The organism is Streptomyces iranensis (genome assembly GCF_017874715.1).
Classification (GTDB): Bacteria; Actinomycetota; Actinomycetes; order Streptomycetales; family Streptomycetaceae; genus Streptomyces; species Streptomyces iranensis.
The window spans coordinates 398420-456090 of sequence record NZ_JAGGLR010000003.1 but is presented as its reverse complement, the minus strand read 5'-3'; the positions used below and the strand labels follow the sequence as shown (position 1 = coordinate 456090).

General features: G+C 72.3%; 48 protein-coding genes (2 of these 48 running past the window's edge). 22 read left to right on the top strand and 26 right to left on the bottom strand.

The features are described from left to right. The 3 genes from J2Z30_RS07940 to J2Z30_RS07930 form a co-directional block, all read right to left on the bottom strand. Positions 1-578, bottom strand: the 5' portion of a protein-coding gene (locus J2Z30_RS07940) for an HlyD family efflux transporter periplasmic adaptor subunit (RefSeq protein ID WP_044579991.1). Its footprint begins 229 nt before the window's first position; 578 of the gene's 807 nt are visible here — the first part of the coding sequence; the start codon lies at positions 576-578; its stop codon lies beyond the left edge, outside the window. A gap of 129 nt (positions 579-707) precedes the next feature. Next, the gene (locus tag J2Z30_RS07935) at positions 708-926 is read right to left on the bottom strand and encodes a hypothetical protein (protein WP_044579990.1); all 219 of its coding nucleotides are present in this window, start codon (positions 924-926) and stop codon (positions 708-710) included. Positions 927-1387: 461 nt separating this feature from the next. After that, a complete protein-coding gene (locus tag J2Z30_RS07930) occupies positions 1388-2407 on the bottom strand; it encodes a glutathione S-transferase family protein (RefSeq protein WP_044582426.1) in 1020 nt (339 codons plus the stop codon). Between the two features lie 222 nt (positions 2408-2629). Here J2Z30_RS07930 and J2Z30_RS07925 point away from each other — a divergent pair, with 222 nt between their 5' ends. Further along, positions 2630-3595: a DMT family transporter gene (locus J2Z30_RS07925; RefSeq protein WP_044579988.1), complete on the top strand. Its 966-nt coding sequence runs from the start codon at positions 2630-2632 to the stop codon at positions 3593-3595. Positions 3596-3774: 179 nt separating this feature from the next. Here J2Z30_RS07925 and J2Z30_RS07920 read toward each other — a convergent pair whose 3' ends face one another. Beyond that, positions 3775-5388: a helix-turn-helix domain-containing protein gene (locus J2Z30_RS07920; protein WP_044579986.1), complete on the bottom strand. Its 1614-nt coding sequence runs from the start codon at positions 5386-5388 to the stop codon at positions 3775-3777. Positions 5389-5465: 77 nt separating this feature from the next. Between J2Z30_RS07920 and J2Z30_RS07915 the strand changes: the two genes are divergently transcribed. Continuing rightward, positions 5466-5660, top strand: coding sequence for a hypothetical protein (locus tag J2Z30_RS07915; RefSeq protein ID WP_209468602.1), 195 nt, complete (start codon positions 5466-5468; stop codon positions 5658-5660). Between the two features lie 93 nt (positions 5661-5753). On the opposite strand, the gene J2Z30_RS07910 is transcribed toward J2Z30_RS07915, so the two are convergent. Beyond that, positions 5754-6362: a TetR/AcrR family transcriptional regulator gene (locus tag J2Z30_RS07910; protein ID WP_052701819.1), complete on the bottom strand. Its 609-nt coding sequence runs from the start codon at positions 6360-6362 to the stop codon at positions 5754-5756. A gap of 173 nt (positions 6363-6535) precedes the next feature. On the opposite strand from J2Z30_RS07910, the gene J2Z30_RS07905 reads away from it, so the two are divergent. The 17 genes from J2Z30_RS07905 (at position 6536) to J2Z30_RS07825 (ending at position 21078) form a co-directional block, all read left to right on the top strand. Continuing rightward, the gene (locus tag J2Z30_RS07905; protein ID WP_078957134.1) at positions 6536-7759 is read left to right on the top strand and encodes a cytochrome P450; all 1224 of its coding nucleotides are present in this window, start codon (positions 6536-6538) and stop codon (positions 7757-7759) included. 131 nt (positions 7760-7890) lie between these two features. After that, positions 7891-9033: an amidase domain-containing protein gene (locus tag J2Z30_RS07900; protein WP_044579984.1), complete on the top strand. Its 1143-nt coding sequence runs from the start codon at positions 7891-7893 to the stop codon at positions 9031-9033. Positions 9034-9121: 88 nt separating this feature from the next. Next, complete coding sequence (locus J2Z30_RS51310; RefSeq protein ID WP_308279828.1) at positions 9122-9406, top strand: hypothetical protein; 285 nt, start codon at positions 9122-9124, stop codon at positions 9404-9406. A 163-nt stretch (positions 9407-9569) separates the two neighbouring features. After that, positions 9570-12077 carry a beta-glucosidase family protein gene (locus J2Z30_RS07890; protein ID WP_044579981.1) on the top strand — a complete coding sequence of 836 codons (2508 nt, stop codon included), beginning with the start codon at positions 9570-9572 and terminating at the stop codon, positions 12075-12077. A gap of 94 nt (positions 12078-12171) precedes the next feature. Then, entirely contained in the window at positions 12172-12966 is a 795-nt protein-coding gene (locus J2Z30_RS07885; protein ID WP_044579980.1) for an SDR family NAD(P)-dependent oxidoreductase, read from the top strand. Between the two features lie 138 nt (positions 12967-13104). Then, positions 13105-13773 (top strand): hypothetical protein, encoded by a 669-nt coding sequence (locus J2Z30_RS07880; RefSeq protein ID WP_209468601.1) that lies wholly within the window; start codon positions 13105-13107, stop codon positions 13771-13773. Beyond that, positions 13770-13967: a helix-turn-helix domain-containing protein gene (locus tag J2Z30_RS07875; protein ID WP_044579978.1), complete on the top strand. Its 198-nt coding sequence runs from the start codon at positions 13770-13772 to the stop codon at positions 13965-13967. Before J2Z30_RS07880 ends, J2Z30_RS07875 begins: the two co-directional genes overlap by 4 nt. A 165-nt stretch (positions 13968-14132) precedes the next feature. Next, positions 14133-14540 (top strand): hypothetical protein, encoded by a 408-nt coding sequence (locus tag J2Z30_RS07870; RefSeq protein WP_044579976.1) that lies wholly within the window; start codon positions 14133-14135, stop codon positions 14538-14540. A gap of 54 nt (positions 14541-14594) precedes the next feature. Further along, positions 14595-15170, top strand: a complete 576-nt coding sequence (locus J2Z30_RS07865; protein ID WP_044579974.1) for a phage tail tube protein — start codon at positions 14595-14597, stop codon at positions 15168-15170. Positions 15171-15247: 77 nt separating this feature from the next. Then, positions 15248-15538, top strand: coding sequence for a hypothetical protein (locus J2Z30_RS07860; RefSeq protein ID WP_044579972.1), 291 nt, complete (start codon positions 15248-15250; stop codon positions 15536-15538). Between the two features lie 14 nt (positions 15539-15552). Next, a complete protein-coding gene (locus tag J2Z30_RS07855) occupies positions 15553-15939 on the top strand; it encodes a hypothetical protein (RefSeq protein WP_078957132.1) in 387 nt (128 codons plus the stop codon). 15 nt (positions 15940-15954) lie between these two features. Beyond that, positions 15955-16578 (top strand): hypothetical protein, encoded by a 624-nt coding sequence (locus J2Z30_RS07850; RefSeq protein ID WP_044579971.1) that lies wholly within the window; start codon positions 15955-15957, stop codon positions 16576-16578. Positions 16579-16592: 14 nt separating this feature from the next. Then, positions 16593-17750 carry a phage tail family protein gene (locus tag J2Z30_RS07845; RefSeq protein ID WP_044579970.1) on the top strand — a complete coding sequence of 386 codons (1158 nt, stop codon included), beginning with the start codon at positions 16593-16595 and terminating at the stop codon, positions 17748-17750. A gap of 1 nt (position 17751) precedes the next feature. Then, complete coding sequence (locus J2Z30_RS07840; protein ID WP_044579969.1) at positions 17752-18660, top strand: phage distal tail protein; 909 nt, start codon at positions 17752-17754, stop codon at positions 18658-18660. Between the two features lie 85 nt (positions 18661-18745). After that, positions 18746-19786, top strand: coding sequence for a hypothetical protein (locus tag J2Z30_RS07835; RefSeq protein ID WP_044579967.1), 1041 nt, complete (start codon positions 18746-18748; stop codon positions 19784-19786). Positions 19787-19792: 6 nt separating this feature from the next. Then, positions 19793-20881: a hypothetical protein gene (locus tag J2Z30_RS07830; protein WP_044579966.1), complete on the top strand. Its 1089-nt coding sequence runs from the start codon at positions 19793-19795 to the stop codon at positions 20879-20881. Continuing rightward, entirely contained in the window at positions 20881-21078 is a 198-nt protein-coding gene (locus J2Z30_RS07825) for a hypothetical protein (protein ID WP_044579965.1), read from the top strand. The genes J2Z30_RS07830 and J2Z30_RS07825 overlap by 1 nt, the downstream gene beginning before the upstream one ends. Before the next feature lie 153 nt (positions 21079-21231). Here J2Z30_RS07825 and J2Z30_RS07820 read toward each other — a convergent pair whose 3' ends face one another. The 7 genes from J2Z30_RS07820 to J2Z30_RS07790 all read right to left on the bottom strand — a co-directional run bounded on the left by J2Z30_RS07820 (position 21232) and on the right by J2Z30_RS07790 (position 38956). Continuing rightward, complete coding sequence (locus J2Z30_RS07820; protein WP_044579964.1) at positions 21232-22353, bottom strand: class I SAM-dependent methyltransferase; 1122 nt, start codon at positions 22351-22353, stop codon at positions 21232-21234. Further along, positions 22350-23678 carry a glycosyltransferase gene (locus J2Z30_RS07815; protein ID WP_078957131.1) on the bottom strand — a complete coding sequence of 443 codons (1329 nt, stop codon included), beginning with the start codon at positions 23676-23678 and terminating at the stop codon, positions 22350-22352. The genes J2Z30_RS07820 and J2Z30_RS07815 overlap by 4 nt, the downstream gene beginning before the upstream one ends. Continuing rightward, positions 23678-24574, bottom strand: a complete 897-nt coding sequence (locus J2Z30_RS07810) for an alpha/beta fold hydrolase (protein ID WP_063791020.1) — start codon at positions 24572-24574, stop codon at positions 23678-23680. Before J2Z30_RS07810 ends, J2Z30_RS07815 begins: the two co-directional genes overlap by 1 nt. A 3-nt stretch (positions 24575-24577) precedes the next feature. After that, positions 24578-24940, bottom strand: coding sequence for an acyl carrier protein (locus tag J2Z30_RS07805; RefSeq protein ID WP_372453245.1), 363 nt, complete (start codon positions 24938-24940; stop codon positions 24578-24580). After that, positions 24937-29508, bottom strand: coding sequence for a type I polyketide synthase (locus J2Z30_RS07800; RefSeq protein ID WP_078957130.1), 4572 nt, complete (start codon positions 29506-29508; stop codon positions 24937-24939). The genes J2Z30_RS07805 and J2Z30_RS07800 overlap by 4 nt, the downstream gene beginning before the upstream one ends. Continuing rightward, a complete protein-coding gene (locus J2Z30_RS07795; protein WP_044579962.1) occupies positions 29505-36848 on the bottom strand; it encodes a type I polyketide synthase in 7344 nt (2447 codons plus the stop codon). Before J2Z30_RS07795 ends, J2Z30_RS07800 begins: the two co-directional genes overlap by 4 nt. Before the next feature lie 425 nt (positions 36849-37273). After that, positions 37274-38956 (bottom strand): ABC-F family ATP-binding cassette domain-containing protein, encoded by a 1683-nt coding sequence (locus J2Z30_RS07790; protein ID WP_044579961.1) that lies wholly within the window; start codon positions 38954-38956, stop codon positions 37274-37276. A 458-nt stretch (positions 38957-39414) separates the two neighbouring features. Here J2Z30_RS07790 and J2Z30_RS07785 point away from each other — a divergent pair, with 458 nt between their 5' ends. Then, on the top strand, positions 39415-40104 hold the full coding sequence (locus J2Z30_RS07785) for a hypothetical protein (RefSeq protein WP_044579960.1): 690 nt from the start codon (positions 39415-39417) through the stop codon (positions 40102-40104). A gap of 70 nt (positions 40105-40174) precedes the next feature. On the opposite strand, the gene J2Z30_RS07780 is transcribed toward J2Z30_RS07785, so the two are convergent. Further along, a complete protein-coding gene (locus J2Z30_RS07780; RefSeq protein ID WP_044579959.1) occupies positions 40175-40876 on the bottom strand; it encodes an alpha/beta fold hydrolase in 702 nt (233 codons plus the stop codon). Positions 40877-40910: 34 nt separating this feature from the next. Then, entirely contained in the window at positions 40911-41753 is an 843-nt protein-coding gene (locus tag J2Z30_RS07775; protein ID WP_044579958.1) for an aldo/keto reductase, read from the bottom strand. A gap of 350 nt (positions 41754-42103) precedes the next feature. Between J2Z30_RS07775 and J2Z30_RS51305 the strand changes: the two genes are divergently transcribed. Continuing rightward, positions 42104-43906: an RICIN domain-containing protein gene (locus J2Z30_RS51305; protein ID WP_052701816.1), complete on the top strand. Its 1803-nt coding sequence runs from the start codon at positions 42104-42106 to the stop codon at positions 43904-43906. A 14-nt stretch (positions 43907-43920) separates the two neighbouring features. Here J2Z30_RS51305 and J2Z30_RS07765 read toward each other — a convergent pair whose 3' ends face one another. From J2Z30_RS07765 to speB, 9 genes are all read right to left on the bottom strand, one after another. Further along, positions 43921-44673 carry a class I SAM-dependent methyltransferase gene (locus J2Z30_RS07765; protein WP_044579956.1) on the bottom strand — a complete coding sequence of 251 codons (753 nt, stop codon included), beginning with the start codon at positions 44671-44673 and terminating at the stop codon, positions 43921-43923. Between the two features lie 270 nt (positions 44674-44943). Further along, positions 44944-45927, bottom strand: coding sequence for an extracellular catalytic domain type 1 short-chain-length polyhydroxyalkanoate depolymerase (locus tag J2Z30_RS07760; RefSeq protein WP_044579954.1), 984 nt, complete (start codon positions 45925-45927; stop codon positions 44944-44946). Between the two features lie 39 nt (positions 45928-45966). After that, a complete protein-coding gene (locus J2Z30_RS07755) occupies positions 45967-46731 on the bottom strand; it encodes an SGNH/GDSL hydrolase family protein (RefSeq protein ID WP_107073430.1) in 765 nt (254 codons plus the stop codon). Between the two features lie 155 nt (positions 46732-46886). Beyond that, the gene (locus J2Z30_RS07750; RefSeq protein ID WP_044579952.1) at positions 46887-47399 is read right to left on the bottom strand and encodes a GNAT family N-acetyltransferase; all 513 of its coding nucleotides are present in this window, start codon (positions 47397-47399) and stop codon (positions 46887-46889) included. 93 nt (positions 47400-47492) lie between these two features. Continuing rightward, complete coding sequence (locus J2Z30_RS07745) at positions 47493-48941, bottom strand: gamma-aminobutyraldehyde dehydrogenase (protein WP_044579950.1); 1449 nt, start codon at positions 48939-48941, stop codon at positions 47493-47495. Then, positions 48938-49381, bottom strand: coding sequence for a YybH family protein (locus J2Z30_RS07740; RefSeq protein ID WP_044579948.1), 444 nt, complete (start codon positions 49379-49381; stop codon positions 48938-48940). Before J2Z30_RS07740 ends, J2Z30_RS07745 begins: the two co-directional genes overlap by 4 nt. A gap of 26 nt (positions 49382-49407) precedes the next feature. Continuing rightward, a complete protein-coding gene (locus J2Z30_RS07735) occupies positions 49408-50052 on the bottom strand; it encodes a cyclase family protein (protein WP_078957433.1) in 645 nt (214 codons plus the stop codon). A 7-nt stretch (positions 50053-50059) separates the two neighbouring features. Next, positions 50060-51601 (bottom strand): purine-cytosine permease family protein, encoded by a 1542-nt coding sequence (locus J2Z30_RS07730; protein WP_044579946.1) that lies wholly within the window; start codon positions 51599-51601, stop codon positions 50060-50062. Further along, complete coding sequence (speB, locus tag J2Z30_RS07725; protein WP_044579944.1) at positions 51594-52556, bottom strand: agmatinase; 963 nt, start codon at positions 52554-52556, stop codon at positions 51594-51596. Before speB ends, J2Z30_RS07730 begins: the two co-directional genes overlap by 8 nt. A 110-nt stretch (positions 52557-52666) precedes the next feature. Between speB and J2Z30_RS07720 the strand changes: the two genes are divergently transcribed. Further along, positions 52667-54127 (top strand): PucR family transcriptional regulator, encoded by a 1461-nt coding sequence (locus tag J2Z30_RS07720; RefSeq protein WP_078957129.1) that lies wholly within the window; start codon positions 52667-52669, stop codon positions 54125-54127. Between the two features lie 38 nt (positions 54128-54165). Here J2Z30_RS07720 and J2Z30_RS07715 read toward each other — a convergent pair whose 3' ends face one another. The 3 genes from J2Z30_RS07715 to J2Z30_RS07705 all read right to left on the bottom strand — a co-directional run. Continuing rightward, entirely contained in the window at positions 54166-54972 is an 807-nt protein-coding gene (locus J2Z30_RS07715) for a class I SAM-dependent methyltransferase (protein ID WP_044579942.1), read from the bottom strand. Beyond that, positions 54969-56573, bottom strand: coding sequence for a PucR family transcriptional regulator (locus J2Z30_RS07710; RefSeq protein WP_044579940.1), 1605 nt, complete (start codon positions 56571-56573; stop codon positions 54969-54971). Before J2Z30_RS07710 ends, J2Z30_RS07715 begins: the two co-directional genes overlap by 4 nt. Before the next feature lie 260 nt (positions 56574-56833). After that, positions 56834-57671 carry the 3' portion of an NAD(P)/FAD-dependent oxidoreductase gene (locus J2Z30_RS07705; RefSeq protein ID WP_044579936.1) on the bottom strand. Its footprint extends 557 nt past the window's final position, so the window shows 838 of its 1395 coding nt (coding positions 558-1395); its start codon lies off the right edge, out of view — the gene reads right to left on this strand; the stop codon is at positions 56834-56836.

The following is a 57671-nucleotide window of genomic DNA, read 5'->3' as shown; positions in this document are numbered from 1 at the left end:
GACTGGGCGGTCCGGCCGACGGCCCGCACCTGGCCGCGGAGCACACCGTAGGTCTGCGTCGGCGCGGACTGCACACCGAGGTCGACCGACGCGCCCACCCGCACCGAGGCCGCCCGGTCCGCGGGGACGTACAGGGTCGCGACCAGAGGGTCGTCGGAGTGGCGGACCCGCTCCACCGAGGCCACGTTCGCGCCGGTGTTCAGTACGGAGCCGATCGAGGCGGAGAGGGTGGTGAGGCGGCCGGCGGCGATGGTGCGCACGACGGTGGTGCCACGGGTGGTGCGGACCTTCAGCAGCGGCGCGCCCGCCGGGAGGGTGCTGCCCTCCTGTGCGAGGACGGAGGTCACCTGGCCCGCGATCGGGCTCTGCAGCACATAGCTGCCCTGGCCGTGGGTGAGGATCCCGGTGGCGTCGAGGGTGTTGGACACGGTGCCCGTGACGGCCCATACGGCGGCCCCGGCCATGACCACCACCGTGACCGCCAGCGCCAGCCATCCCTGGGGACGGGCGTAGCGCACCGGCAGGTCGATGTCCTCTGCCGACTGCGCCTTGGAGAGGGCCTGCTGGCGGAACTGCACGAGAGTCTTTCCTCAACCGCGAAGGGAGTGATCGAAAACCGCGAAGGGAGTGATCGAAAAGGGCGCCGTGGACCGCCGAGTGCCCCGGACCAGGCAGGCCCGGGGCACAGGAAAGGCGGTCTGTCAGCCTCAGAGGCTGCCGACGACCCCACCGACGATGCCGGTGGTGTTCAGGCCGGTGACACCGTCAACCGTGCCGGTAACGGTGCCGAGAGCGCCGGTCACCGGGCCGGTGACGGCGTCCACGGTGCCGAGGACGTCGCCCACCGGGTTGCCGATCCCGCCGGCCACGTTGTCCAGTTCGGCGTCGGAGATCTCCTGGGTGGCGACCTTGGGCGCGTTGTTCATTGTTGCGTCTCCCTTGGGTGACTGTCTCATTGAGCTTGCAACAGCGCATGGGTGCCGAGGGGAATCGGCTCCCGCGGCATGGTCACGGGGATCCGGAAGGAACCGGGGATCCGTGGATGCCGAGCGCGGAATGGGATGTAACCACGGGGCTCGCCACGCTGCGAATCAGCCAAGTCCGGAACCGGGCATTCCGCCACTTTCCGATCACACAGCGGGCACAAATGCGCACCCCATCGGCGCCGTTCCCTCACAGAATGGTCACCGAGCGCATCCGGCAGCGCGTCCCTTGTGCGAGGTGACGCGCGTCATGTCGGGCCTGGCCGCCACGGCCGGGGCCGAGGTGGCGCACGGGCCGGGGCGCACACATGGGATGTGTGTAACAGGTGTGCCGATCACTTGAAGACCGGGCGAACGAAGCGACATGCGGCGCCGGGCGGCACGGGAATGCGACATGTGCGACTTCAAGCCACCCGACCGTCTTCCGGCACCGCCTCGCCGTCCGGCACCGGCCCGGGAGCGGTGCCGTCGCCGAACGGGCGCCCGCCCAGCTCCTCGCGATGATGCGGCGTCAGCCATCCGGAGAGGTCGGGGCCGAGCGGGACGATGCGGCGGGGGTTGATGTTGGTGTGCACCTGGTAGTAGTGGCGCTTGATGTGGTCGAAGTCGACGGTGTCCCCGAAACCCGGCGTCTGGAAGAGATCACGGACATACCCCCACAGCACCGGGTCCTCGCTGAGCTTGTTGCGGTTGCACTTGAAGTGGCCGTGGTACACGGCGTCGAACCGGACCAGTGTGGTGAACAGCCGGATGTCGGCCTCGGTGATGGTGTCGCCGACCAGATAGCGCCGCGTGGCCAGCCGCTCGGACAGCTCGTCGAGACGGGCGAAGAGCCGCCGGTACGCGTCGTCGTAGCTGTGCTGATGCTCGGCGAAGCCCGCGCGGTACACACCGTTGTTCACATCGCGGTAGATGCCCTCCGCCACGTCGTCGATCTCGTCGCGGTGCTCCTCGGGGTACAGATCCGGGGCCCCCTCGCGATGGAGGGCGGTCCACTCGGTGGCGAGGTCCAGGGTGATCCGGTGGTAGTCGTTGGTGACCAGTTGGCCACTGGGGACGTCCACCACCGCGGGCACGCTCACCCCGCCCGGATATCCCGTCTCGCGGGCGTCGTACGCCTCGCTGAGGAAACGGGTGCCCAGCACCGGGTCCCGGTCCCCCGGGTCCAGGGTGAAGCGCCAGCTGCGCTCGTCCTGGATGGGGTCGGTGACGGCCAGCGAGAGGGCCGGCTCCAGACCGAGCAGCCGCCGTGAGACCAGCGCGCGGCTCGCCCAGGGGCAGGCCCGGCTGACCACCAGCCGATAGCGCCCGGCCGCCACCGGCCAGCCGTCCCGGCCGTCGGCGGTGATCCGGTCGGCGAAGTGCGGTGCGGAGCGGCGGAACTCCTTGCGCTCGCGGGGTGTCTCCTGGTCAGCGGTGTTCAACGGGACCACCTACCACCTTCCGAAGCGGGAACCGTCGTGGACGGTCCGGGTCACGGGTCGGCTGCCGCGGCTCTGGTGCCACGGGTGACACCTACCCGGTTCCACATCCCGGGGAGGGGTATTCCTCACGGAACGGACAGCGTGGCGATACGGAACGGGTGGCGCCGGGGCGGCGCACCAGCGTTCAAGACCGGAGGCGAGGCCACGGGCCAGGGTCGGGGCATGCCTGAAGACAAGGGATGGAAGAGCCCGTACCTGCTGCTCACGGTCACCATGCTGCTGTGGGGCAGCTCCTTCGCCAGTTCCAAGTCGGTGGTGGCTCAGCTGCCGCACAGCGTGGCGGCGCTGCTGCGCTTCGGTGGCGGGGCGGTCGCCCTGCTGGCGGCGGTGGCGGTCTTCGGCAAACCGGCGGCCACCCCGGCTGCCGCGCGTGGCGCCAGGCGGCGCGCGGCGCTCGCGGGCGTCCTGGGGGTCTTCGCCTACAACGGCTTCTTCTTCTGGGGGCTGTCGCTGGCGCCCTCGCTCGACGCGGGCATCGTCATCCCCGTCCTCAGCCCGGTACTCACCAGCGCCCTCCTCCTGGTCACCGGCCGTGAGCGGGCCTCCGGGAGGCGGCTGGCGGGGCTCGCCCTCGGGCTCGCAGGGGCGGCGGTGTTCTTCTTCGGCGCGGGCGGCAGCACACACGGCGGCACCACCCGGCTCTCGGGCGATCTGCTGTATCTGCTCAGCGCGGTGTGCTGGGCCGCGTACACGCTCATCGGGCCCCGGGTGCTGGCCGGGATCGATCCGCTGCGCGCCATGACGTACGCGACGTGTGCGGGGGCGGTGCTGCTGGGGGCGCTCGCCGCGCCCGACCTCGGCGAGGTGCACTGGAACGGGCTGCCGGCCGGCCTCTGGCTGAACGTGGTGTTCCTCGCCATCGGCCCGGCCGCCGTGGCCAATCTCCTGTACTACCGCGGAGTGGGGACAGTGGGTCCCGCGTCCGCGTCCTTGATGATGTTCATGGTCCCGGTGGTCACCACCGTGTGCGCCATGGTCTTCCTGGGCGAGTCCTTGGGCGGTCTCCAGGCGCTGGGCGCCCTGGTGCTGCTGTCGGGGGCGGTGCTCGCCGTCACTCGGGGACGTGTGCCGGCACGTCCCCGAGCGCGCACCGCGCCCACCGCGGGAAAGAAGCCCTCGGAGCTGTGAGCACCGTACGGCGCCGGTCTGCATCACTCCCCTCGTGGTGATACAGACCGCCCGCCACGCTGGGAGGCGGGGCTTCGTTTCCCGCGCGGTGCGGCAAGAGTGACGCTAAAGCCGATCACGCGGGCGGGCAACGGTGCACGGTGCGCACCGCCCGCCCGCGACATGTGCACGGTGCGCAGTCAGTCCGCCGGGTGGAGCCCGGCGATGTGCAGAGCGTGCACCAGGTCGTGGATCCCGGAGCCGGTGGTGAGCAGGTCGCGGCTGAGCAGGTGTTCGGCGGCCCGCAGATGCGCCCTGACGGTGTTCCGGCTGAGACCGAGATGGCGGGCGGTCCGCTGGGCGTCGGTGTTCGCGTCGATCCAGGCGCGCAGGGTCGTGCGCAGATCGCGGCCACGGGTGTCCTGGAGCGGGCGGAGGAACTCCCGGGCCCAGGCATGGGCGGGCTCGGTGCGGAACAGTTCCTCCAGGGTGGGCACCGGCCGCCCGCCCCGGGCTCCGAAGCCACCTGCGGAGCCGAAGCCGCCCTCGGAGCCGAAGCCGCCGTCCGGCTGCCCTCCGGTCAGGCAGAAGGCCAGGTCGAGCGCGGCCCGGGTGCGTACCTCGCCCAGGTCCAGGCCGAGGGTGACCTCCACCCGGCTGAGGTGGTGGGACACGGTGTTGCGGCTGATGTCCAGCAGCCGGGCCACCGCGGACCGGGGGAAGGTGACGGCGAGCCGGGTGATGTCCAGGGTGGCTCTCGGGGTGGCTCCCAGTGGCCGTAGCAGGGCGCGGGCCCAGGTGCCCGCCTCCGTGTGGGGCAGCAGGGGCACCAGCGGTGTCCGGCCGAGGTAGGCGGCCATTCGCTCGGGCGTATGGCGCGCCGCGGCCAGGGCGTGCAGGGCCTGCCCGTACGCCTCGGCCGTGGCGCCGAGCGGATACGGACTGCTGATGCCCAGCGCGTAGAGCGGGTTGTCCCGCACCAGGCGGCGCAGCACCGCACCCTGGCCGTGTGCCGTCTCGGGGTCGTCGGCGGAGTCATGGGGGTCGGTGCCGGGCTCGTCGCCGAACCGGCCACCGGTCTCGTCGGCGGACTCGTCGTCGGATCCGTCGGCGGCCCCGTCCGCGACGAGACAGATGAGGTGCTCCTTGAAGGCCGGGCAGTGCACCATCAGGCCGGTGCCGTGATAGCCGGAGCCGTCCTGGTAGGTCTGCGCCAGCCGGTCCCGGTCCTCCGGCGGGCAGTGCAGCAGATAGACGCGCAGCCGTGCGGCGTCCAGCAGTGCGGGGACGGCGCCGGTGGTCATCCGGCGGGCCAGGGTGAGATCTCCCGCCAGCAGCGCGCTGAAGACGGCGAACCGCAGCTGCCGCGCCTTGTACTGATAGCCGCGGAAGGTGGTGTCCGCGTCCTGCGCCCGGTCCAGGAGCGCGATGAGACTCCCGGCGTGCGAGACCAGCGACGCCGCTTCGCGGGTGGGCGCCGATGCGCCCGCCACCACCAGCACGGGGCGTGGCGCGTGCGAGCCGAGCGCCTCGAGCCGCACCTGAAGGTCGCCGGTCTCGGTGGCCGCGGCGGCCATCTGCCCACCGGACAGCCGTGCCAGCGTCGGTTCGAGCGAGGGCAGGATCTGCCGCGGGAAGCGCGCGGTGGAGGTCTCGACCGCGCCCGCGCCGCCGACCAGCGCGACATCGGCGTCGATCTGCCGGCCCAGCCAGTCGAGTACCGGCCGCGGATCCGCCCCGGCCCCCCGGCTCATCTGTCGCCGCACCTCGTACAGCAGCTCGTCCAGCCGCCCGGTGTGGGCCCGTGCCTCCACAGCCGTACTCCTCCTCACCCCCCGTACCAGATCATCCCGCGCGGACCGATCGGCGGTCCGCGCTCCGACGTACTTTATTGACCGGTACACGGGACCTCGGACAGTGCCGTACGTATCAGGCCGGTCTCGCGGGGCGGGTCTGCCCCAGCGGGGATGTCCGCGCAGGCCAGGGCACGGTCGGAAGGAAGGGCGACGACGCCCTGGCGATCAGCTGGAAGGGCCCCGAAGGTGGCTTCGGCGGCCCCGTCGACAGCTTCCGCAGCGCGGGCTGAGCCGCAGGGCGTTCAGGACACCTCAGGTTCAGCCGCTTGACGAAGCACCAATCCGAACGGGTCGGAACCTGACTTCAGGCCACTTATCGGACTTCAGGCCACCGAGCGGAACAGGCCCTCCAGCGCCATCGCCACCTGGTCGGTGGAGAGCGGGTCGTCGACACCGCCCGCCGCGTAGATGCCCCGGTCCAGTTTGATGCCGCGCGTCATCGCGCCGAGCAGCGCGGCCAGTTCGGTGCCCCGCAGGGCGGGCTGGTGGCCGGCCCGGTCGAACAGCCCGTCCAGCATGGTGCCGATCCGGCGGCTGAACCGCTTCTCATGGTCCACCAGCGCCGCAGCGGCATCGCCGTCCCGGAGCGCCATCAGCCGGAATTCCAGGTGGATGAAGACCCAGCGGACGTCCAGGCGCTCGCCGTTGAAGATCTCGGCGAAGGTCCGGGCGAGCTGGGGGGCCAGATCCCGCTCGGTGTCCATCTCGTCGATCCGCTCCCCGATGTAGTCGGCGGTGCGGTCGCTGTGCCGCCGGAAGACATCGAGGAAGAGCTTCAGCTTGCTGTCGTAGTTGGAGTAGAAGGCCCCGGTGGTCCTGCCCGCGCACTGGCAGATGTAGCCGATCGACGCCCCGTGGAAGCCGCGTTCGGAGAACGCTCGCTCCGCCCCGACGATCAGCGCTTCCACGGTCTTTGACCGCTGCGGCGGCATCGGTGTGCCCCTCTCCCCCAGCTGTTCGGAAACCTGGCCAGATCCGTACGGTAGCCGATCTGTCCCTCTGTTCAGTAGGGAACCCTATCGGTAGCGTTCCCTATCGAAGACCGCGGCGGACGGCTCCGGGACGCTCGCCGGGGACAGTTCGAGGATCACGAAGGAGAGCCATCGTGAACGCTCCGATGCCCACGACCCATGACGACCTCCGAGACCTCCATGACCTCCCTTCGTATCCGAAAGAGCGGGACGACTACATCAACCCGGCACGCGCACTGCTCACCGGGCCGCCGATCAGCCCGCTGAGGTTCGCGGGCGGCAGCACCGGCTGGCTGGTGACCGGCTATCACGAGGCGCGGGAGGTGCTGCGGGATGCCCGGTTCAGCGCCGAGCGCTGGCGGGGCGACGACGCGATGCGGCCGGTTCCCGAGTCGGTCCGCAGGGACCGGAGCAGCGGGGCGGGGTCGTTCCTGGCCATGGACGCGCCGGCGCACGGCCACTATCGGGGGCAGCTCACGCGGTACTTCACGGTGCGCCGGATGCGGGAGCTGGAGGCCCGCATCGAGGACATCGTGGCCGATCAGCTGGACGCGCTGGAGGCGGCGGGCAAACCGGCCGATCTGGTGCGGCACTTCGCCCTGCCCATCCCCTCGCTGGTGATCTGCGAGATGCTCGGTGTGCCGTACGAGGAGCGGGAGCTCTTCCAGTCCGTCGCCGCACGGCTGCTCCGCCAGGACCGCACCGATGCGGAGTTCGTCGCCGCGAAGACCGAGCTCGACACCTTCCTGCGCACCCTGGTCGAGGCCAAGCGCAAGGACCCGAAGGACGATCTGATCTCCCTGCTGACGGCCGTCGACGAGCTCGACGACGAGGAGATCGGCGGCATCGCGGGGCTGCTGCTCATCGCCGGTCACGAGACCACCACCAACATGCTCAGCCTCGGCACCTTCGCCCTGCTGCGCGACCCCGAGCAGCTGGAGCGGCTGCGGGCCGACGAGTCGCTCCTGCCCCAGGCGGTCGAGGAGCTGCTGCGCTACCTGAGCATCGTCAACGCCTTCCCCGTCCGTATCGCGCTGGAGGACGTCGTCGTCGGCGGCGTCACCGTCACCGCGGGCCAGTCCGTGGCCGTCTCGGTCCCGGCGGCGAACCGGGACCCGGCGCTGGTGGACGACCCGGACACGCTCGACGTCGGGCGTCCCCGCAGCAGTCATCTGGCCTTCGGCTACGGCATCCATCAGTGTCTGGGGCAGCATCTGGCCAGGATCGAGCTGGTGGCGGGCTACCGCGGACTGCTCCGCCGGTTCCCGGGCCTGCGGCTCGCCGTGCCGCCGGAGGAGGTCCGGATGCGCAGCGACATGGTCATTTACGGAGCGCACGAACTGCCCGTCACCTGGTGACGGCGCCGGGCCGGACCGGGCCCGGCCTCCGCACGGCCGAAATCATCACATGAGCTCCACGGACACGGAGTTCATGTGATGATTCGGTGATCCCGGCCCGTCCGGTCCGGGGGTGTGGAGGGGAAATACACGTGAAGTCAACGACCTTCAGATCCGCCGTGGGGGCTGTGCTGACGGCGGCCCTGTCCGCCGTGGTCCTGCCCGCCTCCCCCGCGAGCGCGGCGGAGAGCCCGGCGGCGGCCGGCACCGTGGACACCGCGACCGCGCAGTCCTTCGGACGGCTGGCCGACGCGGTGCTGACCCAGCGCACGGCGGCTCTGCTGGACAACAACGAGCAGTCGGTGCGGCGCGCGGCCCCGCTCGCCGAGAGGAACGTCCGCATGTCGGCCGGGCAGATCCGGACCGAGGACACCGCGCTGTCGGCGCTGCACACCCGCAAGGCGCGGCTCGCGGCCCTGGGCGAGGCGTACACCTCCGCCGACACCCGGGTGGCGGTGGACCGGATACGGGTCGAGGCCGGGCGCGCCACGGTCCAGGCCACCGAGACCACGACGCTGACCTACAAGAAGATACGTGGCGACGAGCCCGCGACCACCGGCTTCCAGGCACACCACCGGCTGAGCTTCGCCGCCGCGGCGGACGGGAAGTGGCAGCTGACCGGTCTGACGTCGACCGACGACGGCCCGCTGGCGGTCAACGAGCCCGCCACGGCGCGGGGGGCCACGGCCCGGACGACGGCCCTGCCCGAGGCGACGCCCGCCGCCATCTCCAAGCCCTCCCAGCCGCAGACGAAGCCCGCCGGAAGCCACGACTACGCGGCGATGGCCTCGTACGCGGAGAAGTACTGGCAGAACTACAACCCCGCCTACCGGAAGTTCAACGAGGCCGGCGGGGACTGCACCAACTTCGTGAGCCAGTCCCTGAAGGCGGGCGGCTGGGCCAACAAGTCCGGCGACGCCGAGGACTACCGCAGCTGGTGGTACGACACCTCGTACCAGTCGACATCCTGGGTGGGTGCCAACGAGTGGTCCTGGTTCACCCTGGACGCCAAGCGGGCCACCAACCTGGCGAACGTGTACTACATGGGCGTCGGTGACGTCATGCAGATGGACTTCGACAAGGACGGGTCCAAGGACCACACCATGATCGTCACCTACCGGAGCTCCAGCGGGGTGCCGTACATGACGTACCACTCGGTGAACACCTACCGGAAGTCCGTGGCGAGCATCATCGCCTCGTACCCGAACTCGCTCTACTACGCCTACCGCACCTGAGGCGGCCGGCGCGCACCCGTGTCTCCCCGTGACGGTGGACCCCGCCCCCGGGCGGGGTCCACCGCGTTTGCGCCCGGCCAGGGGCCGGGTGTCACAGTGGACCGCCGCCCCCATCCCCCTCTCTCCGCGCGCCCGACGGTCGGCCAACCGGCTCAGCTGGGCCGGTACCGGGGCCGTGGCCTGGCTCGACGGCCCCCGTGGCCATGTGTGGAGCGTCGGGGCGCCGGTGCCCGCCGCCGGGCTGGTGCTGGGCTGGACGCCGGACGAGCCGCCCGCCCATCCGGGTGAGGAGCCGGGTGGTCGAGCTCGGCGCACCCGCCTCGGCTACCGCGACGAGGACCTCTGCGTGGCCGCGCGGATCGCCGCGCGCTGAGAGCCTGTCCGGCGACACCTCGATCCCGAAACCCGGCGCACCCCGACGAGCGGCCGACCCCGTGATGTGATGTCCGCACGGTGTTCACCCGACGGACACCGGAGCCACGTCAGCACGCCTGCGTACACACACGTCTTCGAGCCGCGAGAGATGGAGTGACGCCATGCCGGGCGCCCTGTCACGCCGTTCCGCCCTGTCCTTCCTGGGAGGGGCGATGGCCATCGCCGCCACCGGTGGGAGCGGACGGCCGATGGCCGCTGCCGCGCCCGCTTCCGGCCCCGGAGCCGCCAGCGGGCTCGCCCCCGAGCCCGGCTCCCGGGTGAGCTCCCTACTCGACCGGATGACGCTCGAAGAGAAGCTCGCGCTGCTGCACGGCGCGAAGGATCCCCACAGCCTCGGGCAGGCGGGGTACACCCCCGGTGTCCCCCGGCTCAGCATTCCGCCACTCCGGCTCGCGGACGGGCCCGCCGGCGTACGCGTCACCGGGCATGCCACCGCGCTGCCCGCGCCGGTGCTGCTCGCCTCCGCCTTCGATCCGGCCCTGGCGCGGGAGTACGGGCGCACCATTGGCCGCGAGGGCCGTGCGCTGGGCCAGGACGTACTGCTCTCCCCCATGGTCAATCTCATCCGCACCCCCTACGCCGGGCGCAACTTCGAGACCTTCGGCGAGGACCCCCTGCTGGCCTCCGAGCTGGTGGCCGAGGAGGTCCGCGGTATCCAGGGCGAGGGCCTGATCGCCACCGTCAAGCACTTCGCCATGAACAACCAGGAGCACGAGCGGGAGTCGATCGATGTCATCGTCGACGAGCGGACGATGCGCGAGATGGAGCTGCCCGGCTTCGAGGCGGCCGTACGGGCGGGCGCGGGGGCGGTCATGGGCGCCTACAACAAGGTCAACGGGGCCTTCGCCTGTGAGAACGGGCCGCTGCTCACCGGGGTGCTGCGCGAGGACTGGGGCTTCGACGGCTGGGTGATGACCGACTGGCACGCCGCCCACAGCACCGCGGCGGCCCTCGGCGCCGGGCTCGACATGGAGATGCCGGACGGAAAGTACCTCGGCGGCGCGCTGCGGAAGGCGGTGGCCGACGGGACCGTACCGGAGGCCGAGGTGGACCGCGCGGCCGGCCGCGTCCTGACCGTCATGGACCGCTTCGGGCTGCTGGACGGCGGCGCCCCGCCACGGCCCGGCCGGGACCCCGGGGCCGGGGCGCGCACCGCGCTGAAGGTCGCCACGGCGGGCGGCGTCCTGCTGCGCAATGAGCGCGGCACACTGCCGCTGGCCGGGTCCGCCGCCCGGTCGATCGCCGTGGTCGGGCCCACCGGCTCCATCCCCTTCGTCAGTGGCGGCGGCAGCGCCCATGTGGTCCCCGACCACGCCGCGAGCCCGCTGGAGACGATCCGGGAGCGCGCCGGAAAGGGGGCCCGGGTGGACTACGCCCTGGGCGAGGACGTGTTCGGCAAGGAGATCCCCGCCTCCGTGCTCTCCCCGGGCACCGGGCTGGAGAAGCGGAAGGTGGCGGCGGGGAAGAGCTGGGCGTACGAGGGCACCCTCACCGTGGCCGAGGCCGATGAGTGGACGTTCGTCCTGCACTTCAGCGGTCCGCCCGCCGGCCGCCCGAAGGTGCTGCTGGACGGCGAGGAGCTGTTCCCGTTCCGGCCCGGCTTGGGCGAGTACTTCACCGGTGGCTTCGTCAGCGCCGCCCCGGACGGCCTCGCCGTGCGCCGGGCGGCCGTCGGGCTGACGGCGGGGAAGCACCGGCTGAAGGTCACCGCCAAGGGCGGCGGGAAGGGGCTGACCTTCCGGCTGCGCCGGGCCACCTCCGCCACGCGCGCCGCCGATGTGGCCGGGGCCGTCCGCGCCGCCCGTGCCGCGCACAGTGTGGTGCTCTTCGGCTACGAGGACGCCACCGAGGGCAGGGACCGGGCCACCATCGCCCTCCCCGGCCACCAGAACGCGCTGATCGCCGCCGTCGCCGAGGCCAACCCGCGTACGACCGTCGTCCTCAACACCTCCTCGTGCACCTCGATGCCCTGGCTGGAGCACACCGGAGCCGTCCTCCAGATGTACTACCCCGGCCAGGAGGGTGCCGCCGCCACCACCGCCCTGCTCTTCGGCGACGCCAACCCCGGCGGCAGGCTCACCCAGTCCTTCCCCGTATCCGACGACCGCCATCCGATGGCCGGAGACCCCCTGCGCTACCCCGGGGTGAACGGCCGTGAGGAGTACTCCGAGGGTGTCCAGGTCGGCTATCGCTGGTACGACGCCGAGAGGGTGCGGCCCCTCTTCCCCTTCGGCCACGGCCTGTCGTACACCACCTTCGCGTATACGGGGCTGCGGCTGCGGCGGCGCGGAAGCGGCCTGGAGGCGGTCTTCACCGTGCGCAACACCGGTCGGCGGGCCGGGGCGGAGGTGGCCCAGGTGTATGTGGGGCCCTCGCCCGATCTGCCGCTCGACCAGGCCGAGCGGTCCCTGGCGGGATTCCGGCGGATCCATCTGCGGCCCGGCCAGGCGCGGGAGGTGACGGTGCGGGTGGCCGGCCGGGTGCTGTCCTCCTGGGACTCCGAGCGCCATGGATGGGTACTGGGCACCGGGCGCCGGACCGTGGAAGTGGGCTCCTCCTCGCGGGACCGGAGGCTGCGGGGGCATATCGAGGTCCGCCACGGGTCCTGAGCGGCCGCGGCCGCCGGCGCATCGGACTACGCTAGTATGGCGCGTGTGCAACTAAAGGCGCACGCAAGCAATAAGGCATCGACGAAGGAGCGCCGTGCAGATCGACCTTTCCGGTAGGACCGCCCTGGTCACCGGCTCCACCCAGGGCATCGGATTCGCCATCGCCGCCGGGCTGGCGCGGGCGGGTGCCCGTGTCGCCGTCAACGGGCGCCGTCAGGAGTCCGTCGAGGCCGCCATCCAGAAGCTGGAGGAGGACACCGAGGGCGGCTCGTTCGTCCCCGCCCCCGGCGACATCACCACCGATGACGGCGCCCGCCAGGTCATCGATGCGGTGCCGGACACCGATGTCCTGGTCAACAACCTCGGCATCTTCGGGACCACTCCGCCCCTGGAGATCAGCGACGACGAGTGGCGGCGCTATTTCGAGGTGAACGTCCTGGCCTCCGTCCGGATGATCCGGAGCTTCCTGCCCGGGATGAAGGACCGCTCCTGGGGCCGGATCATGAACGTGGCGAGTGACTCCGCCGTCGTCATCCCCGCCGAGATGATCCACTACGGGATGTCGAAGACCGCGCTGCTCGCCGTCACCCGCGGCTTCGCCAAGGACGCCGCCGGCACCGGCGTCACGGTCAACTCGCTGATCGCCGGACCGACCCACACCGGCGGGGTCGAGGACTTCGTGTACGAACTGGTGGACCCGGAGCTGCCCTGGGACGAGGCGCAGCGGGAGTTCATGGCCAAGTACCGGCCGCAGTCGCTGCTCCAGCGGCTGATCGAGCCCGAGGAGATCGCCAACATGGCGGTCTACCTCAGCTCCACGTTCGCCTCGGCCACCACCGGCGGAGCCGTGCGCGTCGACGGCGGCTACGTCGACTCGATCCTTCCCTGACCCCCGCCACGGCGCCTTCCCGACGCCTGCTCTGACGACCCCCCGATCCCTGCCTCCGCGCGCCCTTCCGGCGGGAACCGTTCCGCGTGGACCAGGGGTCCCTAGGGAGCGAAGAAGCAGACAACCTGGGGGGTTCTGTTGAGCAATGACCTACTCGCGCATCCTGACCGCATCAGAGCGAGCCACTGGATCACCGTTCTGAGACGGCAATTCCCCGAGCTCCAGGCGGAGTTGACGCCCTCCCCGCACCGTCCCGGCCTCGGCCGGCGGCGGGGAGGCACCGACCGTCGCGGGCCATCGGAGCCGTTACGCCTGCGGGTCTCCGACACCGTACGCGACATCACCGACGGCGTCGTGGAGCTGGAGGAGGCCGTGCACGACCGGCTCGGGCTGCCGCCCACGGGCAGGGGAACGGTCGAGGTCAGACTGGCCCGTCTCGCGGGGCTGCTGGAACGGGTCGAGGCCGACCCGTCGCTGATGCGCCATCTGCTGGACGAGGTCAGCGGAATGGCGCGGCGCTGCTCGGGCACGCTCGGGGACACCGAGCCCGTGGTCCGGCTGCGCGGCCGGTGCCCGCTGTGCGCCTCGGTCTCGCTGCGGGCCTTTCCGCTGCGCCGGGCGGTGCTGTGCATCAACCCCGGCTGCCGCTGCCCGCACACCGCGTGCGGCTGCCATGCGGACCTGGCACATCGGCACTCCTGGCCGGAGGGCGAGTGGGCGGAGCTGGCGGCCGGCGGCGCGCTCGCCCTGGAGGAGATCACCGCCGCCCTGGACGGAGGCTCCACCGTCGTGGCGGTGAGCCGATGAGGACCACGCAGGCGCCCGAGTATCCGTTGCTGACCGCCGCCGTGGCCGCCACGGAGGTGGGTGTCACCCCGGCCACCATCCGCAAGTGGGTGCAGCTGAAGCGTCTGCGGCCCGCGGGGCGTCAGGGCAAGGCGTTCCTCTATCGGCTGGAGGATGTGTTCGCGGCCGAGCGGGCCACACGACGAGGTACGTGACCTGCGGGACCCATGGTCATCTCGGCATAAGTGACGACAAGTGGTTGTCAATGGGCATCCAGTGCATCACACTTGGTGCCAGCGGCGGAGCTGTGCCCCCTGGAGGGGCCACGGCCCCGCCGCTTTTCGCTGTGCGCAGCCCTGACCACAGCAAGGAGTGCGCGCATGACCGAGCCCTTGGTGATCTTTCCCGACGTCGAACGCCTCGTCGTCGAGCATCTGAAGAACCGCCCCGAACTGGCCGGGGTTCTCGTGGACAACCGGACCCCGCCGGACTTCGACGGAACCCAGAAGGCCGTGCTGGTCTCCCGGGCCGGCGGCGTCTGGGTCGAGGACATCCATCTGGACCAGCCGCTGGTCGACCTCGAGGTGTACGGCCCGGACAAACCCACGGCCCACACCGTCGCCACGGCCGCCCGTACGGCGCTGTTCACCGTGCGCGGCGCCACGTTCGGCACCGCCTGTGTCACCGATGTCTCCGAGGTGGACGGCCCCCGGTGGCTGCCCGACTACCTGCACGCCGCCGCCAGCCGCTACGTGTCCACGGCCAGGCTCTCCATCCGCCCGGCGTAGGCCACGTCACCGCCGACCGTCCGCCCTCATCACCACGCCACAAGGAGCAATCGCATGCCCGGAATGAACCCCAATGAGATCCGCGTCGCGGGCACCGGCCGCATCCTCACCGCCCCGCTCGGCACCACCGTCCCCGCCGATGTCTCCACGGCGTGGGCGGCGGGCTGGAAGGACCTCGGGTACACCACCACCGATGGCATCAAGTTCAACAAGAAGGACAAGATCGACCCGGTGGACACCTGGCAGTCGGTCAGCCCGGCCCGCTTCGTCTACTCCGACCGCGACCTCACCGTGAAGTTCCAGCTGCTCCAGCTCAACGAGGACACCCTGCCGTTCTTCTTCGGCGGCGCCGTGGTGACGGAGACGGAGGCCGAGTCCAAGGTGTACCGCTACGAACTCGCCGCCGAGCCGAAGAAGGACGAGCGGATGCTGGGCGTGGAGTTCGCGGACGGCGATGTCATCAAGTACCGGTTCGTCCTCCGCCGCGGCCAGGTCACCGAGACCGAGGAGCTCCAGCTCACCCGCACGGCCGCGGTCCGGCTCGGGGTCACCTTCACGGCACTGGCCGTGGACAACGACACCCCGCTGGCCACCTGGCTGATGAACGACCCGGCGTTCGCCGGATCCTGATCCCCTCCCCCGAAGTCGATCCCCGAAGCCGTTCCCTGAAGCCGTTCCCCGAAGCCGATCGCGAAGGAGCCGCCGCCATGCCTGCGTTCAACGTCAACGCCGCCCGCGCCCAGCGTCTGGAGGCGCTGGGCCTGACCTGGGACTTCGAAGTGGACGGGGAGACGTTCTCGCTGCCCACCGAGATCCCCCGCCGCTCGGCGCACGCGCTGGCCGAGCTGAAGGACAACGACCTGGACGGGCTGCTCGCCCTCCTCATGGGCGAGGAGAGCTATCAGCGGCTGTGCCAATACGAGGTGAGCGTGCAGGACATCGCCGCGATCCTCGAGGCGTACGGCCAGGACACCGGGCTCGGCGTGGGGGAAGGCTGAGCCTCGGCGCGCTCGTGGAGGAGCACGCCGAGGCGCTGGAGGCCGATCTGCTGCGGTACTACGGCGTCGACCTGCTCGACTGGCACCGCGAGGCGCTGTCCTCGCGGCGCCTCGCGGTCCTGGTGCGCCACCTGCCGCCGGACTCGGCGTTCGTACGGGCGCGGGAGGGCGAGGCCGCGGAGTGGGGGATGACGGACCATCTGCTCGCGGCGGTCGTGGACCACTTGGCGATCGCCAACTGGATGTTCGCGTCGGCCAACCGCGACGAGTACGCGGACCCGCCGGAGGCACCGGTCCCGGTGCCCCGTCCGGGAGCCGAGGCCGCCGATACGTCCGACGGCCCGCCCGACGGCCACGCCCCGGCCGCGACGGCGGCGGAGCTGGCTCGGTTCTTCGGGTGACCTGCTGGAGGGATGATGGCGGACATCGTGCGGGACCTGCTCGGCACAGTGCAGGACCTGCGAAAGACACTGGACAAGAAGCTCAAGGAATGGAACGTCGAGCACGCCTGGGTGAAACAGGCGATCACCGGCTTGAACTCGGAGGCCAACGCCCTGAAGGCGGAGGTCACCGGCATCACCGCGGCCGCCAAGTGGGGCTCGGCCGAAGTCACCGGTGCCTCCGCCGGATTCAAGCTGTTCAACGCCGAGAAGACGCTGTTCGACCTGCAGGAGATGCGCGACAAGGCACGTGGTGTGGATCCGGATTCGCTCAAGGCGTCCATCACCGCCGTGGAGCGGCGGGTGGCGGCGACACGGACCTCACTGGCCCGTACGATCCTCCGCGCCCGGACGGAGATCACCGCCACCCGCACGATCGCGGAGAAGGCCGAGCGGGACAGCCGGCAGGCCCTGCGAAGGGGCATGGACGCACTGCGGAAGGCCGAGGCGGCCCACCGGCGGCAGCGCACGGCCGCGAGCGACGCCCGCGGCCCGATGCCGCCCGGCCGGGTGTCGAACGTGCAGGACATCAATGAAGCGAGCCGGGCCATCAACGAGCTGGAGCGACGCCTGAGCGGTCTCGTCAGGGCTCTCGGCTGAGGAGGAGGCCGCCCATGTCACTGGCACAAGCGCTCAACCGATCCGTCTCCGGCTTCCGCGGCCTGCGCAGCACCGTGGGCCAGACCGATACCAGCGTCTCCCGGTTCGCCCGTACCGCGACGCAGGCGGGCTCAGCCGTCGGCCGCATCAAGGGCGACGTCGACAAGTCGGCCAACTCGATGCGCACCCTCCAGCGAGAGGCCAACGCCGCCGAGCGCAGTGTCGCCAAGAGCGGTCGCTCCATGACCACCGCGGGCCGCGGCGCGGCGACCGGGGGTGGCCTGATGGGGCGGATGAGGACGGGGCTCCAGGGGGTGACAACGGCCCAGAAGGGCCTGAACACGGCCATGAAGTCCAACGTGTTCGGTGCCGTCATGGCGCTGCTCATGCCGCTGATCATGAAGCTCGTCGACATGGCGATGCAGTCCAAGACGGTCCAGCGCATCGTCCAGGCGGCCTTCAGGATCATCGGCCAGGTCATCGGCTCCACCATGCGCGTGGCGAAACAAGTGGTGCAGACGACCTGGAACGGCATCAAGACGGCCTTCACGGTCGTGCTGAAGGTCATCTGGACCGTCGTGAAGACGTACTTCAACATCTACAAGACCATCATCACCACGGTCATCCACGCCATCATGGCCGTGGTCCGGCCCCTGCTGTCCTTCTTCTCGGAGCGGATCCCGGGCGCCTTCCGCTCCGCCCGTAACGGCATCCAGCGCGCCTTCAACGGGCTGGCGGGCATCGTCCGGGGCGCGTTCAGCGCCGTGCTCGGGGCCGTACGCGGGCCGCTCAACGGGGTGATCGGGCTGGTCAACCGGGCGATCGGCGCGCTGAACCGGGTCAAGGTCTCGGTGCCCTCCTGGGTGCCGGGGATCGGCGGCCGGTCGTTCGGGGTGAACATTCCCACCATCCCCACGCTCGCCCAGGGCGGCATCGTGCTGCCGCGCCCCGGTGGCACGCTCGCGCTGCTCGCGGAGGGCGGGCAGGCCGAGGCCGTACTGCCGCTGAACCGGCTGAGCACCCTGCTCGCCCGCACCGGACCCGCGCCCGCCCCGGCGGGATCCGGCAGGCCGGGCGGCGGATTCGTCATCGAGCACTACCACGAAGCCCCGGGCGGCAGCGCCCGGCAGACCGCCGAGGATCTGATGTTCCTGATGAAGGCGAGGGGGTGACATGCCGGACGAGACCACCGCCACCGAACCGGGGCCGCTCATCACCACCGACGGGCAGGTGCAGTGGGCCGGGCTGCTCATGGGTCCCGGCACCGACTACTGGATCGCCGCCGAAGGGCTCACCGGCTGGGAGGAGTTGCCCGCGCTGGACACCTCCGACGCGGACCGCCCGGTGGGGCACGGCGGCTGGCCGGGTTCGCAGTGGGCGCAGGCCCGTACGGTCACCGCGCAGGTGTGGTTCGCGCCCGACCCGGACGCCGGACCGGAGGCGGTGCGGGACGCGCTGCGCGCGCTGCGCGCCGCCACCGCCGTACGCGACGAGGAGGAGTGGCTCGCCGTGCGCCTGCACGGCGAGACGCTGGCCGTACGGGCCCGGGTCACCCAGCGCGTGGTCCCCACCGACCGGCAGTTCGCCGCAAGCCGGCTGGCCAGGATGACGCTCCAGTGGAAGGCGAGCGATCCACGCCGCTACGAGGCGGTGGGGCGGCGGGACACCGCCGGGCTCCCCCAGCCGGAGGCGGGGCTGACCTGGCCGCTCAGCTGGCCGCTGGCCTGGGGCGCGCCCGGCTCCACCGGCGACCTCGCGGTGGAGAACGACGGCAGCGCACCCGCCCATCCGGTGATCACCTTCACCGGGCCGTGCACCCGGCCGCGGCTGGCCAACCGGACCAGCGGCGACTGGCTGGAGTACGCGATCACCCTCGCCCCGGACGACGAACTGGCCGTCGACACCGCCGAGGGGACCGTGATGTTCAACGGCACCGCGTCGCGCCGCCACACCGCCACACCGGGCAGCGCCCCGGAGGAGTCGTTCACCCTGCCGTCCGGGACCTCGCAGCTGTCCTTCCGCGCGGCGTCGGGAGGGGAGGGAGCCACCGCCACGATCACCTGGCGCCGCGCCGAGTGGTGAGGCACCGCGCCGCCCCATCGTCCGCTTCGATCCTTGAACCCCGCACGTCCACAAGGAGTTCTCCGATGACCGTGGGAGCCGTCTCATGACCGTCCGTTCCGCCTGGCATCTGCCCACCGGCCAGACCCGTGAGGACACCCGGCTGGCCGTCAGCCTCGGCATGGCGTCCGCCGGACCGCTGCTGACCCGGGCGGGATGCGTGTTCGGCGGGCTGCAGCTCACCGGCACCACCGCCACCGGTATGCAGGCCAAGCTCTCCCCGGGCCAGGTGTGGATCCCGGGAACCTCCACCGGATCGCAGGGCGGCTATCCGGTCACCGTCGACTCCGACACCCTGCTGACCGTCGCCGATGGGCACTCCAGCCTGCCCCGTGTGGACGCGCTCGTCGTACGTGTCTACGACACCGACTACGACGGCTCCGGCAAGTACGAGGCCGCCCTGGAACTCCTCCAGGGCACCCCGGCCGGCTCCCCCACCGCCCCGGCCGCGCCCAAGAGCGCGGAGCTTCTCTACGAGATCGCCGTCCCCGCCGGGGCGTCCGCGGCCAAGGGCATCACCTGGGCCTCCGCCATCACCGACCGCCGCCGCTACACCGCGGCGCTCGGCGGCATCGTCCCCGCCGCGGGCGGCGCGCCGCACAACGGGGCGTATGCCGGGCAGTACCGCGACGCGGGCGGCCGGCTGGAGCGCTGGGACGGCGCCCAGTGGGCGAAGTACATTCCGGACACCGTGCTCCGGCACACGGCGGACTGGGGAGCCACCACCTCCGCCACCTATCAGGAGATGCTCACCGACACCGTCGCCACGCTCACCGCCACCTTCACCGCCCCGGCGTCCCGGTGGGTGTCCCTCACCTTCGGCGCCTTCACGGCTGCCGACGGGGACGCCACCGCGTACATCTCGTTCCGGCTCAGGACGCAGAGCGGCACCGAGGTGCTCGCCCCGACCGACGACCGGGCGGCGGCCCTCTTCGGTGCCGGGCGTGCCTCGATCTCCACCTGTTTCCCGGTGGGGAACCTCACCCCCGGCGCCGTCTACACGGCGACGGCCACGTACCGTTCCTCGATCGCGGGGACGCGTGTGCACTTCGACAACCGCTTCGTCCGCGTGGACCCGGTGGCGTGAGGCGCCGTGGACGCCCGCTACCGCGCCGTCTTCACCGACCTGCGCACCGACCAGGCCATCGACGTACTGCCCCTGCGAGAGGTGGAGTACGACGACTACCTCGGCAAGCCGGGATCCCTGACCGCGACGATCCCGGTGCCCGGCGCCCGGCTGGCCCGGCGGGTCCGGGAGCTGGTGGAGGGGCGCACCGCCGTCTATCTGGAGCGGGGTGACGAGGTCTGCTGGGGTGGCATCGTCTGGACGCTGACCCCGGCCACCGACGACCGGGGCCTCACCACCGTCGGGCTCCAGGCGGCCACCTTCGACTCCTACGCGGGCCGTCGCTACATCCGCGCGAATCTGAGCTTCACCGCGCTCGACCATCTGGAGATCGTCCGCCGGCTGTGGGACTACATGCAGGGGTCCGAGGGCGGCCACATCGGCGTGGAGTACGAGCCGACGGCCCCCACCGCGGCCCGTACGGTGGCCTACAGCGACGGTGATGAGACCCTGGTGGAGGAGGCGATCACGCAACTCGCGGCGATGGAGCCGGGTTTCGAGCACCGGATCGCGGTGTACCGGGATCCGGTGACCGGGCGGCGGGTGAAGCTGCTCCAGCTGGGCTCTCCGACGATCCGGGTGGGCAGCCAGCCGGTGATGCTGGACCTGCCGGGCGACGTGCTGTCGTACACATTCCCCCGCGACGCCACGCGCGGCGGGACGACCGCGCGGGCCAGGGGCGGCACCCCGGAGGGCTGGGCCGGCGGCCCGGTGATGTCCGGGGAACAGGTGGCCGAGGATCTCCTCGCGGCCGGGTTCCCCCGCCTGGACACCTCGTCCGACCACAGCAATGTCACCGACAAGGCGACGCTCGACGCGTTCGCCCGGTCCGAACTCGCCGCCCTGCGCGGCACGGTGGTCATCCCCTCGGTGCGGATCCGCCTCGGCTCGGGCACCACCCCCGCCCTGCTCGGCACCACCGTGCGGCTGCGCATCAAGGACGTGTGGTTCTCCGAGGGACTGGACGCCCGCTACCGCGTCGTCGGCATCAAGGTCACCGCCCCGGAGCGGGGACGTCCGGAGACCGCCGATCTGTATCTGGAGGAGGCAGACTGATGGCGAACCTGCCCGAGGACATCGTGGACCGGATCAGGGCCCTGGAACGTCAGGTGCACCGGCTCACCACCTACGTCAACAGCAAGCCCGGCGGGACGCCGACGGCCCTGGCCGCCACCGAGCCGTCACCGCCGCAGGCCCAGGAGGCCTCCGGGGAGGAGCCGCCGCGGCCCGACGGCACCGCGGCGGCCCCCTGACTTCCGGCCCCGGCGGGGTGGCTCAACCGCCGCCCGCGCCGGTCACCATGTCGTGTGACGGTCACCCAGGCGTCGGCGGGCGGCACCGGCGCCCCGTGCACCCTCGTGCATCCCCCCTCCCCCCGGGCCCCGGCGCGGGACCCGGGGGGCACCTTAACGGGGGCCGGAACGGGCGGAGGCGTCACACCGGGCCACCACCCGGTAGGCGTTGGACATCTTGCCGAGCCCGGCCAGCGGTTTGAGCAACAGGCGGTCGAGGGTGGTCGCGACCACGAGGGCGGGCACGCCCGCCAGCAGGATCGCGCAGCGCAGCAGCCAGCGGACCCGGCCGGGCGGCTTGGCGAGGGAAGGGGCGTCATCGGGCGGGGCGATCGCGTTGAGCGCCAGCCAGACGGCACCGAGCAGATCGACGGTGTCCGACGGCCCGCGGTGCTGTTCGTCGGTCACGGTGAAGCCCAGCGCGGTCAGCTCCTCGCGGAGGTTGGCCACCGGAAGGAAGTGCAGATGCTGGGGCTGGAGCCAGGGAAGCCAGAACCGGCCGAAGAGGCGGCCGAACCAGCACTCCGGGTCGGGCACCTCGATCAGCAGATGGCCGCCGGGCCGCAGGGCGCGGCGGGCGGCGCGGAGTTCGGCGCGGGGGTCCGTGCTGTGCTCCAGGTAGTGGAACATGCTCACCACGTCGTAGCCCCCGGCCAGCCGCTCCTCGGCGAGCTCGGGGAAGCTGCCGCGGATGGCCCGGTCGACGCGGCCCGTACGCTCGGCCAGTTCGACACCGGCGGTGAAGTCCAGTCCGTCGAAACGGGTGCCGGGGAAGACGGTACGGGCCACCTCGGGGAAGTGGCCGTGTCCCGTGCCGACATCGAGCCAGGTCTTCGGGGGCTCGGCGGAGGGCTCCTGGAACATCGCGCGCCGCCGGTACACCTTGTCCCGCCCGGAGAAGACGTTGCCGAGTTCGATCTCCCCCATCCCGTCGTAGAAGTCGCGGTAGTAGAACTCCAGGCCGTCGTCGTTCAGCCGTGGATTCTGGAAGACATGGCGGCAGTCCCGGCATCCGTCGAGCCGGAAGCGGCCGGGTTTGCTCTGGTACCGGTCCTTGGTGCGCAGCCGCCGCACCAGCCGCGTGGAGCCGCACCACGGGCAGTCCGTGCGGCGGGGTTCGAAGAACCGCTCGGTGCCCCGCGCCAGATCGGCCTGGTAGCGGGGGCGCAGCGCGGCGACGGTCTCGGCGCGGGACGGCTTCTCCGGTGCACGGGGTATGGCACTCTCGCGGCTCATCGTTCCCCTCCCGGGTTCGCGGTGGCGTGGCCGGCGGTGCTCGCGGTGGCGCGGTCGGCGCTCGCGCCGGCGTGGGGGACGCCCGCTGTGGCCAGCCGCTCCAGATGGGTGGCGGCCGCGGTGGCGCCGCCCGCCGCGCGGAAGGACGCGCCCACGCGCTCGGCCGCGGCGCGGTAGCGCGGTTCGTCCAGCACGGCGTCGAGCGCCTCGCCGATGGCCGCCGCCCGCGCCCTGCCGAAGCGCACCCGGATGCCCGCGCCCGCGTCCACCACCTGGGCGGCCACCACCGGCTGGTCGTCCCGGATGGGCGCCACCACGAGCGGTACGCCGTGCCAGAGGGTTTCGCAGACGGTGTTGTGGCCCGCGTGGCACACGACCGCGTTCACCCGTTGCAGCAGGGGGAGTTGCGGAACGTAGCGACGCACCAGGACGTCGCTTTCGTGCGGGGTCACGGGCATGCTCTGGATGTCCCGGGTGGCCCGGGTGAGTACCTCGTCGGGGTCGACGACGACCGCCTGGAGACGACCGGCCCGCGCCCGTACGGCCTCCAGACACTCGGTGAGGAAGCGCGCCCCGGCGTCGGTGTTCGCGGTGCCGAGCGTGATGAGGACGGCGGGGCGCGTGGGGTCCAGCCACTCCCAGGGGAAGTCCGTCGTGGCCGGTCGCTCGGCGATCGACGGGCCCACGTAGTGGATGCGGTCACCCGCCCGTGCCGGTCGTCCGGCCAGCTCCTCGGTGGTGAAGGCCAGAACGAGATCCGGCGAGAACCGGGGGTCGGCCGTGCCGTCCGGGTCGCCGATCCGGCCCCGCACCTCGTGCAGCAGCCCATCCAGCCAGGCGTCGATCTTGGGCATCCCGTCCAGCGCGCCGGTGAACTCCGCCGAGGTGGTGGCGGATGTTGCCCAGCGCACCCCCAGCCGTTCGGCCACCAGGGCGCCCGCCACGGTCTGCTGGTCGGCGATCACCACATCGGGGCGGAACTCCCCGATGGCCCTGGCCACGCCCGGAGCCATGGCCTCGGCGAGCGGCACCAGGAACCGCTCCCACAGAAATTTCAGCGCCGCCGGACCGCGTACGTCCGGTGGGCGGCCCGCCCCGCCCTCGCCCAGCACCGGCCCGGCACAGCGATGGACCGCCGTCCCCCGCCCGGTCAGCCGCTCGACGACCTCGGGCATCCCGGCCCAAGCCACCTGGTGTCCCCGGGCGGTCAGTTCGGCCGCGACGCCGACGGTGGGGTTGACGTGGCCGACGAGCGGCGGCACGACGAAGAGAAAGCGGCGGGGTGTGCGGGGTGAGACCTCCGGCTCTCTGCTCGGTTCGCTCATCAGGCATCGGCCTCCAGGGCCGCCGCTGGGGTGCCGGTGGCCGTACGGCGCTCGTGCTCACCTTCGTGTCCACGCCCGTCGATCCAGGACAGCAGCAGTTCGCGGATGCGCGTGGGCGCCTCGGCGAGGACCGAATGGCCCTGACCCGGCAGGACGACGGTCCGGGTGCCGGGCAGGATCGACTCCAACCACCGCTCCTGCCCGGCGAGTTCGGAGTCGGCGCCGTAGACGGCCAGCACCGGGCAGCGCACCGCGCGGACCTGCTCCTCGCTCACCACCCGGCTCGCGGGTACGTCCTCGGCGATGGTGGTCGTACGGACCAGGCGGGCGGCCGACTTGGCCAGCCGTGCGGTGTGGGCACCCCGGTGGGCGCTGACCCAGGCCAGCGACTCGGCCTCATGGACGACCAGTTCCTCCTCGACCCGCCGGAGGATCCCACTGATCTCGGTCAGCCAGCTCTCGGTGGCGGGCTTCGCCTCGATGACCGCGATACCGGCCACCCGCTCCGGATGGCGCATGGCGTAGGCGAACGCCACCGTTCCGCCGAAGCAGTTGCCCACGAGATGGACCGGACCGGTGATGTCCAGCCGGTCCAGCAGCCGCTCCAGATCGGTGACGAAGGTGTCCAGCCGGTAGCCGGAGCCGGGGCGCTCACTGCGGCCGTGTCCCCGCTGGTCGTACATCACCACCTCCAGCCCGGCGGCGGCGAGGTCCGGGGCCACTGTGAAGTACCAGCTGGCGAGGGAGTCGGTGAGCAGACCGTGGATGAGCACGGCGGTGGCGGTGTGCGGACGGCCGTCGGGCGGGGACAGCCGCTGGACATGCAGTCGGACGCCGTCCGTCCCGGTATGTGGGCCGTCGTGGTCGGTGGCGTGGTCGGTGTCGATCATTGCCATCGGTCAGCGCTCCCGGGTGGCCCTGAGGCACCGGACGACATACTCGACGAGCTGTCCCACGGTGAGGTCGATGATCTCGTCGAGTTCGAGGTCGGCCACGAACTCGGCGAAGTTGACCTGTCTGCCGTACCGGGCCTCCAGGCTGCCGGCCAGTGTCACCAGGTCGATGCTCTCCAGCTCCAGATCCTCGGTGAAGCGGGTCTCCATGGTGACCTCGATATCGTCGAGGTCGTATTCGTCGAGCATCGTCCGGAGCATCCCGGATATCTCCGCGAGCACGGCCGGTGCGTCGGCTGGCGCGCTGACCAGTGCCTCGGCCGGTGCATCGGCAGCGGGTGACGGGGCGGTCTGATTGACGGTGGTCACTGATCGCTCTCCTCGTCCTGTTCCTGGTGGTCCGGGCCGGTCGTCCAGGCCACGGCGTAGTCCCGGTCCGGCAGTCCGGGCGGGTTGGCGATGGTGATGGTGTGGACTTCATAGCGGCGCGGGGGCCGTCCGGGGGCGGTGGTGGCCGCCACCTCGACGATGAGCCGGGCCGGTGGCGCGTCGGGGCGGCCCGCACCGGGCCGTACCCCGGCGATGGTCAGGTCCCGTGGCCGGTCGCGGAGACCGGTGGCCTCCGCCGTGGCGACCGCCTCCTTCGCGGCCCGGAAGGCGGTGGCCCAGCGGGCATGTGCTCCACCGCTCGCGGCCGTCATCGCGGCGAGGAGTTTACGCTCGGGCTGGGTGAGGGCGACGGCCACGTCATCGCCATCGGTGACCTCTTCGAGGGCGATACCGGGGCCCGCGGCGCCGTTGGCGTGGCGCGGCACCACGAGGGCGACCCCGGTCTCGGCCCGGTGTGCCAGCGAGAGCGCCAGTTCGGGCAGGGTCCGGCCGTGCACGCCGATGGCGTACGGGCGCCCCTGGGCGTCCTCGCGGATCCCGATCTCGGCGGGGAAGACCGGGCCTTCGCCATGGTCCCAGAGCCATCGTCGTACCGCGTCCTTGGCCGCGATCCTGCCCAGCAGCCACTGTCTGCGGCCACGTGGCGGCTGGTGTGCATAGGCGGTGCGCTCGTCGCTGCCCAGGTGGTTACGCATGATCAGGTCACGGGACGCCAGGTCCGGCCAGCGCTCATGGAGCAGCACCCAGCCACCCGGCTGGGGCCGGGACAGCGTGTTGCGCTGTGGGAAGCGCTCCACCGGCCGGGTTTCGGGGTGGTTGTCGAACCGGCGGTCCTGCCAGCCGGACAGCTCCGCCCACACCTCGCCGCCGATCAGCAGCTGCGCGTCGGCCTCGAGTGCGGTATCGGTCAGCGAGGTGATCCTGATCAGGCACTCCACCGGTGTGCCGGGGGCCGGATGCGATCCGAAGAAGCGCATCAGACGCATGCCGATCGGGAACACCACGGTCCGTTCGGTGCGGGTCGCCATGATCCAGTAGCCGAGGAGCTGTCCGACGTTGTCCAGCAGCGCTCCGGGTGCGGGGGGTGTGGTGATCGTGCCGCGAATGTGCGATGCGCCGATCGCGGTGAGTTCGGTGAGCCCCTGGAAGGCGGGACCGTGGAACATCCAGCGCTCGGTGTAGATGAGTTGTGCGGTGTGATCGGGGGTGCGCTCGGTGGCGGGGTCGACGCTCCAGGGCGTGGGGCGGGTGTCGGGGTGGCGATCGGCCACTTCCACGGTGGCGCGGGCGCCGCGGCCGAAGGTGACGGTGTAGTGGGCCGCCCCGACGGTGGGGGTCGTGGTGACCTGGACGGTGGTGGGTGGTGATGCCGTCACCCACTGGTCGAAGCGGGCGCCGTGTACGGCGACGGCCACGGTGCCTGTTGCCACTTGCTCCGCCGTGTCCATGAGGTGCCGGACGATCGTCGTGGCCGGGACCACGGGCCAGCGGTCCGGCTCATCGGGCCAGCCGGGGCGTTGGGGGAAGAAGCAGTGGTCGCGGAGGTGGGGCATGGTCTCGGTGGAGACCCACAGCTCGTGGGTGTGCGGGATCGGTGGGCGGCTTGCCGCTACGACCGCTGTCGCGGTGGCCGCGGTCTCGCTGAGCAGGGCGTCGAGTTCGGCGGCCCACGGGGCGGACGGCGGGTGCGGTGGCGCGCCGTGAAACGCATTCGGCGTTGCCGGGTGCGGGTGGGGTGGTGCCCACCCGTTCCGCCCAGGGGGCACCTCCCGGCGGTGGCCGGGGGAGGAACGCTTGCCCACCACGTTGCGCAGCTCGCTCAACCTCGCCTCGCCGAGCGAGATCAGCGAACCGCTCAGGTCCAGCCGCACCGCGGGAAGCGCCGATCTCGCGCCCGAGCCTTCACGTGGCAGCGCGGGGTCCACCTCCGCCCCCTCCGCCCACAGCGCCGTGGCCACGCGCCGAAGTTGGGACACCCCGTCCCGGTGGGGCGAGTTGGCGGCCACCACCAAGTGGTCACGCCCCTGCAGCGTGTCACCGATGAGCGACGCCAACTGCCCCGTACCGACCTGGACGAACGCACGGAACCCCGCCTCGTACAGCGATTCCGTCAGCAGCCGGAAGCGCACCGGCTCCAGCAGATGCCGGATGAACAGTGCGCGCACCTCCGCCTCCGTGGCCGGATACGGTGCGGCGGTCGTGCCGGACCAGACGGGGGTCCTGGGCGGCAGCAGCAGCTCGAAGCGTTCCGTCACGGCTCGGATGGGGTCGAGGTAGGGCGCCAGCATCGGGGTGTGGAAGCCGGACTGGAAGGGCAGGACCTGCGCGATCACGCCCTCGGCGCGCATGGCCCGGACGAACTCCTCGACATCGTCGCGCGGCCCGCACACCATCGACTGGCTGGGCGCGTTGTCGTGCGAGAGCACGATCCGGCCGTCCGCCCGCTCGGTGAGCGCGTCGGACACCCGCCGCGCACCCGCGCCGAGCACGGCGAAGGCCAGACCGGGCACCCGCAGCGCGTCGGGGTCGAAGGAATCGAGGAAGGCATCGACCTCCTCGCCTGCGTAGAGGCCGCCCGCGACCAGCGCGGTCCACTCCCCCACGCTGTGCCCGGCCACCGCGTCCGGTACGACCCCCATCCGCCGCAGCGCCGCGTCCAGCAGCCGTCCGACGCCGAAGACGCCGACGCCATGGCGGCCGATGTCGCCCACGCGCGCCGCCTCGCCGAAGCGGTCCCCGGCGGGCCGGGAGAGCCCGAAGTACTCCGCGACACCGTCGACACGGGGGACGAACTCGGCTTCGAGACCGGGGAAGACGAAGGCGAGCCTCCCCCTCGGCGCCGGGCCCGCGCCGAGCAGTGGCGCCGGGGTGAACCAGATGTCGTTGCGGCCCCGCCACGGGCGGCCCTTGGCCACCATGCGCCGGGCGAGCGCGAGCCGTTTGGCGGTGGGCTCGACGATGCCCAGCCGGGTACCGGCGTCGCGCCCCGTCACCGTCGTCCGTACGGTCGTGTCGTCCGCCGCCAGCAGCTCGGCCAGCCGCTCCGGGGTGTCCGCCGCCAGCGCCAGCACTCGTTCCGGTTCGATGACGACGGTCGTGGCGCGCCGCGTCTCCGGCACCGGCGGCGGCTGCTCCAGCACCACATGGGCGTTGATCCCGCCGAAGCCGAAGGCGTTGACGGCGGCGCGCCGTACGGGCGCGTCCCACGGCTCGGCCGCGTCGAGCACCGAGAAGCGGGTGGCCGCGAGCGCCGGATGGGGGTCGTCGCAGTGCAGGGTGGGCAGCAGCCGGCCGTGGTGGACCGCGAGGGCGGCCTTCACCAGGCCCGCGACACCGGCGGCGGGCATGGTGTGGCCGATCATCGACTTCACCGAGCCGATGACGGCCGTCTCCCCCGGCGTGTCACCGGGGCCGAACACCTCTGCCAGCGTGGCGAGTTCGGCCGTGTCCCCGGCGGGCGTGGCGGTGCCGTGCGCCTCCAGCAGCCCGATGGCGCCCGGCTCACGCGGATCGAGTCCCGCGGCCCGCCACGCCTGCCGTACGGCACGGGTCTGACCGCCCGGGTCCGGGTTGACCAGCCCGGTGGCACGGCCGTCGGACGCCACGCCGGTGCCCCGGATCACCGCGTAGACGCGGTCGCCGTCGCGCAGTGCGTCGGCGAGCCGTTTGAGGACGACCACACCGGTGCCCTCGCCGATCAGCAGACCGTCGGCCGCGCGGTGGAAGGGCCGGATCCGCTGGCTCGGCGACAACGCGCGCAGCTGGGAGAAGACGCTCCACAGGGTGATGTCGTGGCAGTGGTGCACCCCGCCCGCGAGCATCACATCGCACCGCCCCGAGGCCAGCTCCCCCACCGACTGGTCGACGGCGACGAGCGAGGAGGCGCAGGCGGCGTCCACGGTGTACGCGGGGCCGCGCAGATCGAGCCGGTTGGCGATGCGCGAGGCGGCGAGGTTGGGCACCAGGCCGATGGCCGCCTCGGGCCGGTCGGGGCCGAGCCGTTCGGTGAACGCCTCACGTACCCGTTCGAGTTGGCCGGGCCCGAGGTCGGGCAGGAGTTCGCCGAGGGTCCGTACGAGCTGGTGGGCGGTGCGCACCCGCTGGTCGAGCCGGACCAGCCCGGGGGTGAGATAGCCGCCCCGGCCCAGCACCACGCCCACCCGCTGCCGGTCGGGCAGCCGGTCCGCACCGCCCGCGTCGGCGATGGCCGCCGCGGCGACACCCAGGGCGATCAGCTGGTCGGGTTCGGTGCCGGACACCGAGTTCGGCATGATCCCGAACCGGGCGGCCTCGACGCGGGCGAACTCGTCGACGAATCCGCCCCGTCGGCAGTACACCCGGTCGGGTGCCGTCGGCGTGTCGCCACCGCCGTCCGGGGCGTAGAAACCGGCGTCCCACCGCCCCTCCGGGACGTCACTGATCGCGTCCACGCCACCGACCAGGTTGCGCCAGTAGGTCTCCAGGTCCGGCGAGCCGGGCAGCAGTACGGACATCCCGACGATGGCCACCGGCGGCTGCCGGTGCGACTGGTCGTCCGTCACGCTCACCAGCCCGAGGCGGTGTAGACGACGGACCCCGCGGACTCCTCGCCCCAGGCCAGCTCGCGCAGCAGCGCCAGCGTGCCCTCCTCGGGGTCGATGAGCGAGATGCCGCGCCGGGCGTACTCACGGCCGAGCTCCGGTGTGACCATCCCGCCGTGGGCTCCGGCCGGTGCCCAGGGGCCCCAGTGCACGGTCAGCGCCCGGCTGCCGGTGCGGTCCCGCCACCGCGCGCCGAGTGTCTCCATGGCGTCGTTGGCCGCCGCGTAGTCCACCTGGCCGCGGTTGCCGAGGACGGCGGCGATGCTGCCGAACAACACGGCGAACGCCGGGGGTTCGGGCAGTTCGGCCAGCGCGTCCAGCAGCGTCCGGGCGCCCTCCACCTTGGTGCCGTACACCCGCTGGAAGGACTCGGCGGACTTCTCCGCGATCAGCCGGTCCTCGATCACACCGGCCCCGTAGACCACACCGTCCAGCCGTCCGTGGTCGGCGTGGATCTGCTTCACCGCCTGGAGCACCGCTTCGGCGTCGCGGACATCCACCGAGCGATAGCGGACACGGGCGCCGAGTGCGGTCAACTCCTCGACGGTGGCGACCACTTCACGCCGCGCCAGGATCCGGGCGGCCTCCCGCTGGATCTCGGCGGGCCCCGGCCCGCCCCGGGCCGCGAGCGCCGCGCGCAGGGCCGTCTCGTCGCGGGCCCCGGCGGTGGCCGGGTCCTCGGGACCGACGGGCTCCGGCGTACGGCCGAGCAGCTCGATCCGGCAGCGGGCGGCGGACGCAAGGGTGGCGGCGAACCGCGCGGTGATGCCCCGCGCCCCACCGACCAAGGTCACCACCGCGTCCCGGTCCAGCCCGAGCGCGGCGGCCTCCGCCACGCCGTCCCCGGCGGGCCCGGCACCCGAACCGGCGAGCGCGCCCAGCGGGGTCTCCACGAGGTCCAGCCGGTGGCGCCGCCCTTCCGCGGTGCGCAGAACGACGGGCGTACGGTCCGGGGCGAGCAACTCGTCGAGCAGCCCGTCGGCCACGGCATCGGCGAACCCGGCCGCGCGGGCGGGCCCGGCCGCGTGGACCGTTCCGGCCTCGTCGGCGGACCTGGCCACGTGGGTGGCTCCGGCCGTATCGGCGTACCCAGCCACATCGGCAGACCCCGCGTGGGCGAAACCGGCCACGTCCGCGGACCCAGTCGTATCGGCAGACCCAGCCACGTCGGCAGACCTGGCCGCCTCGGTAAACCCGGCCACGTCCGCGGACCCAGCCGCCTCCGCGAGTCCGGTCGCCTCGCCGGGGAACTCCACCAGCCTGGTGACCGTGTCCGGGTACTCCCTGGCCACCGTACGGAACACGCCACGCAGCCCGGCCGTGCGCGCGGCGAGCGGGTCGGCGCGCCGCAGCGCCAACAGCCACTGCGGGGCGCGCCGCAGCGCCGACTGGACGACCGTGAACGCCTCCGGCAGCACCGGCGAGCCGGTGGCGGCCAGCGGATCGAGCAGCAGCGCACCGTCCACCTGGCCGTCGTCTTCGGTGAGCTGATGACCGGCGGGGAGGATGACGGCCTCGGCACCGCGCTCGCCGAGGCGGGCGGCCACCGCCTCGGCCACCCCGTCGCCGTCCCCGCCGACCAGGGCGAAGCGCCGACCGGTCAGTTCGGGGGGTGCGGCGGCGCCGTCGTCCGGTGCACCGAGGGGCACGGGCACCAGCCGCATCCGCTTGGGCGCCACGCCGGGCACGGCCACGGGCTCGGCCACCTGCTGGGCCGTCCGCACGGCCACCGGCTCCGGCTCATCGGCCGGTGCGGTGGTGGCGGAGGCCGCGGAGCTCTCGGGGGCGAGACGGGCGGTGAGCCAATCGGTGACGGCGGCGGTGGTACGCGCCTTGGTCAGCTCCTCCAGCTCCTCATCGCCCAAGGTCGCGGTGTCCGCGCCCGCGACGCCGAGTCGCCGCGCCAACTCGCCCGCGATCTCGGCGCGTTTGATGGAGTCGATGCTGAGATCGGCCTCGAGATCGAGATCCGGTTCGATCATGTCGACCGGATAGCCGGTGCGTTCGCTGATGATTTCGGAGACCGCGCGCAGCACATCGGGCCCGGTGGCGGGCGCGGGCGGGGCAGGAGCCACGTCGGCGACCGGGGCCGGGGCCGGGGCCTCCGAGGTGGCGGCCACCGGGGCGGCGGCCACCGGGGCGAGCCCGGCGGGCAGGGACGTGGCCGGGGCGACCGGGGACGGTGGCGCCGCGCGCCGTTCGCCCGGAGCGCTACCGAAGTAGGTGAGGAGCACATCGCGCTGGGCGGCGATCATCTCCCGGCTGGTCCTCAGGAACTCCGAGATCAGGGCGTCTCTGTCGCCGTACTCGCCGCCCCCCGTCCGATCCGTCTGGCTCACCGTAGCCTCCATGACACGTCGGGCCGGTGCCAGCGCACCGGGCAGGAGCTCACCGTTCGCGGTGCGGACGAGGTGTCCGTCGACCGTCCAGCCGGGCCGCCTCGGTGGCGGGGCGGATCCCGCCGCCACCGCGTCCCGGCCGTGGAACAGCCAGGCCGTACGCACCGGGACGCCCGCGACGGCCAGCCGGGCGAGGGTGTCCAGAAACCCCCGCGGACCGGCGGCGCCGGACCGCCGTCCCTCGCAGGCGAGGGCGAGGTGCGGGCGGCCGTCGAGGATCTCCCCCACCAGCCGGGTGAGCACCGTCCCCGGACCCGCCTCCACGAAGATCCGTGCGCCCGCCTCGTACATGGCCTCGATCTGGGCCACGAAGCGGACCGGCGCGCCGATCTGGGCGGCGAGTTCGGCGCGGATGGCATCCGGCTCCGCGGAGTGCGGGGCGGCGGTGCGGTTCGCCCAGACGGGGAACTCCGCCTCGCGCACCGGATGGCGGGCCAGCGCCTCGGCGAACCGCGCACCGGCCCCGGCCACCAGCGGACTGTGGAAGGCGCAGGCCACCGGGATCCGTTTGGCCGAGTGCCCGGCCTTCCGCAGCAGCCGCACCGCCTCCTCGATGTCCCGCTGGGGCCCGGAGATCACGGTCTGCCGTGGCGCGTTGTGGTTGGCGGCCACCACGCGCCCGGCGAGCCCGGCCGCGCGCAGCACCGGCTCGACCTGGTCGGGGGCCGCGGTCACGGCCGCCATGGTGCCGGGCTCCGCCCCGTCGGCCTCGGCTGCGCCGAGGATGGCGGCCGCCCGCTCGGCGCTCAGCCGCGGCAGCGTACGGGGGTCGAGCGCGCCCGCGGCGCACAGCGCGACCAGCTCGCCGTAGCTGTGTCCGGCCGCCATGTCGGGCCGTACCCCGGCCGAGGTGAGCAGGGTGTGCGCGGCGAGCCCGACGATGCCCAGTGCGGGCTGGGCCACCCGGGTGTCGGTGATCGCGGTGCGCTGTGCCGACTCCCCGGCCTCGTCGAAGGCGGTGGGGGGATACAGCGCGTCGGCGTAGCCGCGTCCGTGGCGCAGATGGCGCTGGAGCCCGGGGAAGGTGACGAAGGCGTCGGCGAACATCCCGGGCCGCTGGCTGCCCTGCCCGGGGAAGAGGAACGCGACCTTGCCGCGCCCAGGCTCGCCCTCTGCCTCCCCGCTGTCCCCGCTGCCCCCGTTCTCCCCGTTCTCCCCGGCCTTCTCGGGCTCGTCCGGGGCCATGTACAGCCCGTCCGCTCCGCGCGGCCCCCGGCCCGGCGGATCGCCCGCGAGTACCTGGCGTAATCGTGCGGCCAGGTCGTCCAGGTCCGGGGCCACGACGGCCACCCGGACCGGTTCCCGGCCGGCGTCGGCCCGCCGGGAGGCGGTCAGCGCGAGGTCGCGCAGCCGCCACGGCCGACCCGCCGCGTCATTGGCCATGAGCTGGTCGAGTGTCTCCTGGGCCACCCGCAGCGCCGCCGCCCGGTCCGCCCCGCGGAAGAGGAACAGCTCGGCGGGCCAGTCGTCCAGCCCCTGTGCGGGTGGCGCTCCGCGGCCGTGAGCGGCGAGCACCACATGGAAGTTGGTCCCGCCGAAGCCGAACGCGCTGACCCCGGCCACCCGTTCGGCGGGCGCGGCCGCCCATGGCCGGGCCCGGGTATGGAAGGCGAAGGGGCTGCGGTCCGCGTCCCACGCCTCATTGGGCCGGGTCAGATGCAGGGTCGGCGGTGTGATGCCCGTGTGCAGCGCCATCGCGGCCTTCACCAGCCCGGCGAGGCCCGCGGCGCATTTTGTGTGGCCGATCTGGGACTTCACCGAGCCCAGCGCACACGCCCCGGGTGTGGCCCCCGAATCGGTGAACACCTCGCCCAGGACGGTGAGTTCGGTACGGTCGCCGACGACCGTACCGGTGCCGTGCGCCTCGATCAGGCCCACGTCGGCGGGCGAGACACGGGCATTGGCGTAGGCGCGCTCCAGTGCGGCCCGCTGTCCCTCGGGGCGCGGGGCGGTCAGCCCGAGCGAGCGGCCGTCGCTGGAGGATCCGACGCCCTTGACGACGGCGTAGACGCGGTCGCCGTCCCGTTCGGCGTCGGCCAGCCGTTTGAGAACGACGCAGGCGACGCCCTCGCCGAGCGCGATCCCGTCCGCCGAGCTGTCGAAGGTCCGGGAGCGGCCCGTCGGGGAGAGGGCGTGCACGGAGGAGAAGAGCACATAGTCGTTGATGCCGTTGTGCAGATCGGCGCCGCCGCACAGCACGAGGTCGCTGGTGCCCCCGGTCAGCTCCTTGCAGGCCACGTCCACGGCGGCCAGCGATGACGCGCAGGCCGCGTCCACGGTGTAGTTGGCGCCGCCGAGGTCGAGCCGGTTGGCGATCCGCCCGGAGATGACGTTGGCGAGCATGCCGGGGAAGGAGTCCTCGGTGAGCCGGGGCAGCTGGTCCGCCAGGGCTCGCGGCACCTCGTGGACGTAGGACGGCAGGACGGCGCGCAGCGTCTGGGCGTTGGACAGATCGCTGCCCGCCTCGGCGCCGAACACCACGGAGGTGCGGGAGCGGTCGAAGGCCCGGCCGCCGTCGCCGGGGTCGCCGTATCCGGCGTCGTCCAGGGCCCGGCGGGCGGCCTCCAGGGCCAGCAGCTGTACGGGTTCGATGCTGCCGAGCGAGGCCGGGGGGATGCCGTAGCGCAGCGGGTCGAAGGGAATGGGTGGCAGAAAGCCGCCCCATTGGGAGGCGGAGGCGCCGTCCTTGTCGCCCGTGTAGTGGACGGCGGGGTCCCAGCGCTCGGCGGGCACCTCGGTGACGGCGTCCACACCGCCCACCACATTGGCCCAGAATGAGGCGAGATCGGGTGCCTGCGGAAACATGCACGCCATGCCGACGACGGCCACGTCCAGCGGCGCGGGCGCCTCGGCCGCCGCCGGGGCCGTGGCCACGCCCAGGCGCTCGCACACCGCCGCCGCGCGTGCGGTGAGGAAGTCGGCGGCGCCGGGGCCCACCGCATGGTGCAGTGCGGCGATCGTGGTGGTGGCCGAGCGCATCACGGCCACCTGCCCGGCCATGAACATCCCGCCGCCGCGCTGGCCTTCCTCGTCCACCGGGGCCAACACGCCGTCGGGCCCGCGGTCCACGCCCTTGCTGGCGATCCTCAGCCGTCCCACATTCAGCCGCTCCAGCCGCTCCCAGACCTCCCGGTCCGGCAGACGCTCGTTCCGCAGCCGCTCCTTCACGGTGCCGAAGCTCTCGGTGAAGGGGCTGGGCACACAGCGTGTGGCATGGCCGGGGGCGGTCTCCAGCAGCACGGTGTGCTCGGCGGCCACCACCTGGCGCTGGAAGAGCGGCTGTACGGCGCCGTGTGCCACCGCCTCCTCGGTGAACAGATACGCGGTGCCCATGAGCGAGCCGACGGCGACGCCACGCCGGGTGAGCTGGGCGGCGAGCGCGGCCACCATCGCGGCGGAGCGTTCGTCGTGCACTCCCCCGGCGAAGAAGATCTCGATCTCCGCGCCGTCGGTGCCATCGGTCGCGTCGGCGCCGTCCGTGCCCGCCGTGTGACGCGGGGCGTGTGCGGCCTCGTCGAGGAAGTCCTCGATGACGGCGATCTGGGCCTCCCACAGCGGAAAGCTGTTTCGCGGCCCCACATGGCCGCCGCATTCGGAGCCCTCGAAGACGAACCGCCGGGCCCCGGCCTGGAGGAACTGACGCAGCAGCCCCGGCGAGGGCACATGCAGAAAGGTGGCGATGCCGTCCCGCTCCAGCGCCTTGGCCTGGGACGGCCGTCCGCCCGCGATGATCGCGTGGCTGGGGCGGACCTCCCGTACGGCCTCGAGCTGGGCGTTTCTGATCTCCTCGGGTGCGAAGCCGAGGACACCGACGCCCCAGGGGCGTCCGTCCAGCGCGGCCGCGGCCTCCTCCAGCATCGTGCGCGCCTGCTCGCGTCCGGCCAGGGCGAGCGCGATGAACGGCAGCGCTCCCCCGGCGGCGACGGCGGAGGCGAACGCGCCCTGGTCGCTGACCCGGGTCATCGGGCCCTGTGCGAGGGGCAGCCGGGTGCCGAGGCGGGTGCTCAGCGGGGAGCCGGGGCGCAGCGCCGAGACGACCGCGGAGTCGTTCCGTACGGCCTCGTGCGCGGCCTCCCGGACGGCGTCCGTGAGGCCCCGGACGGTGCGGCCGACATCCCGCCACCGCTCGGCCAACCGCCCGGCCAGAAAGCCGTCCTGACCTACCGTCAGGTCGGGTCCGGTATGCGGACCGCGCCCCCGGCGCCGCAGGACCCGGTGTCCGTCGAGGACGGTGGTCTCTGAGCCGTCCATGGAGCGGATGGCGGCGGCGCGGTCCTCCGGGAGCCCGGATTCGGCGAGCAGGGCCAGCTGGATGTCGAGGACGACCCCGGCCGCGCCGCCGAGCACGGACGCGGCGGCGGTGCTGGGGCCGATGCCGCCGCAGGCCCACACCGGTAAGGACACCCGGGGGTCGGCGAGGAGCCGCTGGAGCAGCACGAAGGTGCCCAGCGGACCGATCCGGCCGCCGCTCTCGCTCCCCCGGGCGATCAGCCCGTGTACTCCGGCACGGCTGGCTTCGAGGGCCTCGTCCAGGTCGGTGACCTCGGCCAGCACACGGCAGTGGTCGGCGACGGCCTCCACCGGCCAGGGCGAGTCCATGCCGAGCACCACCGTATGCGGACCGGGCACGCCACCGCCCGGGCCGCCCGTGGGGGCACCGGCGGGCGGGGCGCCCAGGAGGTCCGAGGGGGTGAGGCGGCAGCCCGCCGCGACCCGCACGCCGTACCGGCCGTCGGCCACCCACTCGCCGATGTCCTCCCATGCCTGGAGGGCTTCACGGCCCGTTGTTCCCAGGTCGAGGATGCCGAGTCCGCCCGCGCGGCTGACCGCCGCGGCGAGTCTGGCGTCCGGTTCCCCGAACGGAGTGATGCCGATGACAAGATCGCCTGCGTCCACGGCGGCTGACATGTTTTCTCCAAAATCGCTAGCGCGGCAGGAAATGGAGATAATTCGGGCAAGGCATGTCGAACGTATGACATGGCAATCCCGCGAAACGGCGCCGACTGAAATTAGCCACGTTATTACTGAAGAGTCAACAAGCAGTCGTTCACGCTCTCGCCACGACGGGCTGAATCTCGCCAGACGCGAGGACACCGGCCGCGCCGCCACCTTCTCTCCCCCTGTTAAACGTTCATATATCTCGTGCGAACGAGATCGTTTTCGAAGGTAGGCCGAGGCGCATGAGTGAACCTTGAATGCGCCTTAACCTGCGCGGACTCCGGATCCTCATTTCGCTCTCGCGAATTCCGGGTGCGGAACGGAGCGGCGGGGCGCCCGGCCTGGGGGCAAGCGGGGGCGCCCCGCCCTCGGGGAGAGCGTCGAGGGACTCGGTCTCAGCCCGTTTCCGTCACTTCCCCCGCCGCGGATGTCGTCTCGAGCACCTCCCGGACCTCATCGGCGGCGATGTCCCGCAACTCCTCGCCGACCAGCAGCCACCGGGTGATGCCGATCGACTCCAGGAACGGCAGATCGTGGCTGGCGACCACGAGCGCGCCCTGGTAGGAGTCCAGCGCGCTCGTCAACTGCCGCACACTGGCCAGGTCGAGGTTGTTGGTCGGCTCGTCGAGCATCAGCAGTTGCGGGGCCGGTGCGGCGAGCATGGTGGCCGCGAGTGCGGCCCGGAAGCGTTCCCCACCGGAGAGGGTGCCCGCCTGCTGCTCCGCACGCGCGCCCTTGAAGAGGAAGCGCGCGAGCTGGGCGCGGATGTGGTTGTCGGTGACACCGGGCGCCCGGCTCACCACGTTGGCCGCCACGCTCAGCCCGTCGTCCAGCACATCCAGCCGCTGGGGGAGGAACCGCAGCGGTACGTACGTCCTGGCCTCCCCCGACAGCGGGGCGAGTTCGCCGGTGAGGGTGCGCAGCAGTGTCGTCTTACCGGCTCCGTTGCGCCCGACCAGCGCGATGCGTTCGGGCCCGTGCACATGGAGGGTGGCATCGCGCAACGCGCCGTACTGGAGGCGCAGTTCACTCAGGCCGAGCACGGTGCGGCCCGCGGGCACGGCGGTGTGCGGCAGGCTCACCCGGATCTCGGCGTCGGCGCGGACCGCGTCCGCGGCCTCCTCACGCCGCTCGCGTGCCTCGTGGAGACGGTCTTCGTGCAGATCGCGGAGCTTACCGGCGGACTCCTGCGCGGCCCGCTTGCGGGCACCGGCGACGATTCTCGGGGCCCGCCGCTCGATGTCCATCTTCTTGCTGTGCCGCTGACGGCGTGCCACTTTGATATGGGTCTCCTCCAGTTCGCGCTTTTGCCGCCGCACATCCGCCTCTGCGGCCCGCAGCGTGCGCGCCGCCGCCTCCTGCTGGGTGGCCAGCGCCTCCTGGTAGGCGGACCAGCCGCCGCCGTACCAGGTCACCGACCCGGACCGCAGTTCGGCGATGCGGTCCACCCGCTCCAGCAGCTCGCGGTCGTGGCTGACCACGACCAGCACACCGGAGCGCCAGGAGTCCACGGCGTCGTAGAGCCGCCGCCGGGCGAACAGGTCGAGGTTGTTGGTGGGTTCGTCGAGCAGCAGGACGTCGGGGCGCTCCAGGAGCAGGGCGGCCAGGCGCAGCAGCACGGTCTCCCCGCCGGACAGATGGCCGACGGTACGGTCCAGTCCGACACTGCCGAGCCCGAGTGAGCCCAGTGTCGCCAGGGCCCGCTCCTCGACGTCCCAGTCGTCGCCGACCGTCTCGAAGTGGGCCTCGTCGACGTCTCCGGCCTCGATGGCGCGCAGCGCGGCGCGCCGCTCGGCGATGCCCAGGGCCTGGTCCACGCGGAGGGTGGTGTCCAAGGTGATGTTCTGCGGAAGGTAGGCGAGGCTGCCGCCGACGGTCACCGACCCCTCGGTGGGACGCAACCGGCCGGCGATCAGCCGCAGCAGGGTGGACTTGCCACTGCCATTTGTGCCCACGAGGCCGGTGCGGCCCCGCCCGATACCGAGCGAGAGCCCGTCGAAGACGGACGTGCCGTCCGCCCACTGGAAGGACACGGCCGAGCAGGTCACGGAGGCGCTGGGGGTGGGGGATGCTGCCATGGTGTTCTCGCATTCGTAAGCGCTGTGAACAAGGGGCTACGTATGCGAGCACCACGCGGCGACCAAGCCGGGAAATGGGGGTGCGGCCCTCCGAAGGGTGAGGGACGGCGTATGCACCGAGGTCGCATCCACGCGGGTCACGGGCGGCAAGAAGGCCGACTACGGGGTGACGGGCTACGGCTTGTGCCGTACCGCGCGATGATCGCGAACCTCAGATACGCAACGTCCACCTCTATCGGAGACAACAGGACCCGGGAAGTGTACCCCAGCTGTGGCCTGCGGTGTCGTGGAAACGCCGGGCGGGGGCCGTGCTGCCACCTTCCTGCCAACCTGCCCCAGACCCCCGCTGCCGCGCGCGGACGCCGTTACGATCATCCGCGTGACCTGGCGGCGCACCCGCACCGAGGCGCGCCGCCCGTTTCGGATCGCATGGATCATCGGATCAAGGGGCGTGAGAAGTGAACAGCCGGTTAAGCATCGCGGCCGTGTCGGCCGTCTCCCTGGTGGCGCTCCTGGGCGGGGCGACAGTGGCGACGGCGCAGGAGTCCGACCCGGCGCCGAAGTCCTGTGACGGTGTCCGGCTGACCGGCGAGCTCCCCGCTCCGGCACCCGGCCAGGCCGTTTCGGGGCAGATCACCATTGGCGCCGACTGCAAGCCGGAGCGGGTCTCCGTCCAGCACGGCCCGGCGGCGGCCCGCTCGGCCCGCACCGCGACCGCTGCCGGGAACGCGGTCACGGCCACCACCGCCGCCGGCCATCAGCTGCGTGGCTGGAACGAGATGTACGACTGCTGCAACATCCGGATGACGGGCCTGTACACCGCCTCCTCATGGGACACGGCGAACGGGCGCGTCACCACGGGCGGCACCACGGCCACCCAGGAGTGGAACCGCGAGCCGTGGGACGCCGGTTGGTCGCTCACCTCGCAGAACGCCAAGGCCGACTGTGTCACGGACTGCGCCGAGGTCAACTCCGAGGCGCACGCCGACTTCGCGTACAAGGGAGTCTTCGACCCGACCGGCGACTGGTACGACAACACCCACCACTCGTATGTCCAGTTGAAGGCGGACGGGACGGCGAGCTGCCGCTTCGATGTGGAGCTGCGGCACACCTTCGTGGGGTGGAACTGGCGGTACGGCTGCGAGTGACCGCTCCGGCGGTGCGATGGCACACGGCGTGGCCCGCCGTGTGCCATCGCCCGTCAGGCGTGGTGCGGGGTCAGGATGCCCCAGCGCGGCCGAGCAGTATCCGGGCCAGCTCACGCGGCTGGGAGAACATCGGCCAGTGGCCGGTGTCCATCTCGACCAGCCGCCAGTGCTCGCTCTTCAGCAGCTGGGCCACGTCGCCCGTCGGCTCATCGCCGTCGAGCAGGCACTTGATGTACGTGGCCGGAAGCCCGCCGAGCGGGCGCGCCAGCACGGCGGGCTCGGACAGTGTGGCGCCCGGATGCGGCGTGGCACCGGCCACGATCCGCGCGATCTGCTCGTCGGTGAGCCCCTGGCCCTCGGAGTCGGCCTCGGTCAGGGGCGCCCAGAAGCCGTCGTTCGCCGCCATCGACGCCTCCACCATGGCCCGGCCGCTGGGCCAGGCCGACAGGAACGACTCACCGTCCACCGGAACGTTGGAGTCCACGAACACCACATGGGCCAGCCGGTCGCCGATGCGCTCGGCGGCCTGACCGACCGGGATGCCCGAATAGCTGTGCCCCACCAGGACCACATCGCGCAGCTCGAGGCGCTCGATCTCGCCGACGATGTCCTGGACGTGGGTCTGCTGCCCGGCCGGCACACCCTGCTTGTCGGCGAGTCCGGACAGCGTGAGGGCATGAGCGCCGTGTCCGGCCGCCCGGAGCTCCGGCACCACCCCGTCCCATGCCCACGACCCCAGCCACGCACCCGCCACCAGTACGAATTCCGTCATGGCGGCAAGGTAGCGCGGGCGTCTGACAGCGGACTCAGAGGACGTCGAGAGGCACGGGCCCCGTGGGCGGTGGGAAGGCGCGGTCCAGCGCGGCCAGGTCCTCCGACGTCAGCTCGAGATCCAGCGCGGCGCGGTTCTCCTCGACATGGTCGACCCGCCCGGCCTTGGGGATCGCCATCGCCCCCTGTCGGAGCACCCAGGCCAGCATCACCTGCGCGGGGGTCGCGTCATGGGCCCGTGCGACCTCCCGCAGCGCGCCGGTGTGCGGCAGGCGTCCCTGCTCGATGGGCGAATAGGCCATCAGCGGAATGTCGCGCCGATGGCACCAGGGCATGAGGTCGTACTCCACACCGCGCCGGGTGAGGTTGTAGAGCACCTGGTTGACGGCGACACCGTCGCCACCGGGGATGGAGACGAGATCCGTCATGTCGGAGGCATCGAAGTTGCTCACCCCCCAGTGGCGGATCTTGCCGCTCTCGGTGAGTTCGATGAAGGCTTCGAGGGTCTCCTCCAGCGGGATCCGCCCCCGCCAGTGCAGCAGATACAGATCCAGCCGGTCCGTACCGAGCCGCCGCAGGCTGTCCCCGCAGGCCGCGATGGTGCCACTGCGGTCGGCGTGGCCGGGCAGCACCTTGCTGACCAGGAACACCTCGTCGCGGCGGCCGGCGATCGCCTCTCCGACGAGTTCCTCGGAGGCGCCGCTGCCGTACATCTCGGCCGTGTCCACGACGGTCATTCCGAGGTCGAGGCCACGCCGCAGCGCCGCGATCTCATCGGCGCGGCGCCGGGCGTGGTCACCGATGTGCCAGGTGCCCTGGCCGAGCAGCAGGATCCGCTCACCCGACGGCAGCGGGACGGTGTCCGGTGCGCCGCTCATCCTGCCCGCCTCCCTGGTTCTCCGACTGCCTCCCACGGTAGGCGACGCCATGGGCGATGCGACGTCCGCACCGCGCGGCCCCGGGGGTCGGTCGCTGCCCCCTCCGCGCCGGGTGGAGTTCATCGACGCCTTCCCCCTGGGCCCCAGCGGCAAGGTGCTCAAACGCGAACTCGTCGGCGCTTCACCACCGGCCGGTAGCCAATCAGCCGGTAGGCAACCAGCCGATAGCCAACCGACCGGTAAAGAATTGTCGCCTCAGGGGAGTTCCTGGCGGATACCTTTACCCGCACCCGCGCCCTCCACCACTATGGGCACTCGTCTCACTGCCGGTGACGCGAGGAGTGGTGAGGGTGACCGACCCGCACGGAACCGAACCCGATGCCACCACCGGGCAGCGGTCGTACGCCCAACTGTCCGACACGGAGCTCACCGAACGGATCCGCTCCGGGGCGCCCACCGCCCTCCCCGCCACCCAGGAACTGGGGGAGCGCCACCTTTCGGCGGTGCTGTCCTACGCCCGGCTCTGCGGCAGGACCCAGGCCGACGCCGACCAGCTCGCCGACCTGTCCTTCGGTCTCGCCGCGCAGGAGACCTGCCGGGGTATCGATCCCTGGGGGCCGTGGCGCCACCATCTGCTGCTGCTCGTCCAGCGGGTGGCCGCCACCTGGGCGGATGGCGGCCGGGAGGAGCGGCTGAATCCCGCGTTCGCCGAGTGGCTCGGCCACTCCGGTACCGCCACGGGCGGTGAGGCCGGACTCCCGGGGCCGAGGGAGCGTTCGCCCATGCTCGGTGGCTTCCTCACCCTCTCGGCGCGCACCCGCGATGTCCTGTGGTACAGCGTGGTGGAGGCGGAGCCCGACACGGTGGTGGCCACCTTCGCGGGGGTCGCGCCGCACACCGTCCCCACGCTCCGGGAGACGGCTCGGGGCGCGCTGCGCGAGGCATGGCTGCGGACCCATCTGGAGCGTGGCGGCGAGCAGACGTGTCAGGGGTTCCGGGGCCTCATCGAGGCGGCGGTACGGCCGGACAGCCCCCGGCGCTGCGACGACCTGGACCGCCATCTGTCCGGCTGCCTTTCGTGTGCCGGGGTGTACGGCGACCTGATACGGATGGACGAGGATCCCCGGCCCGTGATCGCCGATGGGCTCCTGGGGTGGGGCGGAACGGCCTACGTCACGGCGGAACCGGTCGACGGTGTGCCCTCGGCGGAACCGGTCGGCGGTCTGCCCTCGGCGGGATCGGCGGCGCCGTCGCCCGTGGAGCCGCCGCGGCCGGAGCCTCCCTTGACCCCCGCTCCCCCGCCGCCGTATCCGCCGGTGGGGCCCACCGGTGTCGCCGGAGTCGCGGCGAATACGCCGATGGACGGTGGGTCCACGGGACGTTGGCGCCGACGGGCCTGGACGGGCTCCCGGCCGCCCGCGACGGCCGCGCTGGTCGCGGTGGCGGCCGTGGCGGCGGTGGCCCTCACCGTCGCCCTCCTGGTGTCCGACGGGGACGACATGGCCCCGGCCGGTCGCGCGAACACCCCCGTTCCCTCGGCCACTCCGGCGGCTCCTTCGTCGGACCCGCCGCCGGATTCACCGGCTCCGACGAAGAGGCCACAGCGCCCGCCGAACCCCGGTGGCATGACCGAGCCGCCCACGACCGCTCCCGCCACCACTCCCCCGAGCACCGCGCCCGCGCCCTCCGCCCCGATTCCGGACGACAGCTTCACGGCGGTGATCAACGCCGCCTCCGGGCTCTGTCTGGACATCCGCGACCAGCAGTTGGAGAAGCGCACGGACGCCGTCCTGGCCCAGTGCAGCGGGAGCGACACCCAGCGGTGGCGGCTGGACTCTGAGGGGCTGCTGCACACCGAGGCCGACCCCGACTTCTGCCTGGACTCGCGAGGGGACACCGACCGGGGTGTCGGCATCTGGCCGTGCTCGTCCGCCGAGGGCGGCAACGGCGAGAACCTGCGGTTCGCGGTCGACCGCGACGGGGTGATCCGCCCTCATATCGCACCCGACTTCGCGGTCACCCCGGACGGCGACGGCTCCGGCAGTGAGGTCGAGCTGCGCTCGGCCGAGGACCGGAACGACCAGCGGTGGAACGCCGGCCTCGGGGACGCCTCGGCCGATGTGTCGGTGTCGGGCCCGGCTCCGGCACACTGACCGTCGGCGGCACCTCAGGCCGCAGCGCTCCGCGCCCCCGTCGGGCGACGGAAGAGGGCCGTCCACAGGAACGGCTCCCCGAAGAGCGGGGAGTCGGACGGCTCGTCGTGCATACGGCGCAGCTCGACCTCGGTCAGCTCGGAGAAGATCCAGCGCAGGGAGTCCGGTGTGTAGGCGAGGCCACCGTGGAGCGCGGACTGGTGGTAGAAGGCCACGTCGGGGAGTTCGGAGCCCATCGCGCCCGCGGCGAAGCAGCTGAGGGCGAGATGGCCGCCGGGGGCCAGGGCACGCTCGAGGAGCGCGAGGTAGCTGATCCGGCGGTGCGGTGGCAGGTGGTGGAAGCAGCCGGAGTCGCAGATCAGGTCGTACGGTCCGGCGAGCTCGCCATCGGTGCGGGCGAAGGCGTCGCCGCGGTGGAACCGGATCTCGGCCCCGGCCTCACGGGCGCGTTCCTCGGCCCAGGAGACGGCCGTGGGCGAGAGGTCGACGGCGTCCACCGTGAAGCCCTGGGAGGCGAGGTGGAGGGCGTTACGGCCGGGGCCGCACCCCAGGTCGAGGGCCCGGCCCGGGGCGATCAGGCCACGCTCCAGATACGACACCAGATGCTCATCGGGCTTCGCCACGAAGAACGGCACGTCCTTGGAGCGGTCCGCGTAGAACCCGTCCCACCACGAGGCGCCGTCGGGTGTCCAGCGGTCGGCCTCCGGTGCGAAGAGGCCGTCCAGGAGCCTCAAGACGTCGTCCATCGTGCGTATGTTCCGGTCCACTCGCTCTCCTTTCCCGAGGGGTGAAAACATAGCCATGGGTCCGGAGAAAGGCCAGCTCAGGGGGTATGCGGCAAGGGCGTGGACGGGCGTCGGCGGGGCCGGGGGCCAGGCGGCGGAGGAGTTGTCCGCGGCCGTGGGCACCGGCCGCCCACGTACCCTCGGAAGGCCGCCAAGGGGCCGGTTTCGGCGGCCCCGAGGCGGCTTTCTCAGCATCGTGCCGGCCGGTTCACCGTGTCGGCTCGTTCTTCGTGTTCTCGGCCCGTCAGGGTGTCATCCGGCGTCCAGGCCGAAGAAGGTGACGGCCCGTGCGGCCATTCCGGCGGTCGGGAGGGAGTGTCCGGTGCCCTGAACGCTGATCGCCTCAACGGGGGCCTGGTTGCCCGCGGTGCCGTAGCGGGTGCGGGTCCAGGAGGACTGCGGTTGGTCCGTGCGGACGGGGGTCTGGCTCACCCCGAGCACATTGGTCCACTGCTTGATCTCCTCGCCGAAGTTCGGGTAGCGCAGGGTGCCGTCCGCGGTGCCGTGCCACAGTTGCATCCTCGGCCGGGCGCCCTGGTATCCGGGGTAGGCCCCGCGTGCGAGATCGCCCCACGCCTGCGGTGTCTTGGTGATGGTGCCGTTGGCGCAGGCGGTGTTCCAGCCGGATCCGTCGGTGGTGGCGAAGCAGCCGAAGGGCACGCCCGCGAACGCCGCGCCCGCCTTGAACACATCCGGGTAGTCGCCCAGCAGGACGTTGGTCATCATGGCGCCCGACGAGGCACCGGTGACGTACACCCGGTTGGGGTCGGCGTCGTGGCGCTGCTGGGCGTAGCGGACCATCGAGACGATACCCACCGGGTCGCTGCCGCCGTCGTGCCGCAGCGCCTGCGGGGAGGAGACATCGAAGCAGGCGCCGCTTCTGGTGGCGGAGGGGTAGATGACGATGAAGCCGTACCGGTCGGCCAGGGAGGCGAACTCGGTGCCGGAGTAGAACGCGGGCCCCGAGCCGGTGCAGTAGTGCACCGCCACGAGGACGGCGGGCCGTGCCGCGACGTTGTTCGGCACGTACTCGTACATGCGGAGGTTGCTCGGGTTGTTGCCGAAGCCCGTGATCTCGGTGAGCGAGGCGGCCGCCGCGGGTGGCGGTGCCAGCAGGAACAGTGCGGCGAGCAGTGGCAGTACGCCGCCGAGTAACGCCGCGGCCATCGACCTCGGTGTCCTCGGGCGGCGCCTGGGTGTGCGCGTGGTTTCCGCGGCGGCGGGGGTGTGGTTCATATGACGGTCCTTCCTGGGCTGTGACGGTGAAGGGGCGGCTCATGCCGCCCGTGCGGCCGACCCGTTGCCACGCGCCCCGGACCCGGTGGTGGCGAACGAGGGGTTGCCGATGCTGCCCGGTACCGACCGCAGCGCCCGCCACCAGACGTCGGCCATCTTGTCGTAGCCACCGGCGTTGGGATGCACTCCGTCGGCCAGGTCCGCGGGCGTCAATGCGCTGTACATGTCAACCAGATGGACGTGCTTGCCCGCGTTGACCTTGCTCCGCACGATGCCGGGGATCGCCGCGTTGTACGCCCGTACGGTCGAGTCCATGAAGCCCAGCGGGGTGATGGTGGCGACGAAGAGCTCCGCGTTCGGCGCCTGGGCGGTGATGTGGTCGATCAGGGTGGAGAGCCTGGCCGGCGCCCCGGCGGGGTTGCTGCCATAGATGTCGTTGGTTCCGATGTGCAGCAGGATCGTGTGCGGGTTCTGGGTGCGCAGCCAGTTCACGACGTTGTCGTCGATCTGCTGGATCGTCCAGCCGGAGTGGCCCTCGTGGTCGTGATCCCCCAGGCCGGACGGGCCGTTGAAGAGCGAGCCGACGAAGTCGACTTCGTAGCGGCCCGCCGTGAGCTTCTGCCACAGGCCGACGCGGTAACCGCCCGGGACGTTGAACCCGTCGGTGATCGAGTCGCCCAGCGGCATGACCTTCACCCCGCCGTTGGACTCGGCGTGGGCCGTGCCGGCGCCGAGCGGGACGAGAACGGCGAGGAACGCGAGTAAGGGAATCAGGGCGGCGAGCGGATGTCTGGTGCGTGCCATGCGCTTTCCTTTCGGCGGTCCATGAGGTTCGGTCCGTGGGCATCCGCGGAACGGGTACGGACGCCCTGGTCGTGGAACACGTCACAGGATCATGGGAGCGCTCCCATACCGGTGTAGAGCAGCGCACCACCACCGTCAAGCCCTCTTGTCCTCAGTCAGGGACGAACGGCGATCTGTCGGCGGAAGCACACCCGGTGCTGCCCGGGTCCGTCGTAATCGCCGTGCACGGGAAGGCCGTTGACCTCACGATCGCCCTCCTCGAGCATGAACCCCATGGCCCGGTGGAAGGCCACGGCCCCGGTGTTCAGTGGCGAGGTGATGGCGTGCACCTCACGGCGGCCCGCCTCGGCGGCGCGCCGGAAGAACGCCGTGTAGAGCCTGCGGCCCACACCCTGCCCGCGCAGCTCGGGCGCCACCCCGACGAAGTGGATGTACGCCTCGTGGTCGTTGTCCGCGGCGTGGAAGCCCACGAGGAACGCCTTGATGCCGTCGCCGTCCTCCAGCACCAGACTGGTGCCGGCGAAGAACTGCAGAAACAGCCTGGGCAGCAGCATGGAAAGCTCACGCGCCTGACCGGGGGTGCGTGAGTCGCCCCACCACTCCCGCACGCTCTCGACGATCGTCCCGTGGTCGGAGACTTGGGCCCGGCGCAGTGTCATCTCGCTCATGGCGCACCAGGCTACGCACGTACGGCACCGGGTGTGTCAGCACCGCGCCGGATCGGTGGCGCGGTGCTGACAGGCCGGAGTGGCGGCGGTTGTTCAGAGGGCCGTCATGACGTGCTTGACGCGGGTGTAGTCCTCGAAGCCGTACGCGGAGAGGTCCTTGCCGTAACCGGACTTCTTGTAGCCGCCGTGCGGCATCTCGGCGGCGAGGATCATATGGGTGTTGATCCAGACGCAGCCGAAGTCCAGGGTCCTGGACATCCGCATCGCGCGGGCGTGGTCCTTGGTCCACACCGACGAGGCCAGCGCGTACTCCACGCCGTTGGCGTACCCGACGGCCTCGGCCTCGTCGCGGAAGGACTGCACGGTGATGACCGGGCCGAAGACCTCGTTCTGGATGATCTCGTCGTCCTGCTCGAGCCCGGAGACCACGGTGGGCGCGTAGAAGAAGCCCCTGTCACCGATCCGGTGGCCGCCCGTCTCAACGGTGGCGTGCGCGGGCAGCCGGTCGATGAAGCCGGTGACCTGGGCCAGCTGGTTGGCGTTGTTCAACGGCCCGTACAGCACGTCCTCGTCGTCGATGCCACCGCCCGTCCCTGTAGCGGCAGCGGCCTTGGCGAGCGCGCTCACGAACGCGTCGTGGATGGACTCGTGGACGAGGACACGCGTGGCCGCGGTGCAGTCCTGGCCGGCGTTGAAGAATCCGGCGAGGGAGATGCCCTCGACGGCCGCCGCGATGTCGGCGTCCTCGAAGACCACCGCCGGGGCCTTGCCGCCTAGTTCGAGGTGGACCCGCTTGATGTCCTTCGCCGCGGACGCGGCGACCTGCATGCCCGCGCGCACCGAGCCGGTGATGGCCGCCATCGCCGGGGTGGGGTGCTCGACCATCAGCCGGCCGGTCTCGCGGTCGCCGCACACCACGTTGAAGATACCGGCCGGAAGGCCCAGCTCCTTGAGGATGTCGCCGATGATGCCCGCGAGCAGCGCGGTGGACGCCGGGGTGGTGTCCGACGGTTTGAGGACGACGGTGTTGCCCGCGGCGAGGGCCGGGGCGAACTTCCACACGCCCATCATCAGCGGGTAGTTCCAGGGCGCGACCTGGGCGCACACCCCGATCGGCTCACGCCGGACGATCGAGGTCAGACCCTCCATGTACTCGCCCGCCGCCCGGCCCTCCAGCAGACGCGCGGCTCCCGCGAAGAACCGGATCTGGTCGACGATCGGGCCGATCTCCTCGGTGAGGGTGAGGGCGCGCGGCTTTCCGGTGTTGCGGCACTCCGCGTCCGCGATCTCCTCCGCCCGCGCCTCGACCGCGTCCGCGATCTTCAGCAGCAGCTTCTGCCGGGTGGACGGGGTGGCGTCGCGCCAGGCGGGGAAGGCCGCCGCGGCGGCGGCCATCGCGGCGTCGACGTCGGCGGCGCCGGACCGGGGCGAGGTGGCGTACACCTCGCCGGTGACGGGGTCGGTGACCTCCAGGCGGCGGCCGTCGGCCGCGTCGGTGTACTCGCCGTCGATGTGGTTGCGCAGTACGAGAAGCTCGCTCATCGTTCCGTTTCCGTGCTCGTGGCCGTCGTCGTGGGCATGGCTGTGGCCGTCGTCGTGCCGGGCGCTGCCGAGAGGTGTTCGTGCACGGCCAGCCAGTGGCCGTGGGTCTGCCGGCGGAAGACGATGGTCTCGCGCTCGTGAGTGGTCTCCGCACCGGCCGTGGTGCTCACCGTGGTCTCCACCAGATGGGTGAACACCGCGCTGTCACCGAGGAGTTGGACCAGCCGGTCGGTGGAGGTGCAGGACAGGACGCGGAAGTCGTCCTCCGCGACCCAGCGGTCCCACAGGGCCCGGTAGTCCGCGGTGGAGCTGAGGCGTTCGGAGGTGGTGTGGAAGACGAACGTGGCGTCGGGCGCGAACGCCGCGAAGTAGTCGTCGAGGCGGCCTTCGCCGAACGCCGCCACCAGGGCGTCGGCGGCCCGCATAACCTCGTCGTGCATGGGGTGGTGCTCCTTGCGTGGGTGGTTCAGCCGACGCGGGCCACGGCCCGTACCGGGGCGCCATCGGCGGCGGGGAGCCGCAGCGGCAGCAGGGAGACCTCGATGGGCTCTCCCGCCGTCTGCGCGTCGAGCAGGGGGTCGAGACCGGTGAGGTTCTCGGCGATGACGGCGTGGGCACCGCACAGGATCCGGTGGGCGGGGAGGTCGTCGGCGGGGGTGGCATCGACGCTCAGCGCGTCGATGCCGACGGTGCGGATCCCGGCGTCCACGATGAGTTCGGCGGCCTCCGGGGTGAGATACGGATGGGCGAGGTACTCGTCGTGGCCCCAGTGCCGTGACCAGCCGGTGGCCACCAGCACGATGGCCCCGGCCCGCAGCCGGCCCTCGAACAGGGCCGGTCCGAGCGGTGTCCGGGGCTCCGCGCCACGGGCGTCCACCACCACCGCCCGGCCCCAGAAGCGTTCCAGGGGCAGCCGGTCGAGGGTGGGCAGCGCGTCGTCGATGTGGAACGGGGCGTCGACATGGGTGCCGGACTGCGACCCCATGTCCAGGTGCAGCACATTCACCCCGTCGGCGGCGACGCTCAGCGCGGGGGCGATGGCCACCCGCGGATCGCCGGGGTAGACCGGCATGTCCGTGGCTACGGGTACGGAGAGGTCGATGAGGCGCACGGTGGCCTCACGCTCCTTCCGCCATCGCGGGCACGGGCGCACCGGCCTCCGTGGTGATCGGCGGTACGGGCGCGTCCGAGGCGCGGACCAGCCGCGGCCCCTCGGGCCCGTACACCTCGCGCGGCTCGGGGAAGAGCCACAGCAGCGCCAGATAGAGGAGCGAGGCGGTGACGAGTCCCACCGGCAGCGAGATGTCCGCGCCGTCGGCCAGATCGCCGAGCGGCCCGACGAACTGGCCGGGGACGTTGACGAACAGCAGGGCGAGCACCGCCGCGGTCAGCCAGGCGCCCATGCCGCGCCAGTTCCAGCCGTGGTGGAACCAGTAGCGGCCGCCGCGCTGGCGCCGGTTGAACACCTGGAGCGAATCGGGGTCGTACCAGCCGCGCCGGGTCACATAGCCGAGCACCATGATGATCATCCAGGGGGCGGTGCAGGTGATGATCAGCGTGGCGAAGGTGGAGATGGACTGGGACAGATTGGCGGCGAACCGGCCCAGGAAGATGAACCCGATCGAGAGCACCCCGACGAACAGCGTGGCCTGCACCCGGCTGAACCGGGTGAACACGCTGGAGAAGTCCAGGCCGGTGCCGTAGAGCGAGGTGGTACCGGTGGACAAGCCGCCGATGAGCGCGAGCAGGCACACCGGCAGGAAGTACCAGCCGGGCGAGATGGCCAGCAGTCCGCCGACGTAGTTCGGCGCGCCCGCGTCCATGTACGGGGCGGCCTTCTTGGCGATGATCGAGGCGGTGGCCAGGCCGAAGAAGAACGGGAGGATGGTGGCGATCTGCGAGGCGAAGGCCGCCGCGACGACCTTGCGGCGCGAGGTGTCGGCGGGGATGTAGCGCGCCCAGTCGCCGAGGAAGGCGCCGAAGGACACCGGGTTGGACAGCACGATCAGCGCCGAGCCGATGAACGCGGGCCAGAACCCGGCCGTGGACGCCGAGGGGAACGACCCCTGGTAGCCGGGGTCGAAGTCCCCCACGAAGGCGAAGAAGCCGAGGACGAACAGCGTCGAGGCCGCCACCACCGCGATCTTGTTGACGAAGAGCATGAACCGGAAGCCGTACACGCACACCGTCAGCACCAGCGCCCCGAAGACGCCGTAGGCGAGGGCGAACACCCCGTCGTTCTGTGGCACGTCCATCAGCCGGTGAGCGCCGCCGACCAGCGCGTCACCGGAGGACCACACCGAGATGGAGAAGAACGCGATGGCGGTGAGCAGCGACAGGAACGAGCCGACGATCCGCCCGTGCACCCCCAGGTGTGCCGAGGACGAGACGGCGTTGTTGGTGCCGTTGCACGGGCCGAACACGGCGAGCGGGGCGAGGATCAGGGAGCCGCCCACCACGCCGAGCAGGGTCGCCGCCAGGCCCTGCCAGAAGGAGAGCCCGAAGAGGATCGGAAAGGCCCCGAGCACACAGGTGGCGAAGGTGTTGGCGCCGCCGAACGCGACGCGGAACAGGTCGAAGGGGGTCGCGCTGCGGTCCGCGTCAGGGATGCGCTCGACCCCGTAACTCTCGACCTCGGTCAGTGCCGGGGAGTCACTCATCCGTCTTCTCCCGCTTCCCTTGGAGTGCGAGCAGGCTGATCAGGTCGTAGGCGACGTGGGAGGCCGCGACCGAGGTGATCTCGGCGTGGTCGTAGGCGGGCGCCACCTCCACCACATCCGCGCCGATCAGATGGCACCCGGCCAGTCCGCGAAGGATCTCCAGGAGCTCGCGCGAGGTCAGGCCGCCCGCCTCGGGGGTGCCGGTGCCGGGGGCGTGGGCCGGGTCGAGGCAGTCGATGTCGATGGAGACGTACAGCGGCCGGTCGCCGATGCGCTGGCGCAGCTGGTCGGCCACCTCGTCGGCGCCGCGCCGGTAGACATCGGCGGAGGTGACGATGCCGAAGCCCAGCTTCTCGTCCTCGGTGAGGTCCTGCTTTCCGTACAGCGGGCCGCGGGTGCCGACGTGCGAGAGGGCGGAGGTGTCGACGATGCCCTCCTCCACGGCCCGGCGGAACGGGGTGCCGTGGGTGTGCTCGGCGCCGAAGTAGGTGTCCCAGGTGTCCAGGTGGGCGTCGAAGTGGAGCACCGCGACGGGGCCGTGCCTCGTTGCGGCGGCACGCAGCAGCGGAAGCGCGATGGTGTGGTCGCCACCGATGGTGACCAGGCGGGTTCCTTCGGTCTGGAGGCTGCCCGCGGCGTCCTGGATGGTCTCGATGGCCTCGCCGATGTCGAAGGGGTTGACGGCGATGTCACCGGCGTCGGCCACCTGCTGGGTGGCGAACGGGGACACGTCCAGGCCCGGGTGGTAGGGGCGCAGCAGCCGACTGGCCTCGCGGACCGCGGCGGGCCCGAAGCGGGCGCCGGGGCGGTAGGAGACACCGCCGTCGAACGGGACGCCCACCACCGCCACGTCGGCCCCCGCGACCTCGTCGAGGCGGGGCAGCCTGGCGAAGGTGGCCGGGCCGGCGAAGCGCGGGACCCGGGAGGAGTCGACGGGCCCTCGGGGTTCGGTCATGGTGTTGCGGTCCCTTCTTGACGTGCGCCGGTGGGGTCCGGTCGAGCGAGTCTGCACAGCGGAGGAACCGCGCGACAATCGTTGCCGAGACAAAGAGTTAGGCTCAATTTGTGGTGAACGACAAAGAGCAGGGTGTGACGGTCGACGATCTGCTGTCGTATCCGGCCCTGCAACTGCGGTTGATCGCGGGTGGCGCGGGGCTGCACCGCTCGGTGTCCTGGGCGCATGTGAGCGAGCTGGACGACCCCACGCCCTGGCTGCTCGGCTCCGAGATGATCATGACGACGGGGATAGCGATGCCCCGCTCGGCGGCCGGGCAGCGCGCCTATCTGGAGCGGCTGGACGACGCCGGGGTGGCCGCCCTGGCGGTCTCCGCCCAGCTGCGGATGCCCCCGCTGCGCCGGGCGTTCTTCGACGCCGCCGAGGAGCGGGGGATGCCGGTCCTGGAGATCCCGCTGGCCGTGCCGTTCATGGCGGTGGCGCAGGAAGTGGCCGCCGCCGTCCAGGAGGACGCCCGCCACCGGCTGGGCGCCCAGCTGCAGGTGTTCGGCGCGCTGCGCTGGCTGACCTCGGAGAACCTGGACACCGCGACGCTGTTCGGCCGGCTGGAGAAGCTGTCCGGCTACGACATCTATCTGTGCACCACCCAGGGCCGGCCGCTGCTGCCGGGTGTGCCCGCGCCCGACGCGTCGGTGATCCCCGGCTCGACGGACGCCCCGCCGACCATCCCCGGTGGCTTCGCCCTCCCGGTCCCCTCCCCCGGTGGCCCGGCGGGTTTCCTCATCGCCTTCGAACGGGAGGGCGCGCGCCCGGCGGGGCTCGCCGTGGTGCAGCACATCGCCACGGTGGCCGCCCTCCAGCTCGCCATGGTCCGCACCGAGCGGGAGACGCTGCGCCGCGAGGGCGCGGAGATCCTCGCCGAGCTGCTCCAGGGCGCCCTCGAACCCGCGGTGGCGCGCCGCCATCTGCTGCGCCACTCCATCGAGGGCGAGACCGTGCTGGCGGTGGTCAGGGGCGTCACCGAGGATGCCGTGCTGCGGGCGCTGGAGGATCAGCCGTGTCTGCTGCTCAAACGCGGCGAGGACCGCTATCTGCTCGGCTCGCCCGACCTGGGCGAGGCGGTCGAGTCGCTGCCGGGTGTGGCCGCCGGGACGAGCCGCCCGTTCAGCCCCGGCTCCCCGCTGCGGATCGCCCAGCGCGAGGCGCTGTGGGCGTCGTCCCACGCCGTCGCCTCCGGCCGCGCCCTCGTGCGGTACGGCGACGATGTCACCGGCCGCTGGCTGCCCGACGACCCGGCCGCGCTCACCGATCTGGTCGAACATGTGCTGGGCGAGGCGCTGCGCTACGACACCGGCCACGGCTCACGGCTGCTGACGTCGGTGCGCACCTGGATGGAGCGCGACCGCCGTACTGACGAGGCGGCCGCGGCGCTCCATGTGCACCCCAATACGCTCGCCTACCGGCTGCGCCGCTTCAGCGAGCTGACCGGCCGCGATCTGTCCACCACCGGCGCGTTCGCCGAGGTCTGGCTGGCGATCCGGGCGGCGAGCCAACTCGGTCTGCTCGACTGAGCGCGGATTCCCGGGGCGTTCGGCGCTCAGAGCCTGTGTCAGTGCGGGCGCCGGCCCCAGCAGGTGATGAGCGGGGCGGTGGTGACGTCCATGCCCTCGCCGCGCAGATGGTCCAGATGGCGCTCGATCTCCCGCTCGGTGGCCAGGCCGCCCGCCACCAGTCGCCCGCGCAGTTGACGCACGGTGGCCGCCTCCAGCTCCCGGCAGGCCGGGGAGGTCAGCGGGAAGCAGCCCTCGGCGCGTACGTCGTGCAGCCCGGCGCCGCGCAGCTGGGCGGGCAGGGTGCGGCCGAAGGCGAGGTCCACACCGCGCTCGGCGAGCAGCGCGCGGAATCCGCGGCGGATCCGGTTGGCCAGCTCCTCGGCCGGGCCCCGCTCATCGGGGCAGGCCAGAGGCTGGAGCGCCGGGTCGGCGTCCTCCACCACCAGCCATCCGCCCGGCCGCACCGCCCCGGCCATCCGCCGCAGCGCCTCGGCCCGGTCGGGCAGGTGCACCAGCACCAGCCGGACGTGGACGAGGTCGAAGCCGTCGCCCGGTGGTTCGTCGCGGGCCACGTCATGGCGCCGCACCTCGACCGGTCCGGTGGCCGGGCCGGACAGCTCCGTGAGCCAGGCGGTGTCGATGTCGGTCACCAGCACCTGCCCGGTGGGCCCGACCCGCTCGGCGAGGGCGGTGGGCACCGAGGGCCCGCCCGCCCCCACCTCCCAGCAGCGCCATCCGGCGGCCAGGCCGAGCTGGTCGAGGTGGTCCAGGGTCCAGGGGTCGAAGAGCTCGGCCAGCGCGTCGAAGCGCCGGCCGGCCTCGCGCTGCCGGTTGTCCAGCAGATAGCCGGTCTCGGATGTCATACGCCCCATCCTCCCGCGCCGGACGCCGTCAGCGTGTCCAGGGCGGTGACGGCGACATGGAGCTGGGTGCGCTGCACACCGGACTCCAGGTCGCGGCCGAGAAGCCGTTCGATGGTGTGCAGTCGCTGGTAGAACGCCTGGCGGGACAGGCCGATCTGTTTGGCGGCGATGGACTTGTTGCCCGCGGCGAGGTAGTGGCGCAGCGTGGTCAGCAGATCGCCCGCGTGGCGCTCGTCGTACTCGATCAGCCTGCCCAGCTGGTGCTCGACGTACCTCTGCACACGGATGTCGTCGCGGAGCGCGTACAGCAGCTCGGGCAGTCCGACGTCGGAGGGCACGTGGAACGGCCGGTGCGGGGTGGTGGGGCCGATGGCGTCCACGACCTCCTCGGCCTCCCGGAACGCCCTCGCCACCTGGTCGATCTCGGTCACCCCCGGTCCGACCGCCACCACCGCCGGCGCGCCCAGGGTCTCCTCGGTGAGTCGGCTGACCCGCTCCACCACCGGCTGCCAGGCGCTGGCGCGGGCCAGGGCGAGCAGCACCCCGGTCCGGTCCGGGGAGAGCCGCCCCACCAGGGCCCGGGTGCCGGCGCCCTGAAGGGCGTCGGCGAGCCGGTCGTCCAGGCCCGTCCCATCGGCGGTGGCGCCGTGGTGGCCGATGGCGAGGGCGATCAGGCGGTGGCCGACGACCGGTATGCCGAGGGCCTCGATGCGGATGCGTGCCTCGGTGCGGCCGCGGTAGCTCCAGCGCAGCAGCTCCAGCAGGGCGCAGGTGTGGGCCTGGCGGTCCCACTGGGTGTGGCCGGTCAGCCGGGCGAGGGTGAGGGCGGTGGCGGCCCGTCCCAGGATCATGGTGTGTTCCGGGTCGGCCGCGGGGGCGGCCGCGTTCGGCACCGCCACCAGTCTCCCCCAGCGCCGGCCGTCGTGCTCGACGGGGGCCACCAGCCAGCCCTCCGGTCCGCTGGCCTGCGTGGTGTCGGGGGTCGGCGTGGCACGGGAGCGGCGCTGCCACGCCTCCAGGATCTGGCCTGCCGTGCCGCCCGCCGTGCAGGAGAACACCGCGTGGTGCAGCAGGTTCTCCAGGACCACCGGGCGGCCCATCAGATCGGCGGCGGCGCGCACCAGCTCATCCGGTTCGGCGTTGCGCAGCGTCAGCCCGGTGAAGATCTCATGCACCTGCTGGGAGCGGCGCAGCAGTTCGCCCTGCGCGTCGAGGATCAGCGCGTGGACGGTCTGGGTCACCTCGATGAAGCGGATGCCACGGGACAGGACGATCAGGGGGAGGTCCCGGGCGCGGCAGGCGGCCACCAGGTCCGGTGGCACCTGCTGGTAGCGGCGGCCGAGCTCCACCACGAGCCCCGCGGCACCGATGTCGGCCAGCTGGTCCACATAGCCGCGCAACCGGCTGGGGTCGTTGGGCTGGGGCATGCCGGTGGTCAACACCAGCTCACCGCCTTCGAGGAACGAGGCGGGGTCGAGCAGCTCGGTGACGTGCACCCAGCGGACCGCACGGGCCAGCCGCTCCTCACCGGCCATCACACGGGGAAGTCCCGCGACGATGACGGGAAGGCGCAGGACGTCGGCAACCGTGAGCAACGGCATCTGGACGGACTCCCTCCGGATACCGCTCATCATCGCAGAGCCGGGCCGCCGCGCCCAGGGCCGTCGGACCGGCCCGGACGCGGCGGCGCCCGGCCTCAGAGCCTGTGTCATATCCCCGGCCGGGCGTGCGACGCCTGGCACGCACGCTCGCCGCGTTACCGAAACGCCCAAGTGGCTCCGCCACGAGGGCGCTCCGGCGCCTTGCGATCGCACGCCCCAGACGCCGCACGCTGATCCGACCGGGGATATGACTCAGGCTCTCACGGGCGGCGTGCGATGAGGTCGGCGATGGTGGCGATGGGTGAGGTACGGACACGTCCGCCCGCCTCGTGGCGATCGGCGAGGCGGTAGGCGGTGTACAGGCCGCGCACCCCCAGCCAGCGGAACGGCTCGGGCTCCCAGGTGCCCGGGGCGTGGCCGGTCCACGGCAGCCGGGTGAGCCGGGTGTCGCGGGCCAGGACCAGATCGGTGAGGGTGCGGGCGGCCAGGTTGGTGGAGGTGACTCCGTGGCCGACGTACCCACCGGCCCAGCCGAGTCCGGTGGCCCGGTCCAGGCCCACCGTGGCGGACCAGTCGCGGGGCACGGCCAGCACCCCGCACCAGGCGTGGTCCACCCGGGCCCCGGCAGTCTGCGGCAGCATCCGCTCCAGGGTCCGGGTGAGCTGGCCGATCGTGCGCTCGCCGACCCGCCCCTCGTGGTCGGTGCGCGAGCCGAAGCGGTAGGGCACCCCGCGCCCGCCGATCGCGATCCGGTCGTCGGCGGTGCGCTGGGCGTACATATGGCCGTGGGCGGTGTCCCCGAGGGTCTCCCGGCCCTCCCAGCCGATCTCCCGCCAGATCCGGGCGGGCAGCGGCTCGGTGACGATCATGGAGCTGTTCATGGGCAGCCAGGCGCGCCGCAGCCCCTTGAGGGACGCGGTGAACCCCTCGGTGGCCCGGAGCACGACGGGGGCCCGTACGGTGCCGTGCGCGGTGATCGCACGGCCCGGTTCGATGGCGGTGACCGGGGACTTCTCGTGGATGGTGACACCGAGCCGCTCGACGGTGCCGGCGAGGCCGCGGACCAGGGTCGCGGGCTGCAGCCGGGCGCAGTGCGGG

Excerpts from the sequence above, each read along its gene's own strand:
- J2Z30_RS07790 (WP_044579961.1), bottom strand. The coding sequence starts at position 38,956 with ATGGCAGCATCCCCCACCCCCAGCGCCTCCGTGACCTGCTCGGCCGTG.
- J2Z30_RS07850 (WP_044579971.1), top strand. The coding sequence starts at position 15,955 with ATGGCGGACATCGTGCGGGACCTGCTCGGCACAGTGCAGGACCTGCGA.
- J2Z30_RS07825 (WP_044579965.1), top strand. The coding sequence starts at position 20,881 with ATGGCGAACCTGCCCGAGGACATCGTGGACCGGATCAGGGCCCTGGAA.
- J2Z30_RS07745 (WP_044579950.1), bottom strand. The coding sequence starts at position 48,941 with ATGAGCGAGCTTCTCGTACTGCGCAACCACATCGACGGCGAGTACACC.
- J2Z30_RS07730 (WP_044579946.1), bottom strand. The coding sequence starts at position 51,601 with ATGAGTGACTCCCCGGCACTGACCGAGGTCGAGAGTTACGGGGTCGAG.
- J2Z30_RS07845 (WP_044579970.1), top strand. The coding sequence starts at position 16,593 with ATGTCACTGGCACAAGCGCTCAACCGATCCGTCTCCGGCTTCCGCGGC.
- J2Z30_RS07835 (WP_044579967.1), top strand. The coding sequence starts at position 18,746 with ATGACCGTCCGTTCCGCCTGGCATCTGCCCACCGGCCAGACCCGTGAG.
- speB (WP_044579944.1), bottom strand. The coding sequence starts at position 52,556 with ATGACCGAACCCCGAGGGCCCGTCGACTCCTCCCGGGTCCCGCGCTTC.
- J2Z30_RS07710 (WP_044579940.1), bottom strand. The coding sequence starts at position 56,573 with ATGCCGTTGCTCACGGTTGCCGACGTCCTGCGCCTTCCCGTCATCGTC.
- J2Z30_RS07760 (WP_044579954.1), bottom strand. The coding sequence starts at position 45,927 with ATGAACCACACCCCCGCCGCCGCGGAAACCACGCGCACACCCAGGCGC.
- J2Z30_RS07780 (WP_044579959.1), bottom strand. The coding sequence starts at position 40,876 with ATGACGGAATTCGTACTGGTGGCGGGTGCGTGGCTGGGGTCGTGGGCA.
- J2Z30_RS07875 (WP_044579978.1), top strand. The coding sequence starts at position 13,770 with ATGAGGACCACGCAGGCGCCCGAGTATCCGTTGCTGACCGCCGCCGTG.
- J2Z30_RS07820 (WP_044579964.1), bottom strand. The coding sequence starts at position 22,353 with ATGAGCCGCGAGAGTGCCATACCCCGTGCACCGGAGAAGCCGTCCCGC.
- J2Z30_RS07750 (WP_044579952.1), bottom strand. The coding sequence starts at position 47,399 with ATGAGCGAGATGACACTGCGCCGGGCCCAAGTCTCCGACCACGGGACG.
- J2Z30_RS07935 (WP_044579990.1), bottom strand. The coding sequence starts at position 926 with ATGAACAACGCGCCCAAGGTCGCCACCCAGGAGATCTCCGACGCCGAA.
- J2Z30_RS07870 (WP_044579976.1), top strand. The coding sequence starts at position 14,133 with ATGACCGAGCCCTTGGTGATCTTTCCCGACGTCGAACGCCTCGTCGTC.
- J2Z30_RS07860 (WP_044579972.1), top strand. The coding sequence starts at position 15,248 with ATGCCTGCGTTCAACGTCAACGCCGCCCGCGCCCAGCGTCTGGAGGCG.
- J2Z30_RS07910 (WP_052701819.1), bottom strand. The coding sequence starts at position 6,362 with ATGCCGCCGCAGCGGTCAAAGACCGTGGAAGCGCTGATCGTCGGGGCG.
- J2Z30_RS07815 (WP_078957131.1), bottom strand. The coding sequence starts at position 23,678 with ATGAGCGAACCGAGCAGAGAGCCGGAGGTCTCACCCCGCACACCCCGC.
- J2Z30_RS07810 (WP_063791020.1), bottom strand. The coding sequence starts at position 24,574 with ATGGCAATGATCGACACCGACCACGCCACCGACCACGACGGCCCACAT.
- J2Z30_RS07715 (WP_044579942.1), bottom strand. The coding sequence starts at position 54,972 with ATGACATCCGAGACCGGCTATCTGCTGGACAACCGGCAGCGCGAGGCC.
- J2Z30_RS07740 (WP_044579948.1), bottom strand. The coding sequence starts at position 49,381 with ATGCACGACGAGGTTATGCGGGCCGCCGACGCCCTGGTGGCGGCGTTC.
- J2Z30_RS07925 (WP_044579988.1), top strand. The coding sequence starts at position 2,630 with ATGCCTGAAGACAAGGGATGGAAGAGCCCGTACCTGCTGCTCACGGTC.
- J2Z30_RS07890 (WP_044579981.1), top strand. The coding sequence starts at position 9,570 with ATGCCGGGCGCCCTGTCACGCCGTTCCGCCCTGTCCTTCCTGGGAGGG.
- J2Z30_RS07795 (WP_044579962.1), bottom strand. The coding sequence starts at position 36,848 with ATGTCAGCCGCCGTGGACGCAGGCGATCTTGTCATCGGCATCACTCCG.
- J2Z30_RS07755 (WP_107073430.1), bottom strand. The coding sequence starts at position 46,731 with ATGGCACGCACCAGACATCCGCTCGCCGCCCTGATTCCCTTACTCGCG.
- J2Z30_RS07840 (WP_044579969.1), top strand. The coding sequence starts at position 17,752 with ATGCCGGACGAGACCACCGCCACCGAACCGGGGCCGCTCATCACCACC.
- J2Z30_RS07865 (WP_044579974.1), top strand. The coding sequence starts at position 14,595 with ATGCCCGGAATGAACCCCAATGAGATCCGCGTCGCGGGCACCGGCCGC.
- J2Z30_RS07775 (WP_044579958.1), bottom strand. The coding sequence starts at position 41,753 with ATGAGCGGCGCACCGGACACCGTCCCGCTGCCGTCGGGTGAGCGGATC.